This is a genomic window from Accumulibacter sp., from assembly GCF_029255145.1.
Lineage (GTDB): Bacteria > Pseudomonadota > Gammaproteobacteria > Burkholderiales > Rhodocyclaceae > Accumulibacter.
This window is the reverse complement of the sequence record NZ_JAPUVQ010000117.1, coordinates 1-55510: the sequence shown is the minus strand read 5'-3', so window position 1 is coordinate 55510 and position 55510 is coordinate 1. Positions and strand designations below refer to the sequence as shown.

At 63.9% G+C, this 55510-nt stretch carries 52 protein-coding genes, 1 tRNA gene and 4 pseudogenes (1 of these 57 cut by a window edge); 29 read left to right on the top strand and 28 right to left on the bottom strand.

Annotated features, from left to right (window positions below):
• From Q1L50_RS13375 to Q1L50_RS13355, 5 genes are all read left to right on the top strand, one after another.
• Window positions 1-1141, top strand: the 3' portion of a protein-coding gene (locus Q1L50_RS13375; RefSeq protein WP_300339542.1) for an acyl-CoA dehydrogenase. Its footprint begins 44 nt before the window's first position; only the last 1141 of its 1185 coding nucleotides appear in the window; its start codon lies beyond the left edge, outside the window; the stop codon is at window positions 1139-1141.
• Between the two features lie 17 nt (window positions 1142-1158).
• Window positions 1159-2409: a CaiB/BaiF CoA-transferase family protein gene (locus Q1L50_RS13370; RefSeq protein ID WP_300339540.1), complete on the top strand. Its 1251-nt coding sequence runs from the start codon at window positions 1159-1161 to the stop codon at window positions 2407-2409.
• 66 nt (window positions 2410-2475) lie between these two features.
• The gene (locus Q1L50_RS13365; protein ID WP_300339538.1) at window positions 2476-3429 is read left to right on the top strand and encodes a TAXI family TRAP transporter solute-binding subunit; all 954 of its coding nucleotides are present in this window, start codon (window positions 2476-2478) and stop codon (window positions 3427-3429) included.
• Window positions 3430-3499: 70 nt separating this feature from the next.
• The gene (locus tag Q1L50_RS13360) at window positions 3500-5563 is read left to right on the top strand and encodes a TRAP transporter permease (RefSeq protein WP_300339536.1); all 2064 of its coding nucleotides are present in this window, start codon (window positions 3500-3502) and stop codon (window positions 5561-5563) included.
• Window positions 5563-5991, top strand: coding sequence for a DUF1850 domain-containing protein (locus Q1L50_RS13355; RefSeq protein WP_300339534.1), 429 nt, complete (start codon window positions 5563-5565; stop codon window positions 5989-5991). Before Q1L50_RS13360 ends, Q1L50_RS13355 begins: the two co-directional genes overlap by 1 nt.
• Window positions 5992-6063: 72 nt before the next feature.
• On the opposite strand, the gene Q1L50_RS13350 is transcribed toward Q1L50_RS13355, so the two are convergent.
• The gene (locus Q1L50_RS13350; RefSeq protein ID WP_300339530.1) at window positions 6064-6546 is read right to left on the bottom strand and encodes a hypothetical protein; all 483 of its coding nucleotides are present in this window, start codon (window positions 6544-6546) and stop codon (window positions 6064-6066) included.
• 324 nt (window positions 6547-6870) lie between these two features.
• Here Q1L50_RS13350 and Q1L50_RS13345 point away from each other — a divergent pair, with 324 nt between their 5' ends.
• Window positions 6871-7662: a PP2C family serine/threonine-protein phosphatase gene (locus Q1L50_RS13345; RefSeq protein WP_300339528.1), complete on the top strand. Its 792-nt coding sequence runs from the start codon at window positions 6871-6873 to the stop codon at window positions 7660-7662.
• On the opposite strand, the gene Q1L50_RS13340 is transcribed toward Q1L50_RS13345, so the two are convergent.
• Both Q1L50_RS13340 and Q1L50_RS13335 read right to left on the bottom strand, forming a co-directional pair.
• Window positions 7656-8555, bottom strand: coding sequence for an AEC family transporter (locus Q1L50_RS13340; protein WP_300339526.1), 900 nt, complete (start codon window positions 8553-8555; stop codon window positions 7656-7658). The genes Q1L50_RS13345 and Q1L50_RS13340 overlap by 7 nt on opposite strands.
• Window positions 8556-8579: 24 nt before the next feature.
• Complete coding sequence (locus Q1L50_RS13335; protein WP_300339524.1) at window positions 8580-9743, bottom strand: CaiB/BaiF CoA-transferase family protein; 1164 nt, start codon at window positions 9741-9743, stop codon at window positions 8580-8582.
• Between the two features lie 481 nt (window positions 9744-10224).
• Here Q1L50_RS13335 and Q1L50_RS13330 point away from each other — a divergent pair, with 481 nt between their 5' ends.
• Together Q1L50_RS13330 and Q1L50_RS13325 are read left to right on the top strand one after the other, a co-directional pair.
• The gene (locus Q1L50_RS13330) at window positions 10225-14403 is read left to right on the top strand and encodes a DUF748 domain-containing protein (protein WP_300339522.1); all 4179 of its coding nucleotides are present in this window, start codon (window positions 10225-10227) and stop codon (window positions 14401-14403) included.
• Window positions 14400-15782, top strand: a complete 1383-nt coding sequence (locus Q1L50_RS13325; protein WP_300339520.1) for a YihY/virulence factor BrkB family protein — start codon at window positions 14400-14402, stop codon at window positions 15780-15782. The genes Q1L50_RS13330 and Q1L50_RS13325 overlap by 4 nt, the downstream gene beginning before the upstream one ends.
• On the opposite strand, the gene Q1L50_RS13320 is transcribed toward Q1L50_RS13325, so the two are convergent.
• The 4 genes from Q1L50_RS13320 to Q1L50_RS13305 all read right to left on the bottom strand — a co-directional run bounded on the left by Q1L50_RS13320 (window position 15751) and on the right by Q1L50_RS13305 (window position 19756).
• Window positions 15751-17061: a homoserine dehydrogenase gene (locus Q1L50_RS13320; RefSeq protein WP_300339519.1), complete on the bottom strand. Its 1311-nt coding sequence runs from the start codon at window positions 17059-17061 to the stop codon at window positions 15751-15753. The two genes, Q1L50_RS13325 and Q1L50_RS13320, sit on opposite strands and share 32 nt — an antisense overlap.
• Window positions 17062-17163: 102 nt before the next feature.
• A complete protein-coding gene (locus tag Q1L50_RS13315) occupies window positions 17164-18396 on the bottom strand; it encodes a pyridoxal phosphate-dependent aminotransferase (RefSeq protein ID WP_300339517.1) in 1233 nt (410 codons plus the stop codon).
• Entirely contained in the window at window positions 18393-19610 is a 1218-nt protein-coding gene (gene alaC, locus Q1L50_RS13310) for an alanine transaminase (RefSeq protein WP_300339515.1), read from the bottom strand. Before alaC ends, Q1L50_RS13315 begins: the two co-directional genes overlap by 4 nt.
• Window positions 19607-19756: a hypothetical protein gene (locus tag Q1L50_RS13305; RefSeq protein ID WP_300339514.1), complete on the bottom strand. Its 150-nt coding sequence runs from the start codon at window positions 19754-19756 to the stop codon at window positions 19607-19609. The genes alaC and Q1L50_RS13305 overlap by 4 nt, the downstream gene beginning before the upstream one ends.
• Between Q1L50_RS13305 and Q1L50_RS13300 the strand changes: the two genes are divergently transcribed.
• Window positions 19755-20126, top strand: coding sequence for an Mth938-like domain-containing protein (locus Q1L50_RS13300; protein WP_300339512.1), 372 nt, complete (start codon window positions 19755-19757; stop codon window positions 20124-20126). The two genes, Q1L50_RS13305 and Q1L50_RS13300, sit on opposite strands and share 2 nt — an antisense overlap.
• Before the next feature lie 88 nt (window positions 20127-20214).
• Here the strand turns inward: Q1L50_RS13300 and Q1L50_RS13295 are convergent, their stop codons facing one another.
• Entirely contained in the window at window positions 20215-20907 is a 693-nt protein-coding gene (locus Q1L50_RS13295; RefSeq protein ID WP_300339510.1) for a Bax inhibitor-1/YccA family protein, read from the bottom strand.
• A 246-nt stretch (window positions 20908-21153) separates the two neighbouring features.
• On the opposite strand from Q1L50_RS13295, the gene Q1L50_RS13290 reads away from it, so the two are divergent.
• The 3 genes from Q1L50_RS13290 to Q1L50_RS13280 all read left to right on the top strand — a co-directional run bounded on the left by Q1L50_RS13290 (window position 21154) and on the right by Q1L50_RS13280 (window position 23297).
• Window positions 21154-21241: transfer RNA gene (locus Q1L50_RS13290), tRNA-Ser, on the top strand.
• 65 nt (window positions 21242-21306) lie between these two features.
• Window positions 21307-22449, top strand: a complete 1143-nt coding sequence (locus Q1L50_RS13285) for a site-specific DNA-methyltransferase (RefSeq protein WP_300339508.1) — start codon at window positions 21307-21309, stop codon at window positions 22447-22449.
• Window positions 22446-23297 carry a NotI family restriction endonuclease gene (locus Q1L50_RS13280; RefSeq protein WP_004083490.1) on the top strand — a complete coding sequence of 284 codons (852 nt, stop codon included), beginning with the start codon at window positions 22446-22448 and terminating at the stop codon, window positions 23295-23297. The genes Q1L50_RS13285 and Q1L50_RS13280 overlap by 4 nt, the downstream gene beginning before the upstream one ends.
• Window positions 23298-23928: 631 nt before the next feature.
• On the opposite strand, the gene Q1L50_RS13275 is transcribed toward Q1L50_RS13280, so the two are convergent.
• Genes Q1L50_RS13275 through Q1L50_RS13255 form a run of 5 tightly spaced genes read right to left on the bottom strand, consistent with a single transcriptional unit; the run spans window position 23929 to window position 25774 of the window.
• Window positions 23929-24156 carry a hypothetical protein gene (locus Q1L50_RS13275; RefSeq protein WP_168942618.1) on the bottom strand — a complete coding sequence of 76 codons (228 nt, stop codon included), beginning with the start codon at window positions 24154-24156 and terminating at the stop codon, window positions 23929-23931.
• A gap of 4 nt (window positions 24157-24160) precedes the next feature.
• Complete coding sequence (locus Q1L50_RS13270) at window positions 24161-24343, bottom strand: hypothetical protein (protein ID WP_196742348.1); 183 nt, start codon at window positions 24341-24343, stop codon at window positions 24161-24163.
• Window positions 24340-24540, bottom strand: coding sequence for a hypothetical protein (locus Q1L50_RS13265; RefSeq protein WP_169879078.1), 201 nt, complete (start codon window positions 24538-24540; stop codon window positions 24340-24342). The genes Q1L50_RS13270 and Q1L50_RS13265 overlap by 4 nt, the downstream gene beginning before the upstream one ends.
• On the bottom strand, window positions 24537-25013 hold the full coding sequence (locus Q1L50_RS13260; protein ID WP_300339488.1) for a DUF5681 domain-containing protein: 477 nt from the start codon (window positions 25011-25013) through the stop codon (window positions 24537-24539). The genes Q1L50_RS13265 and Q1L50_RS13260 overlap by 4 nt, the downstream gene beginning before the upstream one ends.
• Window positions 25014-25057: 44 nt before the next feature.
• The gene (locus tag Q1L50_RS13255) at window positions 25058-25774 is read right to left on the bottom strand and encodes a hypothetical protein (RefSeq protein ID WP_300339487.1); all 717 of its coding nucleotides are present in this window, start codon (window positions 25772-25774) and stop codon (window positions 25058-25060) included.
• 251 nt (window positions 25775-26025) lie between these two features.
• On the opposite strand from Q1L50_RS13255, the gene Q1L50_RS13250 reads away from it, so the two are divergent.
• A complete protein-coding gene (locus Q1L50_RS13250) occupies window positions 26026-26463 on the top strand; it encodes a hypothetical protein (RefSeq protein WP_300339485.1) in 438 nt (145 codons plus the stop codon).
• Between the two features lie 90 nt (window positions 26464-26553).
• On the opposite strand, the gene Q1L50_RS13245 is transcribed toward Q1L50_RS13250, so the two are convergent.
• From Q1L50_RS13245 to Q1L50_RS13230, 4 genes are all read right to left on the bottom strand, one after another.
• Entirely contained in the window at window positions 26554-27999 is a 1446-nt protein-coding gene (locus Q1L50_RS13245; RefSeq protein ID WP_300339483.1) for an AAA family ATPase, read from the bottom strand.
• A 130-nt stretch (window positions 28000-28129) separates the two neighbouring features.
• Window positions 28130-28375, bottom strand: a complete 246-nt coding sequence (locus tag Q1L50_RS13240; protein ID WP_300339481.1) for a helix-turn-helix domain-containing protein — start codon at window positions 28373-28375, stop codon at window positions 28130-28132.
• Between the two features lie 275 nt (window positions 28376-28650).
• A complete protein-coding gene (locus Q1L50_RS13235) occupies window positions 28651-29892 on the bottom strand; it encodes an integrase family protein (RefSeq protein WP_300339479.1) in 1242 nt (413 codons plus the stop codon).
• A 720-nt stretch (window positions 29893-30612) separates the two neighbouring features.
• A complete protein-coding gene (locus Q1L50_RS13230) occupies window positions 30613-30810 on the bottom strand; it encodes a hypothetical protein (RefSeq protein WP_300339477.1) in 198 nt (65 codons plus the stop codon).
• A gap of 389 nt (window positions 30811-31199) precedes the next feature.
• Here Q1L50_RS13230 and Q1L50_RS20055 point away from each other — a divergent pair, with 389 nt between their 5' ends.
• From Q1L50_RS20055 to Q1L50_RS20045, 5 genes are all read left to right on the top strand, one after another.
• Entirely contained in the window at window positions 31200-32393 is a 1194-nt protein-coding gene (locus Q1L50_RS20055) for an HAD-IC family P-type ATPase (protein ID WP_366145238.1), read from the top strand.
• The gene (locus tag Q1L50_RS20050) at window positions 32296-33930 is read left to right on the top strand and encodes an HAD-IC family P-type ATPase (protein WP_366145240.1); all 1635 of its coding nucleotides are present in this window, start codon (window positions 32296-32298) and stop codon (window positions 33928-33930) included. Before Q1L50_RS20055 ends, Q1L50_RS20050 begins: the two co-directional genes overlap by 98 nt.
• A 95-nt stretch (window positions 33931-34025) precedes the next feature.
• Entirely contained in the window at window positions 34026-34631 is a 606-nt protein-coding gene (locus tag Q1L50_RS13220) for a heme-binding protein (RefSeq protein WP_300339475.1), read from the top strand.
• A 220-nt stretch (window positions 34632-34851) separates the two neighbouring features.
• Window positions 34852-35289 (top strand): TerB family tellurite resistance protein, encoded by a 438-nt coding sequence (locus tag Q1L50_RS13215; RefSeq protein WP_300339473.1) that lies wholly within the window; start codon window positions 34852-34854, stop codon window positions 35287-35289.
• Between the two features lie 321 nt (window positions 35290-35610).
• Window positions 35611-35829, top strand: a complete 219-nt coding sequence (locus Q1L50_RS20045; protein ID WP_366145239.1) for a hypothetical protein — start codon at window positions 35611-35613, stop codon at window positions 35827-35829.
• A 375-nt stretch (window positions 35830-36204) separates the two neighbouring features.
• Here the strand turns inward: Q1L50_RS20045 and Q1L50_RS13210 are convergent, their stop codons facing one another.
• The 8 genes and pseudogenes from Q1L50_RS13210 to Q1L50_RS13175 all read right to left on the bottom strand — a co-directional run bounded on the left by Q1L50_RS13210 (window position 36205) and on the right by Q1L50_RS13175 (window position 40974).
• Window positions 36205-36672, bottom strand: a complete 468-nt coding sequence (locus Q1L50_RS13210; protein ID WP_300339472.1) for a phosphate-starvation-inducible PsiE family protein — start codon at window positions 36670-36672, stop codon at window positions 36205-36207.
• Between the two features lie 350 nt (window positions 36673-37022).
• Complete coding sequence (locus tag Q1L50_RS13205) at window positions 37023-37964, bottom strand: LysR substrate-binding domain-containing protein (protein WP_300339596.1); 942 nt, start codon at window positions 37962-37964, stop codon at window positions 37023-37025.
• Between the two features lie 362 nt (window positions 37965-38326).
• Complete coding sequence (locus Q1L50_RS13200; RefSeq protein WP_300339470.1) at window positions 38327-39304, bottom strand: hypothetical protein; 978 nt, start codon at window positions 39302-39304, stop codon at window positions 38327-38329.
• A gap of 227 nt (window positions 39305-39531) precedes the next feature.
• Window positions 39532-39654 (bottom strand): TOBE domain-containing protein, encoded by a 123-nt coding sequence (locus Q1L50_RS13195; RefSeq protein ID WP_300339594.1) that lies wholly within the window; start codon window positions 39652-39654, stop codon window positions 39532-39534.
• Window positions 39649-39981, bottom strand: a pseudogene (locus tag Q1L50_RS13190) (ABC transporter permease subunit); the annotation flags it as partial. The pseudogene Q1L50_RS13190 and the gene Q1L50_RS13195, both read right to left, overlap by 6 nt.
• Window positions 39982-39988: 7 nt before the next feature.
• Window positions 39989-40227 (bottom strand): annotated as a pseudogene (locus Q1L50_RS13185) (substrate-binding domain-containing protein); the annotation flags it as partial.
• A gap of 79 nt (window positions 40228-40306) precedes the next feature.
• Window positions 40307-40843 (bottom strand): flavodoxin, encoded by a 537-nt coding sequence (locus Q1L50_RS13180; protein WP_300339468.1) that lies wholly within the window; start codon window positions 40841-40843, stop codon window positions 40307-40309.
• 5 nt (window positions 40844-40848) lie between these two features.
• Window positions 40849-40974 (bottom strand): hypothetical protein, encoded by a 126-nt coding sequence (locus Q1L50_RS13175; protein WP_300339466.1) that lies wholly within the window; start codon window positions 40972-40974, stop codon window positions 40849-40851.
• Between the two features lie 316 nt (window positions 40975-41290).
• Here Q1L50_RS13175 and Q1L50_RS13170 point away from each other — a divergent pair, with 316 nt between their 5' ends.
• The 4 genes and pseudogenes from Q1L50_RS13170 (at window position 41291) to Q1L50_RS13155 (ending at window position 43462) form a co-directional block, all read left to right on the top strand.
• Entirely contained in the window at window positions 41291-41851 is a 561-nt protein-coding gene (locus Q1L50_RS13170) for a hypothetical protein (protein ID WP_300339464.1), read from the top strand.
• Window positions 41776-42012 (top strand): annotated as a pseudogene (locus tag Q1L50_RS13165) (nitrogenase component 1); the annotation flags it as partial. The gene Q1L50_RS13170 and the pseudogene Q1L50_RS13165, both read left to right, overlap by 76 nt.
• Window positions 42013-42307: 295 nt before the next feature.
• A complete protein-coding gene (locus Q1L50_RS13160) occupies window positions 42308-42460 on the top strand; it encodes a DUF269 domain-containing protein (protein ID WP_300339462.1) in 153 nt (50 codons plus the stop codon).
• Window positions 42461-43015: 555 nt separating this feature from the next.
• The gene (locus Q1L50_RS13155) at window positions 43016-43462 is read left to right on the top strand and encodes an SRPBCC family protein (protein ID WP_300339460.1); all 447 of its coding nucleotides are present in this window, start codon (window positions 43016-43018) and stop codon (window positions 43460-43462) included.
• On the opposite strand, the gene Q1L50_RS13150 is transcribed toward Q1L50_RS13155, so the two are convergent.
• The gene (locus tag Q1L50_RS13150; protein ID WP_300339459.1) at window positions 43459-43971 is read right to left on the bottom strand and encodes a DUF2917 domain-containing protein; all 513 of its coding nucleotides are present in this window, start codon (window positions 43969-43971) and stop codon (window positions 43459-43461) included. The genes Q1L50_RS13155 and Q1L50_RS13150 overlap by 4 nt on opposite strands.
• Before the next feature lie 142 nt (window positions 43972-44113).
• On the opposite strand from Q1L50_RS13150, the gene Q1L50_RS13145 reads away from it, so the two are divergent.
• Complete coding sequence (locus Q1L50_RS13145) at window positions 44114-45052, top strand: LysR substrate-binding domain-containing protein (RefSeq protein WP_300339457.1); 939 nt, start codon at window positions 44114-44116, stop codon at window positions 45050-45052.
• A 127-nt stretch (window positions 45053-45179) separates the two neighbouring features.
• On the opposite strand, the gene Q1L50_RS13140 is transcribed toward Q1L50_RS13145, so the two are convergent.
• On the bottom strand, window positions 45180-46256 hold the full coding sequence (locus tag Q1L50_RS13140) for a tartrate dehydrogenase (protein ID WP_300339456.1): 1077 nt from the start codon (window positions 46254-46256) through the stop codon (window positions 45180-45182).
• A 185-nt stretch (window positions 46257-46441) separates the two neighbouring features.
• Between Q1L50_RS13140 and Q1L50_RS13135 the strand changes: the two genes are divergently transcribed.
• The gene (locus Q1L50_RS13135; RefSeq protein ID WP_300339455.1) at window positions 46442-47389 is read left to right on the top strand and encodes a M23 family metallopeptidase; all 948 of its coding nucleotides are present in this window, start codon (window positions 46442-46444) and stop codon (window positions 47387-47389) included.
• A gap of 89 nt (window positions 47390-47478) precedes the next feature.
• The gene (csx16, locus tag Q1L50_RS13130; protein ID WP_300339453.1) at window positions 47479-47781 is read left to right on the top strand and encodes a CRISPR-associated protein Csx16; all 303 of its coding nucleotides are present in this window, start codon (window positions 47479-47481) and stop codon (window positions 47779-47781) included.
• Between the two features lie 133 nt (window positions 47782-47914).
• Here csx16 and Q1L50_RS13125 read toward each other — a convergent pair whose 3' ends face one another.
• Window positions 47915-48202 (bottom strand): CRISPR-associated endonuclease Cas2, encoded by a 288-nt coding sequence (locus tag Q1L50_RS13125; protein ID WP_300339452.1) that lies wholly within the window; start codon window positions 48200-48202, stop codon window positions 47915-47917.
• Window positions 48203-48581: 379 nt separating this feature from the next.
• Between Q1L50_RS13125 and Q1L50_RS13120 the strand changes: the two genes are divergently transcribed.
• The 4 genes and pseudogenes from Q1L50_RS13120 to Q1L50_RS13105 all read left to right on the top strand — a co-directional run.
• Window positions 48582-52121 (top strand): helicase-related protein, encoded by a 3540-nt coding sequence (locus Q1L50_RS13120; protein ID WP_300339593.1) that lies wholly within the window; start codon window positions 48582-48584, stop codon window positions 52119-52121.
• Complete coding sequence (locus Q1L50_RS13115; RefSeq protein WP_300339450.1) at window positions 52115-53299, top strand: RNA-binding domain-containing protein; 1185 nt, start codon at window positions 52115-52117, stop codon at window positions 53297-53299. Before Q1L50_RS13120 ends, Q1L50_RS13115 begins: the two co-directional genes overlap by 7 nt.
• Entirely contained in the window at window positions 53296-54291 is a 996-nt protein-coding gene (locus Q1L50_RS13110) for a ParA family protein (protein WP_300339448.1), read from the top strand. Before Q1L50_RS13115 ends, Q1L50_RS13110 begins: the two co-directional genes overlap by 4 nt.
• Window positions 54292-54303: 12 nt before the next feature.
• A pseudogene (locus tag Q1L50_RS13105) lies at window positions 54304-55395 on the top strand (DUF1156 domain-containing protein); the annotation flags it as partial.
• Between the last annotated feature and the right edge of the window lie 115 nt (window positions 55396-55510).

Here is a 55510-nt window from a genome sequence, read left to right as displayed (position 1 = left end):
GCTGCTCGAGGCGCAGCTGACCGAGGACGAGCGGCTGTTGCGCGACGCGGCGCGCGACTATTGCCAGGGCAACCTGCTGCCGCGCGTACAGGATGCCTTTCGTCACGAGCGGACCGATCCGGCCATTTTCCGCGAGATGGGCGAGATCGGTCTGCTTGGCGCGACGATTCCGCCCGAGTACGGCGGCGCCGGGCTCAACTACGTCAGCTACGGGCTGGTCGCGCGCGAGGTCGAACGCGTCGATTCGGGCTATCGCTCGATGATGAGCGTGCAGTCGTCGCTGGTGATGCTGCCGATTTTCGCCTTCGGAACCGAGGAGCAGAAGCGCAGGTACCTGCCTCGCCTGGCGACCGGCGAATGGATTGGCTGTTTCGGCCTGACCGAACCGAACCACGGCTCCGATCCCGGCGGCATGGTGAGCCGCGCGCGGCGGGCGGACGGCGGCTACCGGCTGTCGGGCAGCAAGATGTGGATCACCAATTCGCCGATCGCCGACGTGTTCATCGTCTGGGCCAAGGACGACGCCGGTGCGATCCGCGGCTTCGTTCTCGACAAGGGGATGAAGGGACTGTCGGCGCCGGCGATTCACGGCAAGGTCGGGCTGCGTACCTCGGTCACCGGCGAGATCGTGATGGACGAGGTGTTCGTTCCCGAGGAGAACGCTTTCCCGGAGGTCAGAGGTCTCAAGGGACCGTTCACCTGTCTGGATTCGGCGCGCTACGGCATCTCCTGGGGAGCGCTCGGTGCCGCCGAGTTCTGCTGGCATACGGCTCGCCAGTACACTCTCGATCGCCATCAATTCGGTCGTCCGCTGGGGGCCACCCAGTTGATCCAGAAGAAACTGGCCGACATGCAGACCGAAATCACGCTCGCTCTGCAAGGCTGCCTGCGCCTCGGGCGGATGAAGGACGAAGGCAGCGCGACGCCGGAAATTACTTCGATGATGAAGCGCAATTCCTGCGGCAAGTCGCTCGACATTGCCCGCATGGCACGCGACATGCTGGGCGGCAACGGTATTTCGGACGAGTTCGGCGTCATCCGCCACATGGTAAATCTCGAAGTGGTCAACACCTACGAAGGGACGCACGACGTGCATGCCCTGATCCTCGGCCGGGCGCAGACCGGCATCGCAGCCTTCTGAAAGGGCCGACGCCTCTATTGGCAAGGGCGGCCAGCAGCGGTGGCGCGCTGGCGCACCTGCGCGTCCTCGACCTGTCGCGGGTCCTCGCCGGACCATGGGCCAGCCAGTTGCTGGCCGACCTCGGCGCCGAGGTGATCAAGGTCGAGCGCCCCGGCGTCGGTGACGACACCCGCAGCTGGGGGCCGCCCTGGATGGCCGACGGCGAAGGCCAGCCGACGCGTGAAGCGGCGTATTTCCTGTGCACCAACCGCAACAAACTGTCGCTGACGGTCGACATCACGCGCCCCGAGGGGCAGGCGATCGTTCGCCAGCTGGCTCGCGACGCTGACGTGCTGATCGAAAACTTCAAGCTCGGCGGCCTCGCTGCCTACGGTCTCGACTACCCGAGCCTGCGAGTGCTCAATCCGCAGCTCGTCTATTGCTCGATCACCGGTTTCGGCCAGACCGGGCCCTACGCCGCGCGCGCCGGTTACGACTTTCTGATCCAGGGCATGGGCGGTCTGATGAGCGTCACCGGAACGCCGGATGGCGAACCCGGCGCGGGGCCGCAGAAGGTCGGCGTCGCGCTGACCGACATCCTGACCGGTCTCTACGCCGGCAACGCGATTCTTGCCGCACTGGCGCACCGCGACCGGGATGGTTTGCGCAGCGGCGAGGGCCAGCACATCGACCTGGCGCTACTCGACGTTCAGATCGCCTGCCTGGCAAACCAGACGATGAACTACCTGGTTTCCGGGATGGCGCCAAAGCGGATGGGCAACGCCCACCCCAATATCGTTCCGTATCAGGATTTTCCGACCGCCGACGGCGACATGATCCTGGCGATCGGCAACGACGGCCAGTTCGCGCGCTTCTGCACGGTTGCCGGACACCCGGAATGGCTCATGGACGAGCGCTTCGCGAGCAACGCGGCGCGGGTCAGGAACCGCCAGCAGCTGATCCCGCTGCTGCGGCAATGCACCGTGCTGCGCAGCACTGCCGAGTGGATCGCCGCGCTTGAGGAGGCCGCGGTGCCTTGCGGCCCGATCAACGACCTGGCCGATGTTTTTGCCGACCCGCAGGTGCAGGCACGCGCGATGCGCTTCGACTTGCCGCACGCCAGCGGTGGCCGCGCACCGCAGGTCGCCAATCCGATCAATCTGTCGGCGACGCCGGTCGACTACCGCAAGGCGCCGCCAGCGCTTGGCGAGGACACCGACGCCGTGTTGCGCGCCCTCGCTTACAGCGAAGCGCGGATCGCGGCACTCAGGCAAGCAGGCGTTGTCTAGAAGACGCCACGCCGAGTACCACCCGCCAACACCAACGAAGCAAGAAACGACAGGAGACAAGCAATAATGAACCGATCACTACGCCACACCCTGCTGACCACCGCGGCTGCCGCCTGTTTCTCGGTATCGGCGCAAGCCGCCGAGTTCGTGAATGTCCTGACCGGAGGCACCAGCGGCGTCTACTATCCGCTCGGCGTTGCGCTCTCGCAGATCTACGGCAAGGCGCTGCCCGACGCCAAGGTCTCGGTGCAGGCGACCAAGGCCAGCGCCGAGAATCTCAACCTGCTGCAGGCCGGGCGTGGCGAAATCGCCTTCACCCTCGGCGACGCCCTGAGCGAAGCGTGGAAGGGCAACGAGGAAGCCGGCTTCAAGACGCCGCTCAAGAAGCTGCGCACGGTCGCCGCGATCTACCCCAACTACATCCAGATCGTCGCCAGCGCCGACTCGGGAATCAAGACGCTCGCCGACCTGAAGGGCAAGAGCGTCGCCGTCGGCGCTCCCAAATCAGGCACCGAACTCAACGCCCGCGACATCTTCAAGGCCGTCGGGATGAGCTACAAGGACTTTGCCAAGGTCGAATACCTGCCTTTCGGCGAATCGGTCGAACTGATGAAGAATCGCCAGCTCGACGCTACCGTGATCTCGGCCGGCCTCGGCGTTGCCGCGATACGCGATCTGGCGACGTCGCTACCGGTAACCATCATCCCGATCCCGGTGGAGGTGGTGAACAAGATCGGCGAAGCGGCCTATCAGGTCGGCAGCGTCCCCGCCGACACCTATCGCGGTCAGACCGCAGCAGTGCCTACCGTCGCCGTTCAGAACTTCCTGGTTACCCATCAGGGCGTATCGACCGACAACGTGTATGCGATGACCCGGGCGATGTTCGAGAACCTCGATCAGCTGGTCGCGGCGCACGCCGCTGCCAAAGCGATCAACAAGGAAAACGCTGCCAGGCAGCCGCCGGTACCCCTGCATCCGGGCGCCGAGAAGTATTACCGCGAAGCAGGCCTGATCAAGTAGGCGCCGGGAGCAAGCCGGAGTTGCCGCGTGCCTGGCCGCGCCGCAACGCCGCGCGCTGCGAGAACAGCCGATGAATGATCGTTCCCTAGCAGCGGATTCCGGCGTCGACGAGTTCTCGGCGCACGGAGCGCAGCGCCGGCTCGGCGGCCGCTCGCTGCAAGTGGTCACCGCCGTTGCCCTGGCGTTTTCCGCGTACCAGCTGGTGGTCGCCTCGTTCCATCCGCTGTCGAGCCTGGTCACCCGGTCGCTGCACGTCGGTTTTCTGCTGGCGATCACCTTCCTGCTCTACCCGGCTTTCAGGAGCACCCGAACGCTCTCGCGGATCAGCATCGGTGACGCTGTCCTCGCCGTCGTGGCCTTTGCCCTGGGCACTTACCACTGGATCTTCGAGGCCGAGCTGATCCAGCGCTCGGGCGACCCGAGCACGGCCGACCTGGTGGTCGGAACGGCGCTGGTGATCCTGGTCTTCGAGGCCGCGCGCCGCCTGCTTGGCCTGGCGCTGCCGATCGTCTGTGGCGCCTTCCTGCTCTACGGCCTGTTCGGCGAGTATCTGCCGGGAGAGCTGGCGCACCGAGGCTACGGCTTCGACCAGCTGGTCAACCAGCTGGCGCTCGGTACCGAAGGCCTGTTCGGCATTCCGACTCTGGTCTCGGCGACCTACATCTTCCTGTTCATCCTCTTCGGTTCATTCCTTGAGCACGCCGGGATGATTCATCTCTTCAACTCGCTGGCGCTGGGCACCGTTGGTCATACCAGGGGCGGGCCAGCAAAAGTCGCGGTGCTGTCGTCAGGGTTGATGGGAACGATTTCCGGCTCGGGGGTCGCCAACGTGCTGACCACCGGGCAGTTCACGATCCCGCTGATGAAGCGCTTCGGCTATTCGGGGGTGTTCGCCGGAGCGGTCGAGGCCACTTCGTCGATGGGCGGCCAGATCATGCCGCCGGTGATGGGCGCGGTGGCCTTCATCATGGCCGAGAACCTGGATGTACCCTATACGGCGATCGTCAAGGCGGCAGCGGTGCCGGCGATCCTCTACTACCTGACGGCGTTCTGGATGGTGCACCTGGAGGCGGGCCGCAAGGGTCTGATCGGAATTCCGAAGGCGGAATGCCCGAAGCCGTTCAAGGCCGTCCGCGAGCAGTGGCACCTGCTGCTGCCCTTGATGATTCTGGTCGGTATGCTGTTCAACGGCTTCACGCCGATGTTCGCCGGCATGGTCGGGCTGGCGCTGACCGCCGTGCTGATCCTCGGCGCGGCGCTCGCCGCACGCGTGTCGGGGACCGCTTTTCGCTACGTCTTCTGGGTCGCCCTTGGACTCGCTTGCGCGACGATGGTCGAGTGGGGAATCCATGCGGTGCTGGTCGTGATCGCCATCCTGGTCGCGGTCACCTGCGTCGTCAGCGGCGGTCGCGAGACGCTGCACAAGATGAAGCTCAGCCTGGCCGATGGTGCCCGCCAGGCGCTGCCGGTCGGCGTCGCCTGCAGCATCGTCGGGGTGATCATCGGCGTCCTGACGTTGACCGGTGCCGCTTCGAGCTTTGCCGGTTTCATCCTCAGCGTCGGCGAGACCAGTCTGTTCCTCTCCCTGTTGCTGACCATGCTGGTCTGCCTGATTCTCGGCATGGGGATCCCGACCATCCCCAACTACATCATCACCAGCGCCATCGCGGCACCGGCCCTGCTCAAACTGGGCGTGCCGCTGATCGTCAGCCACATGTTCGTCTTTTACTTCGGGATCATGGCCGACCTGACGCCGCCGGTGGCGCTGGCGGCCTTTGCCGCCAGCTCGATCGCCAGGGAGTCGGGCTTGCAGATTGGGATGAAAGCCGTGCAGATCGCGATTGCCGGATTCATCGTGCCGTACATGGCGGTCTACGATCCGGTGCTGATGCTGCAGGGCGACCCGTCGCTGCTGGCGGTCGGCTATATCGTGTTCAAGGCGGTACTGGCGATTGTCCTGTGGGGCGCGGCAGCGATCGGCTATCTGTGGGCGCCGCTAAAGGTGCCGGAACGTGCTCTGGCCGTCGTCGCTGCCGCCAGCCTGGTCGCCGCTTTGCCGGTGACCGATGAGTTGGGGTTTGTCCTGGCCGCCGTGTTCGTCGCCTGGCAGTGGCAGAAGAGCCGTAAACGCTGATGCCGCTTTGCCTGAGCGCCGGTGCGGCAGCTGCCGTCGTTGCGGCAAATGCCTTCACCCTGGCGTGGACGCACTCGATCGAGAAAACGCGCTGGGAGGAGGACTGGCTTGTCGAAGGCGCCTACCTGCGCGTCGTCGCGGCCCGGATTCAGGGTAGCGGCGCCGGCATGGAACCGCCCGCCGATGCCATCCTGCGTGGCGGCACCTGGCACTATCGGCCGAAAGTGGCACCGTTGCCACGGCTGCTGCTGTCGCATTCACCGTATGCGGGCAGTTACGAGCTGTGTGTGAACGGCATCTGCCGACCGGTCGGCGATTATCTGGCCCGACTCGCGAGCGAAGCGACGCTGGCGCTGGTGCCGTGCGCCAGCGGCAAGGCGGAAGAGACCTCGGCGCCGGACGATGCCGACCGGCGCCTTCGACAATGAGCGGCGGTGGACGCTGCGGCGAGGTGTCGCCGCTGGTCGGGCGACTCAATCAATCGCCGCCGGGCGAGCCGCTCAATTGCCGATGTGCATCTGGTACTTGGCGCCGTTGGCGAACGAACAGCTTCCTGCGCCCTGATACGGCGTGTTCATCTGGTACTCGCAGGACATGTACATGCCGCTCGGGCTGAAAGCGCTGGCGACGCCGCGTTTGTCGTCATTCGATACGCGCGTCGCCTCGCCGCTCAGTACCTCACCCAGATAGTTGGCGACAAAGCGGCCCTTGCCGGTCATCATGTTGGTGACTGTACCGCTGACGACGCCGCTCGCGGTGGCCCGGTCGTTGGCCGGGTACAACCTGACGCTGAGGGTTGCCGGAGCAGTTCCGCCCGGAACGGGCTCCACCGGGATTCCCGCCGGTGGCAAGGGGTAGTGACCATAGCGAACGGTGCCGTCGGGCGCCATGGTAGGCACCACGTAGCAGGCGGAGGTCGCGGTAGCGGCAAGGGCCAGCACGAAAAAAGGGTGCCAGGTGGATACCAATGGTGGCTTGGGCATAGTGGTTTCCTCTTGATGAACGGGGCATGGCTGACGAGCGTGTCGGATTCAGTATAGTTGATCGGCGTTATCGCTCTGCCTTGATCTGCAAGCTGTCGAATGAGTGGTGCTGGGGCGAGGTCGGCAACGAATGCAGGCAGTGGCACAATGGCACCGTGAGTTCATCAGGGAGCCTTCAGTGACCGTTTGGGTGTCGAGGCGACAAGGGTCGGTCAGGTGCGGATTGGCGCCTGCCGCAGCTGCAGCGCAGGGCGTTGGCACGCTGCGGCCGCTGCCGCGGCTGCGGCAGCCGGTGGCGCAGTGGCCAGCGAGCGTGAACCACCGATGAACGAATCCGCGCCAGACTTCGCCGTGCAGGCGTGCGTGGCCACTGACGTCGGCTGCGTGCGCGAGACCAACGAGGACGCGGTGGCTTTCGTTTGCCCGGCCGACGCGGAACTACGCCGGCGGCGCGGCGTACTGGCGGTGGTGGCCGACGGCATGGGTGGCCATCTGGGTGGCGAAGTGGCGAGCGTGCTCGCCGTCGAGACGATTTGCCGTTGCTACTTCGCGGCGCCGGCCGATCAGGAGCCCTTGCGCGCCGTCGAACTGGCGGTGCTCGAGGCGAACAGGGCCATCTATCGCCAGGGGGACGCCGATCCGGCGCTGATCGGGATGGGTACGACCGCGACCGTGCTGGTTCTGCTGCCGACCAGTGCGCTCTACGCGCACGTCGGTGACAGCCGTCTCTATCGTTGTGCGAAGGGTCGTTGCATCCAGCTGACACAGGACCACACCCTTGTCGAACAGCTGCTGCAGGACGGGATGATCAGTGCGCTGGAGGCACGCTATCACCCGATGCGCAACATCCTCCTGCGTTCGCTCGGAACGCGCCGGGGCTTGCGCGTTGCCGTACAGCGCTGCGCCGCACCGGCGATCGGCGAGACCTTCGTCCTTTGCTCGGACGGACTGCACGGCTCGGTCGAACCCGCGGACATCGCCGAGGCGGTCGGAACTCTCGATCCTGAACAAGCGTGTCGGCGGCTGATCGATCTGGCACGCGAGCGCGACGGCAGCGACAACATCTCCGTCGGGGTCATTGCCGTCCGGGCGAGCAGCGGGCTGGCCGCTCAGTAGCGCAGGGCAATCGTCAGCCAGACCGGCAGGGTGAACATCGCCGCCAGGGTATTCGCCGATACCAGCCAGGCGACACCCGGACCGTCGCCGCCCATGCGTACCGCCAGGATGTACGCCGACGTTGCGGTCGGCAGGGCGCCGAAGACGATCACCGTATCGAAATACACGCCGCCGAGCCCAAGACTGGACGCCGCAAGAAGGGCGGCCGCCGGTACCGCCAGCAGTTTCACCGCCAACAGGTAACACGAAGCGCCGTGTGCCCCCGAGCTGCCACGCAGCTTGAGCGCGGCACCCACCGCCAGCAGCCCGAGGGCAACCGCCGCTTCGCCGAGTCGGCCCAGCAGCTGTGCCGCGGCGGCCGGCAGCGTCTGGCCGCTGCTACCGAACACGAAGCCGGCCAGGGTAGCCAGGAGCAGCGGATTGCGGGCCATTTCGCGGAGCACGCCGAGATTGCCGTGCCGGGCCAGCATCCACACCGAAGCGACGTTGGCCAGCGGCACCATCGCGCCGATCAGGATGCCCATCGCCGCGATGCCGGCGGCGCCGTGCAGCTTGCCGATCACCGCCAGGCCGATGTACGAGTTGAAGCGGAAGGCACACTGGAAACGCGAGGCGAAGGCACTCTTGTTCGGCCCGAACAGCGGTCCGGCCAGCAGGCCGAGAACGACCCCGCAGGCGAGCGCCGCGGCGCCACTGGCGAACAGCGGTGCTGCCGCAGCGAAATCGATGCGCGTGCTGGCCAGTGCCTTGAACAGCAGCGCCGGGAATAACACGAAGTAGACCAGCTTCTCGACTCCGCTCCAGAACGTGGCGCCGAAATCGACCAGCCGGTAAAGTGCCCAGCCGAGCAGAATCAGGCCGAAATCGGGCAGCAGGAGCAGGATGCCTTGCATGCTGTCGGGCGCTGCCGGAGCCGTTCAGATCACTTTCTGCGCTTGCAGGCGGGCGATCTCTTCGCCGCTGAAACCGGCTTCACCAAGAACCTCCGCGCTGTGCTGGCCGGCGGCAGGTGCTGCGCGCCGCGCGGCGAAGGGCAGCTCGCTGATCTTGAACGGCGGCGCGAACTGCTTGACGCCGGCTACCTCGACGATCATGCCGCGGGCGCGCAGCTGTTCGTTCTCCAGGCTCTCCTCGAAACGCAATACCGGCGTCACACAGCAGTCGACGCCTGCGAAAACCGTCGTCCACTCGGCGAAGCTGCGGCGGGCAAAGACCGCCTCCAGCTCGCGCCGGATGCGTTGCCCCTCGTCGCCGGTGGCGAAGGCGAAAGGCGCGAGGTCCGGGCGGTCGATGGTTGCGCACAGCGTCTGCCAGAACTTGGGCTCCATCGCGCTGACCGCGAAGTGACGGCCGTCGGCGGTCGCGTAGACGCCATAGCTCGGCATGCCGCCCGACAGCAGGTCCTGCCCGCGTGGCAGCACCTGGCCGAGGCCGAGCACGGTCAGCAGCGGGAACAGGCTGTGGGCGAAAACGCCGTCGGTCATCGCCACGTCAACGTAGCGGCCACGGCCGCTGCTGCGCGCGTCGACGACCGCGGCGAGAAGTCCCACCAGCGCGCTCAGCGAGCCGCCGAGCAGGTCGCCGATCTGGAAGTTGGGAACCGCCGGCGCACCGCCGGCAACGCCGATCTGGTCGAGCAGGCCGCTGTAGCCCAGGTAATTCAGGTCGTGGCCGGCGCGGTCGCGGTACGGCCCGTCCTGGCCGTAGCCGGTGATCGCACAATACACGACGCGCGGGTTGATCGACGATACCGCCCGGTAGCCGACGCCGAGCTTGTCCACGACGCCGGGGCGGAAACCCTCGACGACCACCTCCGCCGCAGCCGCCAGGCGCATGAAGGCTTCGACGCCGGCCGGCTGCTTGAGGTCCAGCGTCAGGCTGCGCTTGTTGCGATTGACCATCTCGAAGTAGCTGACGCCTCCGTGGACTGCTCCCGCGGTGCGCGCGTAGTCGCCGCCGCCGGGTTCCTCGATCTTGATCACGTCGGCGCCGAGGTCGGCGAGGTGCATGGTGGCCAGCGGGCCCGGCAACAGTCGCGTGAGGTCGAGCACGCGCAGGCCGGCGAGAGGAGGTGGGCGCATGGAAACTGGCTTTCGGGGCGTTGGCTTGTGGAAGGAATGGGCGGGGTGGAAGGTCGCTGCGGCGAGGCCGCGAAGGCGCAGGGCAGCCAGGCCTGCAACGGCCGGGAAGCCGCATTGTAGCCCCGGGCGCCGATCGCTGCGCGACTGTCGGGCGGTCGCTGGTCGGTGTCCGGCCCGCTCCGGCGGCGGTCCACACGCGAACGCGCGGCGACCAGCACTGGTCGCCACCTGTCCCTGGATCGTGCAAGCGGGGTATCATGGCCTCCAGGATGCTTCCTGAAGCTTGCTACCCTGGCCGCCGAGACGAGAGAGAACGACCCCGGAACCGGCACGGCGCTTGCCTTGTCGGAACGGACTCTCCAACCTGGCCAGAGCGACGTTCAGGTGGGCCCGCCACCTGGCGCCGGTGTCGACGCGCGCTGCTGGCGCGACCGATCAAGGCGCAGCCGTCGCCCGTGCCGTGAAAGCCCCGATAATGCCCATGCGCTTGCGACAAATCCTTTCCAGTATGCCGGTGGTTACTGCCGTGGTGCTGTTCACGCTCTATCTGCTCGGAGGTTTCCTGGCGCTGCCGGCCATCGTCAAGTGGCAGGTCGAGAAACAGGTCCGCGCCCAGCTCGGTTACCCGATCAGCGTCGGCGAGGTGCGCTTCAACCCCCTGACCTTCAGGTTCGCGGTCGACGACCTGGCGTTGACCGATCCCGAAGGCGCTTCGATGCTGGGTTTCAAGCGGCTGCTGATCGATTTCGAGCTGCGCAGCATCATCGACGGTGCCTGGACCTTCGCCGAGGCAAGCGTCGAGGCGCCGCTGCTGAACGTCATCCTCGACCGGGAAGGCCGGCACAACTTCGCCGCGCTGCTCGATCGCCTGCCCGCCAGCGAGCCGGCGGCGGAAGACGAGCCCTTGCCGCGCTTCGTCGTGACCCACCTGGCCTTGACCGACGGCCGCATCGAGTACGCGGACGAGCTGCTGGATGAACCGCTGGTGACGCATGTCGAGCCACTGCAGATCGTCATCGACAACCTTTCGAGCTTGCCCGAACAAGCGGCAAGCTACCAGCTGTCGGCACGCACGCGCGCCGGCGAGGCGCTCGTGACGAGCGGCAAACTGGCGCTGAACCCGCTGGCAACAAAGGGGCGGTTGACGCTGCGCGGCCTTGAGGTGAAGACCCTGGCGAGGAGCCTGGCGCGCCTGCTGGCAGTCGATGCGCCAGCGGGGAAAGTCGGCTTGGCAGGCGACTTCGACCTCGCGGTCGACCGCCGCGGCGTGCTCTCGGGAAGCGTCCACGAGCTTGGCCTCGACGTCGACTCGCTGTCGCTCAGCGCGGCCGGCGCGAGCTCGCCTCTGCTGGCGATCGAGACGCTGTCGCTGCGGCAGGGACGGGTTGACCTGGGGAGCCGCGAAAGCAGCTTTGCTTCCCTCCGCCTGGCAAAGGGAAGCATCGCGGTGGCGGTGGACGCGCAGGGAAGAGTCGATTGGGCGACGCTGGCGCGCGCGCCGGCAGCGCCACCACCGGAAGAATCGGCGGCAGCAGCTGGCGCAACGACCATCCGCGCCGTGGCCTCCTCCGCCGCAGCGGCAGCGCCGGCGGTCGAGTCGCCGGCGGTCGGCGCGACCGCCCCGTGGCGATTCTCGCTGGCCAGCGCCGAAATGTCGGAGGTCGAATTCGCCTGGCGTGATCCGGCGCAGGGGCTGGCGGCGTCGGCCGCCGCCATCGGGCTGCAGCTGTCAGTCACTGGCGAGTTCGGCGCGGCCGGCGCGCGCCTGGAGTTCGACCAGCCGAAGCTGTCAATCGGCACGGCGCGGCTGCGCGACGGAACCGATTCGCTCGGTGTGGCGGGCGCTGCGATCAAGGCCGGCCGCGTGCTGCTCGTCGCCGGCGAGTCGCTCGCCGGGACCATCGACGAGCCGGCGTTTTCGGCCACCGGCGTCGCGCTGGCCGGCTCCGGACAAAACGCGCAGCTTGGCGAGCTGTCACTGGCAGGCCAGCGCCTGTTGCTGCAATCGGGAGCGGCCGGCGTCGAGCTGGTCCTGGACCAGCCGCGCAGCACGTTTGCCGGGCTGCAGATGAAGCGCGCGGCCGACGCGCTGGACCTGCACCGCGCCGCCATCAGCAGCGAGAAGCTATCGTTGGCGCAGGCCGACGGGCGACTCAGCGTGGCCGGCAAGGCTCTGCGGCTGTCGCTCGCGAAGTTGGCCGCCGCCCAGGGAACAGATCGGCTGGCGGTACAGGATGCATCGTTCGAAGCTGGCGCGCTGAGTGTTTCCTCGGCCAGGTCGGCCGGCGCCGCTCGGGCGTCGTTCGAAGCTCGCCTCGATCATGCCGCGTTGCAGCTGAAGGAGGCCGGCGTCGTCGCGCAGGGAGTCTCGTCGGAGATCGCGCGGTTTGCGGCGGCGGATCTTGGCGCCAGGTCGGTGCTGCTCGCGGTTCCCGACGGTCCGCTCGATCTGCGCGGTGACGGGCTGACCGCGTCGCTGTCGGACGCGGTTTTCAGCAGCCCGGCCGACGGCAGCGAAATGCTGCAGCTGGGCAGCGGAACGCTGGGCGGCGGCGCGTTCAGTCTGCGGGATCGAGTGGCCACCGCCGACAAGCTCGCACTCGCCAACGGCACCGCGCTGGCCTGGCTCGATAGCGAGGGACGGTTCAACGGGCTGGTGCTGACGCGCGGAGCCGCTGCGGCGGCGGTGGCCGCAGCCCCGGACGCTACGCCACTACTGTCGGACACGCCGGCGGCGGGTGCCGCCTGGCACCTTGCCGTGCGGTCGGCCGAAGTCGACCGCTTTGCGCTCGGCTTCGAGGATCGACGCGGGTCGCCGCAGCTGGCCGTCGGGCTCAATCAAATCCGCGCCCGCATCACCGGTTTCGAGACCGGCGTCAGCTCGCCGATGCAGGTCGAATGGCAGGCGAAAGTCGCCAGCGGCGGCACTATCGAGGCCAGCGGCATCGTCCGCGCCGACAACGGGATGGCGGATCTCAAGCTCAGTCTGGTCGGCATTGCGCTGGCGCCGCTGCAGCCTTACCTGTCGGAATTCGCCGAATTGACGCTGGCCTCTGGAACGGCGTCGAGCGCCGGGCGTCTGCGCTACGGCGACCGGGCCGGTGCCGGCGCCAATCTCGCCTACCAGGGCAGTTTCGCGGTCGACCAGTTGCAGCTCGACGAGGTTGACCGCAAGCGCCCCTTCCTGGCCTGGGAGTCGCTGGCAGCCGGCGACGTCTTGCTGACCGCCGAGCCAAATCGACTGGACATCGGCGAACTCCGGGCCGTTCGGCCGTCTGGGCGTCTGATCATCGCCGAGGATCAGACGGTGAATCTGACCGATGTGCTGAAGAAGCGGCCGAAGGGCGAGGATCAGCCGGCTGCCGGCGAGCAGCCGACGGCGCCGCAGGACGCCGTGGCAGCGGCCGATCCCTTCCCGGTAAGCGTCGCGCGCCTGCGGGTGTCCGGCGGGGCGCTCGAGTTTGCCGACCTCAGCCTGCGACCGCAGTTCGGAGCCCGGATGCACGAACTGAAGGGGGTGATCACCGGGCTGGGAACCGACCCCAACCGGAGCGCGAAAGTGCAGCTCGATGCCCGCGTCGACAAGTACGGATCGGCGAAGATTCGCGGCCAGCTCAGCGTCTTTCGCCCGGAGAAGCTGACCGACATCGAAATGACCTTCCGCAACGTCGCGATGAGTTCGCTGTCGCCGTACTCGGTCAAGTTCGCCGGTTACCGGATCGTCGGCGGACGCCTGGCGCTGGATTTGCAGTACAAGGTCAGGGACGGCAAGTTGCGTGGTCAGAACAAGATCGTCCTCAAGCACATGGAACTCGGCGAAAAGGTCGACAGCCCCGATGCCCTGGATCTGCCGCTCGAACTGGCGATCGCCATCCTGACCGACTCCGAGGGCGTGATCGACATCGGGCTGCCGGTCAGCGGTGATCTGAACGACCCGCAATTCGACTACGGGGCGGTGATCGGCAAGGCGCTCGGCAACCTGCTGGGAAGCATCGTCACGGCGCCGTTCAGGGCTCTCGGCGCACTGTTCGGTGGTGGCGACAAGCAGCTCGACAGCATCGATTTCGAACCGGGCAGCGACGTGCTCGGCCCGCCCGAGCGCCAGAAGCTGGCGGCGGTCGCGCGCGCGATGAACGAGCGGCAGATGCTGACGCTGGTCGTGCCGCCGACCTACGCTGCCGTTCAAGATACGGCGGTGCTGAAGTCGCGGGCGGTGCGCAGCGACCTCCTCACGCGGATGGGTATCGAACTGGCGGCCGGCGAGGATCCGGGCCCGATCGATCCGGCCAACCCGCGCGCGCAGCGCGCGCTCGCCGCGGCGTTCAGCGAGCGTTACGCGCCCGAAGTGTTCGCGGCGCTGGAGCGCCGCGCGCTGGATGCGGTGGCCGCGTCCGGCCAGCCGCTCGCAGCGGCCGCGCCGCAGCCGACCCCGCCGCCGGCGTTCTACCAGCAGCTCCTCGACCGGTTGATCGCCGAGCAGCCGGTTTCGGAGCAGACCCTGGCACAGCTCGCGTCGCGACGCGGCGAAGCGATCGTCGCCGAACTGACGACCGTCGGCGGCGTGGCCCCGGCGCGGGTGGTGCTCGGCGAGACGCGCCAGGCGAGCGCCGCCAACGACCAGTCGGTAACGCTGCTGCTGCAACTCGAGGTGGCCAGGTGAAACCGCTCGCGCCGGGCCTCCTGAGTCGTATCGAGAGCGTCGTCTGGGGTTCGCCGGCGGCGGCCCAGTCGTCGTTGCGAATGCGCGGCGTGCTGGTCGCGCGGACGGTGCTGATTCTGGTGCGCGACCTGGTGGACGGCCAGCTGACGCTACGCGCGATGAGCCTGGTGTATACCACCTTGCTGTCGATTGTGCCGCTGCTGGCCTTGAGCTTCTCGGTGCTGAAAGCCTTCGGGGTGCATAACCAGATCCAGCCGATGCTGCTCAGGTTTCTCGAACCGCTTGGCGAAAAGGGTGTGGAAGTCTCCCAGAACATCACCGAATTCATCCAGCGGATGAACGTCGGCGTGCTCGGCGCGGTCGGCCTGGCGCTGCTGCTATATACCGCGATCTCGCTGATGCAGAAGATCGAGGAGTCGCTGAACTTCATCTGGCACATTCGGCGTCCGCGGCGTCTCGCCGATCGCTTCAGCCGCTACCTGAGCGTGCTGCTGGTCGGGCCGATCCTGGTCTTCGCGGCGCTGGGCATCACCGCGACGGTGATGAGCATCGAGACGGTGCGCGGGCTGCTGGAGATCGGTGTGCTCGGCCAGGCAATGAAGACCCTCAGCGGCCTGACCCCCTACCTGCTGGTGATCGCCGCTTTCACCTTCGTTTACGTGTTCATCCCAAATGCCCGGGTGCGCTTCATTCCGGCGCTGATCGGCGGCATCGCCGGCGGCGTTGCCTGGCAGACCGCCGGCTGGGGGTTTGCCGTTTTCGTCGCGTCGTCGAACCAGTACGCGGCGATCTACTCGAGCCTGGCGATCCTGATCCTGTTCATGATCTGGCTCTACCTGAGCTGGCTGATTCTGCTGTTCGGCGCGAGTGTCGCCTTCTACGTCCAGCATCCGGAGTATCTGTACGTCAGCGGCGGCGAACCGCGGCTGAGCAACCGGATGCGCGAACGCCTGGCGCTGTCGGCCATGAGCCTGGTTGCCGGCCGCTTCCTGGCCGGCGAGCGGATGCCGTCGCTACTCGACTTCACCCGCCTGCTGGGAATGCCGATCCATGTCCTGCAGACAGTACTCGAGGCGCTGGAACGTCGGCAGCTGCTGCTGCAGAGCACCGACGATCCGCCCCTCTACCTGCTGGCACGCGACCCTTCGCGGATCTCGGTGATGCAGGTGCTCGATACCGTGCGTGTCGCCGGCGAAGAGCGTTTTTTCTCACCCGAGCACTTGCCGGCGCCACCGCCGGTTGACGAGATTCTCGAGCGGATGCGGCAGGGGCTCGAATCGTCGGTCGGCGGGTTGACCGTTCGCGATCTGGCGGCACCGGCCGCCGAGCGCGTCGTCGACGCAAGCCTTACAGCAGCTGCTCCAGACGCAGGCGGATGATCTTTCCCTGGACCGCCGCCAGCGCTTCGATGCCGACAATCGCCGCGTCGATGTTCCGTTCGCGGGTCTGGTGGGTGAGCATGATGATGTCGGTCTGCTGCTCGTCGTCGCCCGGCTCGCGCTGGATCATCGCGTCGATCGAAATGTCGTGGTCGGCGAGGATCCGCGTCACGTCGGCCAGTACGCCGGTGCGATCCTCGACGCGCAAGCGCAGGTAGTAGCTGGTGACCACCTCGGCCATCGGCAGGATCGCCAGGTCGACCATTGCGTCGGGCTGGAAGGCGAGGTGCGGCACACGGTGCTCGGGGTCGGCGGTGTGCATGCGCGTCACATCGACCAGGTCGGCGATCACCGCCGAGGCCGTCGGTTCGGCGCCGGCGCCCTTGCCGTAGTACAGCGTTGCGCCGACCGCGTCGCCCTTGACCAGCACCGCGTTCATCGCGCCCTCGACGTTGGCGATCAGCCGGCGGGTAGGAATCAGCGTCGGATGGACGCGCAACTCGACACCCTCGGCGGTCCGCTTGGTGATCCCCAGCAGCTTGATCCGGTAGCCGAGCTGCTCGGCGTAGCGGATGTCGGCCGCGTCGAGCGTGCTGATCCCTTCGACGTAGGCCCGCTCGAAGCTCATCGAGTTGCCGAAAGCGATCGCCGACATGATGCTCAGCTTGTGTGCGGCGTCGACGCCCTCGATGTCGAAAGTCGGATCGGCCTCGGCATAGCCGAGACGCTGTGCCTCCTTGAGCACGGCGGTGAAGGACAGACCCTTGTCGCGCATCTCCGAGAGGATGAAGTTGGTCGTGCCGTTGATGATCCCGGCGATCCATTCGATGCGGTTGGCCGTCAGCCCCTCGCGCAGCGCCTTGATGATCGGGATACCGCCGGCGACCGCGGCTTCGAAAGCGACCATCACGCCCTTCTTCTGGGCGGCGGCGAAGATCTCGTTGCCGTGCTTGGCGAGCAAAGCCTTGTTGGCGGTCACCACGTGCTTGCCGTTGGCGATCGCCTGCAGCACCAGCTGCTTGGCGACTTCATCGCCGCCGATCAGTTCGACGACGATGTCGACCTCGGGGTCGGCGACCACCGCGAAGGGGTCGTCGGTCACCCGGCAGTTGCCGTCGGTAAGGCGCCGGGTCTGTTCGACGTCGCGGTCGGCGACGACGCTGACCTGGATGGGGCGGCCGGCGCGGCGGGCGATTTCTTCGGCGTTGCGCTTGAGTACCGAGTAGGTACCGCCACCGACGGTGCCGATTCCGAGGAGTCCAACATTGATAGGTTTCATAGGGCGGTCACGAGTAGTGGTTGATGGTTCGGATGGCGACGGCGAGTCACCGGCGACGACGCGGCAGCCTTGGTGGGGGCCGAGCGCCCCTCGCCGAGTGCGCTAGGCCTGGGTGCCGGCGCGCTGGCGATAGCCTTCGAGGAAACGCGCGATGCGGGCAATCGCGTCGCGCAGATCGTCCTCGTGCGGCAGGAAGACCAGGCGGAAGTGATCGGGATGCGGCCAGTTGAAGCCGCTGCCCTGGACCAGCAGGACGTGTTCCTCCTGCAGCAGTTCGGCAATGAACTCCTGATCGTTCCGGATCGGGTAGACCTTCGGGTCGAGGCGCGGAAACATGTACAGCGCGGATTTCGGCTTGACGCAGCTGACGCCGGGGATGGCGGTGAGCAGCGCATGCGCCAGATCGCGTTGGCGGCACATCCGGCCGCCCGGCGCGACCAGGTCGTCGATGCTCTGGTAGCCGCCGAGCGCGGTCTGGATCGCGTACTGTCCGGGAACGTTGGCGCACAGGCGCATCGAGGCCAGCATGTCGAGGCCCTCGATGTAGTCGCGGGCGTCGCGCAGGTCGCCGGAAACGACCATCCAGCCGGCGCGATAGCCGCAGGAGCGGTGGTTCTTCGACAGGCCGTTGAAGGTGACGGTCAGCAGGTCGTGCGACAGCGAGGCGATCGCGGTATGCGTCGCGCCGTCGTAGAGCACCTTGTCGTACACCTCGTCGGCGTAGATGATCAGCTGGTGCTGGCGGGCGATGGCGACCATCTCGAGCAGCACGCTCTCAGGATACAGCGCGCCGGTCGGGTTGTTCGGGTTGATCACCACTAGCGCGCGCGTGCGCGGCGTGATCCTGGCGCGGAGATCCTTGAGGTCGGGCAGCCAGTCGTTCGCTTCGTCGCAGAGATAGTGGCGCGGCGTGCCACTCGACAGGCTCACCGCGGCGGTCCATAGCGGGTAGTCGGGCGCCGGCACCAGGACCTCGTCGCCGGTATTGAGCAAGGCGTTCATCGACATCACGATCAGCTCGGAAACGCCGTTGCCGATATAGATGTCTTCAAGCGTCACGCCCTTGATGTGCTTCTGTTGCGTGTAGTGCATGACCGCCTTGCGTGCCTGGAAGATCCCCTTGGCGTCCGAATAGCCCGCTGCGTTGGGCAGGTTGCGGATCATGTCGAGCTGGATTTCTTCCGGCGAATCGAAGCCGAAAGCGGCCAGGTTGCCGATGTTCAGCTTGACGATATGATGGCCTTCGTCCTCCATCTGCCGGGCCGTTTCGAGCACCGGGCCGCGAATGTCGTAGCAGACGTTGTCCAGCTTGTTCGACTTTCGGATCGGCTTCATGGCGTCGCCCTGTCGCGACCCGCTCCAGCCGTCAGCAGCCCGTCCTTCCTGAACATGTCGCGGATGCCGCGGACCGCTTGCCGCGTCCGTTCCTCGTTCTCGATCAGCGCGAAACGGACGTGATCGTCACCGAACTCGCCGAAACCGACGCCGGGGGACGCAGCGACCTTGGCCTCGATGAGCAACTTCTTGGCGAACTCCATGGATCCGAGGCGCCGGTAGAACTCGGGGATTCGGGCCCAGATGTACATTGACGCCTTCGGCACTTCGACCATCCAGCCGGCTTCGTGCAGCCCCTTGGCGAGGACGTTGCGGCGCCGTTGATAGGTCAGGCGCACGTCTTCGACACACTGTTGCGGACCCTCCAGCGCGATCACCGATGCGACCTGGATCGGCGTGAAGGTGCCGTAGTCGTGGTAGCTCTTGATCCGCACCAGCGCCCTGCACAACTCCTCGTTGCCGACCATGTAGCCGACCCGCCAGCCGGCCATGTTGTAGCTCTTGGACATGGTGAAGAACTCGACGGCGATCGCGCGTGCTCCCGGAACCTGCATGATCGACGGCGCCTGATAGCCGTCGAAGACGATGTCGGCGTAGGCCAGGTCATGGACCACCAGGATGTCGTGTTCAATGGCCAGCGCCACCACGCGCTCGAAGAACTCGAGGTCCACGCAGCGCGCCGTCGGATTGCTCGGGAAGCCGAGAATCATCATTTTCGGCTTCGGAGTCGTCTCTTGAACCGCCCGCCGCAGCTCCTCGAAGAAATCGACGTCGGGGGTCATCGGTACCGAACGGATGTCAGCGCCGGCGATGATCGCCCCGTAGATGTGGATCGGGTACGAAGGATTGGGCACCAGGACCGTGTCGCCGCGGTCGACCGTCGCCAGCATCAGGTGCGCGATGCCTTCCTTCGAGCCGATGGTCACCACCGCTTCGCTTTCCGGGTCGAGGCTTACGTCGTAGCGGCGCTGATACCAGTCGCAGATCGCCTTGCGCAGTCGCGGGATTCCCTGCGAGACCGAATAGCCGTGCGTGTTCTCGCGCAGCGCCGCTTCGACCAGCTTGTCGGTGATGTGCTGCGGCGTCGGGCCGTCGGGGTTGCCCATGCTCATGTCGATGATGTCCTCGCCGCGCCGGCGTGCGGCCATCTTCAACTGGGCCGTCACGCTGAAGACGTAGGGTGGCAAACGCTGGATGCGGGAAAACTCTCTCATGGTCCGGGCTCGGGTAATGGCGGTGCAGTTAACGACTTGTCGGCCGGCACCTCGGGCAGGGCAGCGGCGGCTAAGGTGCGTCCCTGGATGCGATCGACAAAAAAGCTATAATCGTACTTTAAGGTTTGGTGCACCGCAATTTTCATGAAACTGCAGCTCGAAAAATCAGACGGTCTGAACACCTTCACCGCCTATGGTGACGGTTACGTCAGCGTCAACGGCATCCGTCACAGCTGCAACCTGGCGGTGCTGCCGGAGCGCCTGATTCCGGACTGGACGCTGGCCACCTTCGAAACCCTGAGCGTCGGCGACTTCGAGTTGCTGGCATCGCTGGACGCCGAAATCGTTCTGCTCGGTACCGGCACGCTGCTGCGCTTCCCGAGTCCCGACTTGCTGCGGCCACTGCTTCGCGCGCAGAAGGGGCTGGAGGTGATGGACTTACCGGCCGCGTGCCGGACCTACAATGTCCTGATGGGCGAAGGGCGCAAGGTCGCCGTCGGGCTGCTGCTGGTCTGACTGCCGGGCGACAGCTGTCGGCGTGGTCGACCCGGTCAACGACAAAGGGCGGCCGAAGCCGCCCTTGCTCATCGGACACGGTTCCCGGTCAGTCGCGTTCGCCGCTGAAGATCATCAGCAGGTTGAGCAGGCTGACGAAGACGTTGTAGATGTCGAGATAGACAGCCAGCGTCGCCGAGATGTAGTTGTCCTCGCCGCCATTGACGATCCGGCTGATGTCATAGAGGATGTACGCCGAGAAGACCATCACCGCAACCGCCGAGATGGTCAGCGACAAGGCCGGGATCTGGAAGAAGATGTTGGCCACTGCCGCCAGCAGAACGACGATCATGCCGATGAACAGAAACCTGCCCAGGAAGCCGAAGTCCTTCTTGGTCACCGTCGCCACCGCCGACAGCGAAAAGAAGATCACGCCGGTGCCGCCCGCCGCCATGGCGATCAGCGAACCGCCGTTGCTGAAGCCGAGCGCCACCTGCAGGATGCGCGACAGCATCAGGCCCATGAAGAAGGTGAAGCCGAGCAGCAGGACGACTCCCATGCCGCTGTTTTTGGTACGTTCGATCCCCCACATGAAGCCGAAGGCGATGCCGAGGAAGAGCAGGAAAGACATCAGCGGGCTGCCGGCCATGAACGAAAACTGCATCTGTACGCCGGCCAGCGCGCCGAGCACGGTTGGTACCATGGTCAACGCGAGCATCATGAACGTGTTGCGCAGAACCCGGTTCTGCTGCAGCGTCACCTCGCGGGTTGCCTGGCCTGTGATCTGAAACTGGGGTTGCATGGTGTTCCTCCTGTTGATGGAATTCCGACTACGGCGCTAAGACTAGCCGCATACCGGAAAAGTTTCAATCACCATCGGCTGCCGGTGGTCGGCAAGGTGGGCGCGCAACGATGCCCGGCGGCGCTCGCCACCGCTTGCGCCGTGCTATCATTCGGCGCGCCGCGGCGGCAGCATCGTTCAGCCGCCGGCGGACTTGCAGGAAGCGTGGCAGAGTGGTCGATTGCACTAGTCTTGAAAACAGTTGTAGGAAGAGTGGCCGAGCGGTTTAAGGCACCGGTCTTGAAAACCGGCGATGGGCAACCATCCGTGGGTTCGAATCCCACCTCTTCCGCCATTAAAAACAAGCACTTACGCGACATTCCGTATGTCTAGTAAGTGCCATTAAGCGAGAGGATTTCAGTGAGTGATGGGAGCATCGAGGTAGTGAGCGGCGCAACCGACCGTAAGCAGACCGTAAGCGATAGCGACCAGTCGTCACCACAGATCGTCTCGAAAGACTACGGGCACGCATTCGCTGCCTACCAGCGGGAAGCAACGCTGCGCCCACTGCTGCTCAATGGTGATGCGCTCGCCGTTCTCAAGTCCCTACCTGACGAGTCCATCGACTTCGCTATGACTTCCCCGCCGTATTGGGGGAAGCGCGAGTACGAGAACGGGGGTATCGGTCTTGAGGCCGACTACCGGGACTTCGTTAAGGACTTGGCTGCAATCTTTTTGGAGCTGAAGCGAGTTCTGAAGCCTACGGGGTCGTTCTGGCTCAACATCGGCGACACCTACAACGGCAAGGGCTTGGTCGGGATTCCGTGGAGAGTGGCTTTTGAACTGACCGATGTTCAAGGCTGGACGATGCGGAACAGCGTCGTCTGGAACAAGTTGAAGGGCGGCATGGATAACAGCAAAGATCGCCTAGCCAACGTCCATGAGAATCTCTTTCACTTTGTGAAGCAGCCGAAGGGCTACTACTACAACGCTGACGCCATTCGCTCGAAACCGCGCGAGGCGAAAGTCGTCAATGGCGCAGTTGTTTCTGCAACAGGCGTCTCCGGCGTTCGCTACAAGAGGCAGCTTGAGCTTTCCACGGCCCTCGACGAGAACGAGAAGAAGGCTGCCTTCGCTGCCCTTGACCGTATGCTTGCCGACGTAGGTGCTGGTAACGTCTCTGACTTCCGCATGATTATTCGTGGTCAGCAGCGCGCCACGCATTCGGATAGTGAGAAGGTTTCAGGTCGCGCAAAAGAGCTTCGAGACAAGGGCTTCTACTTCCTCAAGTACCATCCCAACGGAAGCAAGCCGGGTGACGTGTGGGACATCATTCCTGAGGATACGCAACGACGCGGCGCGCACTTCGCTCCGTATCCTATAGACCTTTGTCGGCGACCATTGCTTGCCACGTGCCCGCCCGGTGGCATAGTGCTTGATCCATTTTGCGGGACTGGTACAACTCTGCTCGCCGCCGGTAATCTTGGCCTCAAGTCAGTGGGCATCGACATATCGCGCCACTATCTCGAACTCTCGCAAGAAAGGTGCGATGGTCTTCTATGAGCAAAGTTGTCGAACTGTTCGGCAAAGCCGCCGACGCGCCGGGTATTGACTGGCAGAATGAAATCGCGGATCAGCAGTGCCCGTTTCTGGGCAAGCGCTGCTACAAGGTTCGGAAGTCTAACCCCGAGATTTCGATTGGCTCCTGTACCGTTCTCTATGGGCGCGAGCCGGAGCCGATCATCATTTGCCCCACGCGCCTTATCCAGCGCGGGCAGATCTTCACCGACTGTTTGCATCTGCTGACCAGCCACGAACCGGGGAACGAGCTGCATCTAGTGTCCGAGGTCACCGTGCCCGGTGGAAGCATCGACTATGTTCTTGTGTCGGCGAAGGAAGGCAAGGTTCGGGACTTTGTGGGTATCGAACTGCAAACGCTCGATACGACGGGCACCGTATGGCCTGAGCGGCAGCGCCTGCTCAAAGAGCTAGGAGTCGCGCGCGGAGACAACGGCGAAGAGTCCGACAAGTCCTTTGGTATGAACTGGAAGATGACCGCGAAGACGATCCTCGTCCAGATGCATCACAAGGTGCAGACGTTCGAGCATGTCAATCGGAAGCTCGTTCTCGTGGTGCAAGACAAGTTCCTGGCCTACATGACCAAGGAATTCAAGTTTGACCACATGAAGAATCCAGCGGCAGTCGGTGACTCGATGCACCTACACTCCTACCGGATGGCGCGTGCCGATGACGGAAATTTCCGGTTGTCGATGGCCTCTCGGCTAAGTACCGATGCTGACGGGATTGCAACGTGCCTTGGCCTGCAAGCTGAGGCGCGTATCGAGCTAGAGCAGATCATCGCCACGCTACAGGCTAAGATTTCGCCCGCTACGTTGTTCCGTCCCGTGTGATCCTTTTACGCTGGGCTTATTCGCAGCGCCGGGAGCCGAGCTAACCGCAAGGGCAGCAATCGGTTAGCGGGCAAACCCGAATAACTCTGTGTTACCCGTTCCCTGTCCGCAGGCAAGCGCGCCGCTACAGGCCGCGCGTTGCGCTCGCCAGTACCCTAGCGGCGGCAGTGTGGTGATCGTCGCCCCAGTCGCCCGCTACGCTCGCGCAGCCGCACAAACGACAACGGCTGCCAGCGGCACCCGTTGAAGGCCAGGTCGCACGGGTAGGAGTGGCCCCGTTCCTGACTGAGTCCGTTTGATTAACGTCCAACGGTTTTCGATGGGACGGCGCAGCTTCTCCGGGACTGCGCGCCACTGCACCGCTGACGACGATAAGGGCGGTGCAGGGTTTTTCAGATGCCGTCGTCGTCTTGCCTGCTCCTGCATCCTTGCCTGTTTGGTTGCGGGGTGCATAGGCGCAAGCGTTGCACGTCCTCCGACCAAAAGAGCTGACCACAGCGCATGCACTTCCGCCAACCGACATAGCGCACCACGCGCGGCGGCTTGTGGTCAGCATCAAGCACGGGTTCGCGCCGCATTCCATCGTCCTGCGGCCACATGCGAGGCTCTACGAAGCCTTGGAAATTCGGCTTCATCGCAGCAAGCCCCAGCCAGCAGTCCCGGCGCGTGCGGTGCCGTCGTCGATCCAGTTCAACACGCAATGCCGCACCACAGGGCCATCGACCGGGCACATGCGACCGTCAGCAATGGCAGCGCCGAGCATGTCACTGACCCAGCCCCGCATCTCGTCGGTCGCACCCCGCGAGCGCTCCAAGTGCTTGAGGCGGGCGAGCATGCCCTTGGCGCTGCTGATGCTCATGTGGTTACTCCCGCAACTCGCGCAGCGCCTCGCCCAGCTTGACCGCGCGGAGCAGGTTCAGCGCATCACTGGTCTCGCGGGCCGCGTGCGCCTCGATTCGGCGCTGCTGCATCTGTTGCAGGTCGTCGGGCGTTACCGTGTGCTTGACGGGCGCGTTCTCGCGCGGGTCGGTGTGCAGGTTCTTCATTGCAGCGTTCCTTTCATCGGGCCGAGGTTCTGCAACAGGCGCGCGGCTTGCCAGCGCACGGCAGGGTCGTCGCAGTTCAGGATGGCGGCATAGCAGGTATCGACAATCAGCTTGAGATCGGCTTGCCCCTGCGGCGTGTCGATCAGGGGCGCGGGCTTCGGTTGCAGCCAGCCTCCCGGCGTGAAGTTGTAGGTCATTGCTTTTCCTCCAGCGCTTGCAAGCGCGCTTCCAATTCATCAACGGCGCGGATGCCCGCAACCGACTGGATACAGTCGATCAGCATCCGCCCGGTTTCAGGATCGACGCGCCCCTCGGATACCGCGACGAGTACCTGATTGGCCTGCTCGTGCAGTGGCTTGTCAGGGTCAAGCTCAAACTCCACAGCAGCAGCACGCGCACGCAGAGGCGGCTCAAGTCGTTGCGCCCACAGGTTCATGGCGCTGGTGTCGCCTGCAAGCGCTGCCTCCTTGATGACGCGCGCCAGTTCGGAACCATCCTTTTGCAGTTCCTCGGCAAGCAACGTCTTCCGGTTCTTGCTGCCTTTGGGACGGCCAGCCGGGTTGCCGCTCACCCCCGGCCTGAACCCGCCACGGCGTGACGAGCGAGGCTCAAAGTCCTCCGGGTGTTTCTCACGGTGCGCCGTCAGCCAATCCGGTTCAGCGTTCTCCATTGCTCTTTCCTCAGACTTTGTTGTTTGCAGAGAATCAGCAAGGGTCACTGGCCAATGTCCTTGAGGACGAAGGCTTGCTCCGCTTCCGTCTTGGCTTTGCGAAGTGCAGCGGCCTTGTGCGGGGGCGCGCCAACAGCCTTCTCAAGCTCCTTGAACACCAATCCCGCGCGTTCTTCGATCATCTGCTTGGCACCCTTCATTGCCTTGAGGCGCTGGGCAACCTCGGGCGCGCTGCGCTCGTTCCAGAAGCGGGTGTAGGTCTGTTGGAAGTTCGCATCGAGGCCGGACAGGTAGGCGGGTGCGCCCAGCAGTGCCGCGACCGAAATGTGGTCACCCTCATCAATGGCCTGCTGGATAAAGGCGTGCCGCTTCTCGCTAGGCAGGTTCTTGGCGTAGGCGCGAATCTCGGCGCTGATGCTTTGCGCTGCCTTGGATTCAATGGGGGTGGCAAGCTGCTGCTCCAGCATCGCAATGCCCTTCTCCAAGTTCGAGCGGGTTACGTCGAAACTCTTGGTGATGCGAGCGAGGTGCTTTTGCGCGAAGTCGTCCGTGTGAATGATCTGATGCGCCTCATTCCAAGTCGGATTGGTTTTGGCTTTCTCCCGCGCTTCATGAACAGCACGAATGCCTTCATAGGCGGTGCTGAAGGCGGTAATGGTCGGCGCGAGATACGGCGCGGTCTGATCGTCAAAGCCTTCGATGCTTGCGACATTGTCGGGGTGCAGCGTGGGCGTGATACGGGCATCAATTTCGGTAGGCATGTGCAAACTCCTTGATAAAAGGCGCGTAACTGGTACGCATTGCTTACATGCTGGGAAATTCTCCGAGAGGTCCGCAAGGAATATTTATTTAAAACAATGCTCTACAGTTCAAGAGCAAATAGGGAACAAGTAATTGGGCGTTATTCGTTCGGCATCACAGGCGCTGTCGGGTGCATCCAAAAAGTCGTTGCCGAGTCTCGGAGATGCGTCTTAGCGTTGCCCCATCTACAACCCGCACAGGAGCAACGACGATGGAAGCCAAGACCTACACGAACCGGAACAACGCCCGCCGCGCTGGTGTTGCCGCAGGGGTGCCCGCCGAACTGGTGGAAATCACCGTGCATAAGTCTGCGGAGGGCGTGCGCTTTGGCTGGAAGGCGATGGAGGCACCGGCACTCGCTGCCGCCGAGGCTGCGCCCGTGGTCCCCACAGGCAAGCCGAAGAAGGAAGCTGCGCCCAAGGTCGAGCGCGTCGAGCAGAACGGTGTGAAGCGACCGAAGGAAGGCGGTCTATGCGCTGCTGTCTGGGCATGGCTGGACGCGCACCCCACGGCCACGATCAAGGACGCGAAGGCTGCCGCCACTGACCACGGCTGGAACGAGAACAACGTGGCCTGCGAGTTCTACGCCTGGCGCAAGTTCAACGGGGTCAGCAGGCAGACCGCCGACAACGCGCCCGCGCATGCGTAAGGAAACCCCGTAAGGTGGGGCCATGGTGGTCGGTGGGGCACCTGTGCCCACATTCCCCACCTTGGCCCCACACTACGGACATTCCCCACATTACGTAGTTTCTGCATACAGATTCTTCGGGCGGCAGTACCAAATCCCTCCGATGTTCTGCTTGTCCATGTAGCTGCCGCTGTGTTCGTTCCACCAGCGTTCAGAGACGACATTTGCGGACGCCGCTGCTTGCTTCACTTGGCTGATCGGCTGCCACGGCGTTGCAGGCGTGGTCAAAAAATGCGCCTTCAGCCACATGCCAAAAGCCGCCTCGTACTTGCTGACGGGGCCACGCGCATTGCCCACCATGCTCTGCGGAGTCAGCGCGCCGTCCAGCTCTTCCCAGTTCGGGCGGGTTGCGCTGATGGTCTTGCCGTTGCGTGGGTCAGTCGCAATATCGACTTTCACCGTGCTGAACTTCCACGCGCCGCCGGGATGCTCTGGCAGATTGACTTTGACCTGCACCATTGCCTTGGCGTGGGGGCCATCATCGTCGCGGCTAATGATTGCGATCAAGCTCCGGCACGTCTGGGCAAAGGCAGCAGACCCTAGAACCCGATGCAGCATTGAGCGCGTTGTGTCCTTGGCGAAGTGCGTCACGCAGACGATTGCGATGTTGTGCTCCTGCGCGAGCACCAGCCACGGCTCAAGGACGGTGCGGAGTTGCCCCGCGTCGTTCAGATCAACCTTGCGCAACTTCTGCCCGGGTAGGTAGCTCGTCACGGGGTCAATGACGAGCATGGCGAATGGAAACCCTTCATCCCTCGCGGCTGCCAGCCAGCGCCTAATCTCGCCAAGGTCATCTTGCATCGAGAAGGTGTTGCGCTTCCCTTGCTGCGTCACGCCTTGAATCTCGATGACGTGATTTAGGTTGCCGCCGCACGCCACCAGACGCGGCGCAGTCATTTCCTCGATGCTGTCTTCGCTGCCGAGCCATAGGACGCGGCCCGGCTGGCGCGGTTCATACTCGCCCGGCCACGGCGCCCCTGTGGTGACCCTCGCGGTAACGTCCGCCAGCACCGTCGATTTCCCCGCGCCGGTCTCGCCTGCAAGAAGCGTGACGTACCCCTTCGGAATCCATCCAGTCCATAGCCAGTCGATGGCACGCATCTGCACGGTGCCGAGCGTGCGGCCGACAAGTGCGCGAGGACCGCTCGCGCTGTCTTCAATGCCCAAGCCCTTTTTGAGCATGTCGCGCTTGAGCTTCACCTCCTCTTGCTTGAGCTTCGTTTCCTCGACCTTGTTCGACTCGCGCGCGAAATCGGCCAGCCCCTTCACACGCTCGGCCTCTGCTTGAGCGTGCGCCACCTCGGGGGTGAGATGTGGGTTGCGCTCCGCGGCTTGCTGCAACCATGCGGGCGGCTGTGCGGGCGCTGGGGCCGCGATCGGCACCCCGCCAGTGCTACCCCCTTGGCTCGGTGGCAGCGTTGCCTCGTTGCCGGTTTGCAGTCGCGGCATTTCATCTTGTATGGCCTGCGGCGGCTGTCCTACAGTGTGTTTGTCCATCACGGTTGTACCTCTTCAAAGCCCGCCTGACCCGCGGGCTTTTTTCTTGATGTAGTTACGAGGTGCTTGCCAGCGAGGGTGCGGGGTGGGCACGTTGCGCGGCTGCATTGGGTTTGCGTCGCCATGAACGTCAAACAGCTTGTTTGGCGTTCGGCGCGTAGGCGCTGGTACTGCTGAAGGATTGGCGCTCCAGCCACTCGAAAATCTTGGCTCGCAGGTAGCGGATGGGCGCGGACTTGCTGTGCCCGAGCTTCACGAACTCCGGGCCTTTGCCCTTCGTGCGCCAGATTTCAAGGGTGTTGGGTTTGATGCCGAGCAGTGCGGCAGCTTCTTCGTTCGTCAGCAGATCGGGGCTGAGCGCGGAAAGTGTGGTCATGGCAAGTAGTCCTCGGACCTTGCCTTGCCAGCGCATGCAATAGGGGCGTCAGCAAGGCGAATGCTTGCCGTCGGTTCTTCAGAATGGTCACTCGGCCTGACGGGTTTGGCCTGTGTCCGGGTCCTGGGGGACTTTCACCCTTGCTTCACCGGCTCCGTCTCTGGAATTTGCCTCGCGGGCGTGCCCCAGTGCGGCACACTGCCAGCCCCGCATTGCACGGGACTGGCTTAGTTGGCGTTACCCTAACACGGCTTTACGCGGCAATGTTGGATAAATTAAACCGTTGATTCTTCTAAACACTTGTTCAATGCCGCTGCCTGCTGCTCGATCCAGTCGGATATGCGCTGCGTTTCAGGTTTGAGCCATTGCAGGCGCTGCGTGTCCAGGTAGTGCTTGACGGTCACATCCTTGGTCTTGTGATTTGTGAGCAAGTCGATTCGGAACTTCTCGATGACGCATTGCGCCGTCCCGATCTGGGTAAAGGTGCGTCGCATAGCGTGATTCGACAGATGCACCCCTGCAATCTCGCTGACCTTCTTCCAAAAGTCGCGCGGATCTTTGATATGGCCGGACTTGCCCCATGATGGGAAGACATGCGGGTTGCCCTTTACGCGCGGCCTTGTCTTCAGCAGTTCGAGAGCTTGCGACGACAGAGGAATCCAGACTGGATTGCTGTTCTTGGGGTCGGGTAGGTGAAACCATTCCTCCTCAAGATTGACCCTGTCCCACGTGAGCGCGGATGCCTCGCCAATACGCAACCCGGTGAGCATCATGAACATGATTACGTCGATGCTTGCCCACGTATCGCGGTTGTATGCGTTCTTCCGAGCTTCGACCAGGAATGACCACACCTCGCCAACCTTGTTATCCGGCACGCGGCTGGTGCGAGGTTTGAGCGGCACCCACTTCTTGTAGAGCACATCGACGGGGTTATCTCGGATCACGGGCGAACCGTCCGGCTCGCGGTATTCGCGGATGGCGTAATTGAACAAGGCGCGGAGGACAGCGAAGGCTTGATTCGCTTGCGCTGGTGCTGGGCCGTTACCTCGCAAGCCGTGATTCTTTATCTCGTTGAAGCGCTTCGTCACCATCTCGCGCGTGATGTCCCTGAGTGGCTTCTTCAACCATGCCTCGAAGGTTGTGGTCACATGGCGCTCAATTTCGGCCTTGCTGCTGTCCTTCAGCGGTCGGTCGCGCTTGTACCCGTCGGCCACGTCGCGGAGGGTGACGCGCTGGGCGGCTTCCTTCTTGGCAACGGCGCGCGGGTCGATGCCCATGCGCATGCTGCGCAGATGCTCGCGGGCAACATCACGGGCTTGATCGACAGTGAAGACCCCATGCGGGCCGATGCTGATGCGGGGCGAACTGCCATTGACGCGCCCCTGCACGATGTAGGTGATCTTGCCGGTAGGGGTGACGCGCAGACCAAAGCCCTTGATCTCGGTGTCCCAGTGGAACGCCTCTTTGTCGGCTGGCGCGGTGAGCTTGTCGATGTAGGTCTTCGTCAGCTTAGGCATGCTGCACCTCGCTGACTTGGGCGGTTGTGGTTACTATCGTCATGTCGGTTCCTTGTCGAATAAGGGACGGGCCACGCGGTCGGGACTGTTGGCGCAGTCGCCGGCCGCATCTTTTCAGGCGCTCATAAGCAGTTCGTAAGCGCTCCGTATAAAGTTACGACAAGTTCCACAAAACAAAAAGCGGCCGCAAGTCATTGACCCATAAAGGTGCGCAAGGCTTACAATAGCAGCTTAAATCAACGTAAAGTTCGGGTACGGGAAACTTGAAAACTAGCGACGGGCAACCGTCCGTGAGTTCGAATCTCACCGCTTCCGCCAGCTCGGTCAGGCTGACGGCCTCAACCGCGAAGGCCACCACGCGCAGGGGATTTTCAGACGCGCTGGCGCTCCATCGCAGCGACGAAGGAAAGCCCCGCGACGGGCGGCTCCAGCACGGCTGATCGCGCCGTACCGCCGGTGCCTCTTGCGTTTTCGCGGCGGCCGGAAGTGGGTGCCGGGCCCGGCAAGGTTGTCAAGCCGGCAACCGCAACGATGCACTCGCGGTATGACCTTCCGATTAGGCCATCCAGGCGCGAAGCCTCGCCGGCAAGGACAGGGCAATCGGATGAAAAAAGACCGCGGCGGCTGCTTTGTCGCTGCCGAAGGTTCTTCGCGGCCACGGCTTGCCAAGGGGCGCGCCTGCTTGCGCTTGCCAGTGCAATGCGCTTTGCTGGTCGCACCCTACACCGCATAAGGTCGATGCAGCCACTTGCGGGCGACATCGATGTCGCGTTGTCGCAGGTAGGCGAAGCCGTCCAGCGCGTCCTCGACGACCGCCTCGGCGACCCAGTGCGGTACGGCTTTGCCGGCGAGCATCAGAAAATACCAGGCCATCGGGTAGCCTGCTTCGCGATCGAAATCAGCGAGGTCCTCGTTCAATGGATGAGCCCGCCAACTGCTATCTGAATCGTCGCCATGGCAGCAACACCCCTGCTGCCGGCTTGGGCTGGTCGTCTTCACTCCGGCAGCCTGGCATTTGATACCGCCGAGAGCAGCGGCGCACAAAGTATCGCTCGCCTGCTTGAGGTGGTGAAACAAAGCGAGCACCCGGCCTGAAGTCCCATTCCGATGCCTGTCGGGTCTTCAAGCGCTCGACCATCACCCAGCCGCTTCACTGGCGCCTTCTGAACTTATTGTCTATACTTTGTCCTAGACAATAAGTTGTAACATCTTACTTCCAATCAAAGGCACGTGGATGCGCGTGGCCGTGGTTCCAGCAACTCAGATCGTACACGCGACGGAAAACCAATCGAACAGGAACGGAAACTGTGCAAGATCTCTTGGAAAAACACTGGCACCACCTGCCTGCAAGCGAGGTGATCGAACTGCTCGATACCAATGGCGAAAGCGGGCTCGATCAGTTCGAAGTCGCCGGGCGCCAGGAACGATTCGGTGCCAATGCCCTGACCCCAGCCAAGGGCAAGAGCCCTCTGCAGCGCTTTCTCCAACAGTTCAACCAGGCGCTGGTGTACATTTTGCTGGTTGCGATCGTGGTCAAGCTGGCCCTGGGCGGCTATGTCGATGCGGCTGTAATTCTTGCCGTCGTCCTGCTCAACGCTGTTCTTGGCTTCGCCCAGGAAAACAAGGCCTTGAACGCCCTTGCTGCGCTGTCGCGGGCGCTGACCACCGAGGCAACGGTACGGCGTGCCGGAAACAAACAGCGGATCAACGCTCGTGACCTTGTTCCGGGCGATCTGGTCCTGCTGGTTTCTGGCGACAAAGTACCGGCAGATCTGCGCCTGCTGCAAGTCCGCGACCTGCAGGTCGACGAGTCCGCCCTGACCGGCGAATCGGTTCCGGTCGCCAAACAGGCCGGCGAACTGGCGCACGACGCGGCGCTCGCCGATCGCCGAAATATGGCCTACACCTCGACCTTGGTGACCTATGGCACGGCGACCGGAGTGGTCACCGCCATCGGTGACGGCACCGAGATCGGCAACATCTCGGGTCTGATCGCCAGCACGCAGCAACTCGATACGCCGCTGACGCGACAGGTCGGGCGCTTCAGTCATTATCTGCTCTACCTTATCCTGGCCCTGGCAGCCTTCACCTTCGTGGTCGGACTGGTGCACGGGGAATCCTGGGTGGCGATGTTCATGGCGACTGTCGCCCTGGCGGTGGCGATGATCCCGGAGGGCCTGCCGGCGGTGCTCACTATCACCCTCGCCATCGGTGTCGGGCGCATGGCGCAACGTCACGCGATCATCCGCCGCCTGCCGGCGGTCGAGACACTGGGCAGTACGACCGTGATCTGTTCGGACAAGACCGGCACCCTGACACGCAACGAGATGACCGTCCAGAAGCTTTCCGCGGGGGGCGCTCACTTCGACCTGACCGGCGTGGGCTTACGGCCCTGGAGGTACCCTGCAACAGCAAGGGCTGGCCGTCGACCCCGGCAATCATCCCGCTCTGCTGGCGCTGCTGCGCGCCGGCCTGCTCTGCAACGACTCGCTGCTACGTGAAAAGGACGGCAACTGGCAGGTCGAGGGCGACCCCACCGAGGGTGCACTGCTGGTAGCGGCGCGCAAGGCCGGTCTGGATGCTCAGGAGGCCCTGGCCAGCACGCCGCGCCTCGATGCGGTGCCTTTCGAATCGCAGCATCAGTACATGGCGACCCTGCACGCCGGCGGGTCGCGAATGATCTACATGAAGGGCTCGGTGGAGAGCGTGCTGGCGCGCTGCAGCGGCGCGCTGGACGCCGGGGCGCAGACCGTAGCGCTCGAGCCCGAGGCGGTGCTCGCAGAGGTGGACGCAATGGCCACGGCAGGGCTGCGCGTGCTCGCTATCGCCCAGCGTCCGGCGAGCCACGATCAGCAGGCGCTCGACCATCAGGACCTGGTCGAGGGAATGACCTTCGTCGGCCTGCAGGGAATGATCGACCCGCCACGCGAGGAAGCGATCAGGGCGGTCTTGGCGTGTCGCGACGCCGGCATTCGCGTAAAGATGATCACCGGCGACCATGCGGTCACCGCCGCCGCCATCGCCGGCCAGATTGGCCTCGATCCGCGCGCCGGTCCGGGCGCGGCTCCGGCGGCGCTGACCGGCACGCAACTGGCCACGCTTTCCGACGGCGAATTGACCGACGCGGCGAACGATACGGCGGTGTTTGCGCGCGTCACTCCCGAGCAGAAGCTGCGCCTCGTGCAGGCGCTGCAAGCGCGCGGCGAGGTGGTGGCGATGACCGGCGACGGGGTCAATGACGCGCCCGCCCTGCGCCGGGCGGACATCGGCGTGGCGATGGGAATAACCGGCACCGAGGTGGCCAAGGAAGCCGCGGACATGGTGCTCACCGACGACAACTTCGCCACTATCGCGGCCGCCGTCGAAGAGGGGCGAGGGGTCTTCGACAATCTGACCAAGTTCATCACCTGGATCCTGGCCACCAACGCCGGTCAGGGACTGGTGATCGTCGTCGCGGTGCTGCTCGCCCAACCGCTGCCGGTCCTGCCCGTGCAGGCGCTGTGGATCAACATGACCACGGCGGTCTTCCTCGGGCTGGCGCTGGCCTTCGAACCGAAGGAACCGCATCTCATGAACCGTCCGCCACGCGCGCCCGGCTCGCCGATCGTGGACGGCGAGCTGGCGCTGCGTATTGCGATGGTCGGCGTGATGCTCCTGGTCGGCGCCTTCGGGCTGTTCGAGTGGGCTCTGCTACGCGGCGCCAGTGAAGATCAGGCGCGCACCATCGCGGTCAACGTGTTTGCGGTCGGGCAGTCCTTCTACCTGCTCAACTGTCGCTCGCTGCGCTGGTCGATGTTCCACCTCGGCTTGCTGAGCAACCCGTGGATCTGGGCCGGCATCGGCACCATGATGCTCGCCCAGCTCGCATTCACCTATCTGCCACTGCTCAACCGCCTGTTCCACACCGCGCCGATTGCCGCCTCCGACTGGTTGCCGATCATTGCTGTCGGACTGATGATCTATCTGGTGATGGAGCTGGAGAAGGCCTATCGGCGCCGCAGCAAGGTTCTGTCGCGCTCTGCGCGAACGGTGCGATGAGCTGCGACGCGGACCGGGCCTATCAACAATCAACGCGGGCGTGTTCCGGGTCAGCCGCTGGGCGCCCGGTCGCTGCCCCTACTGGACCGACTACTATGCGCAAGTTCCTGCTTTCCCTGGCCATCGCCGCTGCGCCAGGCCTGTCGAGCGCCATCGAGGAACCCTCCTATGAAGTCGAGCGAAAGATCGGCGACGTCGAGGTCCGGCGCTACGCGCCGTACGTCGTCGCGGAGGTGATCATCAACGCGCCGGCCGACGACGCAGGGAGTGAAGCGTTCCCGATCCTTGCCGGCTACATCTTCGGCAAGAACAAGGGCTCGACGAAGTTCGCCATGACCGCACCGGTAACCCAGGCGCCAGCACCGACGCGACTCGAAATGGCCGGGCCGGTGACCCAGGCCGCCGCCCCGGGGGGGTATCGCGTGCAGTTCGTATTGCCCAGCGAGGTGACGATCGACCTGGCGCCTGAACCGGACGACGCGCGGGTGCAACTGCGCGAAGTGCCAGCAAGCACCGTCGCGGTCATTCGCTACTCGGGCTTCTGGACCCAGGCCAATTACGATGAGCACCTCGCCAAACTCGAAGCCGCCTTGCGTACGGCAGACGTGAGCTGGCTCGGAGAGCCAGTCCTGGCGCGCTACAACCCTCCCTTCATGCCGTGGTTCCTGCGCCGCAATGAGATCTGGCTGAAGCTCCAGTGAGGTTTTTCCCAATGGCCCATGAGGCTTTCATGACCATTCGACCCTATGTCTGCCAGCAGCGACCGGTTGCGCGGTTGCGCGTTGGCGCGTGCCGCCGTCATGCACAACGGAACTTTGTTCAGGCCAGGGTGGTCAGTGGCGTGCTCAGAAAAGAAGTTTTTTTAATCGTTCCAACAAGGAGAGAAGAATGAGAAATTATCCCATCGACAGTAAGGAAGCCATGGCACGGATCGTCGCCCTCGCCCTGCTCGCTGACGGCGCGCTCGACCACAGCGAAGTCGAGGCGCTCGAAAAGCAACAACTTCGCGAGGATCTGGGACTCCCCGCCGAGACCCTTGAACGAGTGGTCCATGAATTCTGTAATGACCTGCTGCAAACTGCCCGGGCGCCAAATATCGGACAAATTGAGCTCGACTTGCAACTGGTTGATCACCTGCTGGATGACATCCAGTCGCCTGAGCTACAAAAGAAGGCCTTGACCGCGATCGTCGACATCGTCAATGCGGACGGTAGCCTCAACTCTGGAGAAGCCATTCTGATATCGCAGGCGATGAGTCGCTGGGGGCTTGAGCTGCAGCGGGTGACCCACATCGAGGTGCGTGAGGCGAAGCACTCGTCGCCGATCGTTCCCGGTCCGGCTCAGGTGGCTGAAGCCTGAGATTGCCTGAACAGCAAAATGGGCAAAAAAGGCGCCAGTCACGGCGTCGATCAAGCGCTTTCTGGCCGGAGGCTGGAGTGCTGATCGGGATCCGCTTTCGACTCCATGACCTGAGCATCGGGGAATGGATGCCGGTGCTTGCGGGGACACCGGCATGATCGAGCGGTCGGCGAGGTGAAGGGATTCTTCTTGCGCGGCTCGCCGAGGGGCCATCGATAGAACCCGGCGACAAGCGATCACGAGCATTCGGCGCGGGCTGGCCATACCCGTCGCCGGCTGGCCAGCGCGGAACGCCATGGCACCGTCTTCTTGCCACCGGCAGTGGCCCTGCTCGGTGCCGATTTTCACGGCCTTCGATCTGCCCTGGCAGTTCGCGACGGTGAGCGGGTGGAAGCCGGGCAGCTGCTGTTCTCGGACAAGGATCGCCCGGCAGCGGTGTTCACCGCTCCATGCACGGCCACCGTAGCGGACGTCCGGCGCGACGCACAATGTGTTTTCAGGCCGTGCTCGATGAGGCGTTCGTGCGCGCGCAGCTCTTGACTTCGGGCTTGTGGACAGATCTGCGGACGCGTCCTTACCGCCTGCCGCGGCAGACGCGACGCCACGTTCCATCGTCGTGACCGCGCTCGACTCGCAGCCGCTGGCAGCCGACCCGGTATCGATAGATGACGCTTCTCAATACCTGTTGGCCGACGATGGCCGCGACGCTGTCCGTAATTGTGCTGGCCGGACTCGGGCTTTCACTCAGCGTGCCCTTCGGCCGTTCGCCACCGCGTGGAAGTTGCGGTGGTCTGGCGAGTGGCGCCTGTGCCTGTGCGACCGGTGAAACATCTGCGCGATGTCAGCCCGCTGCCACTGAATCGGTACCGTCAGCAGCCGTGTGTTACCCGTCGGGAAGCACTCGACCCAGTTCTCTCACTTCTTGGGCTGCGAGGAGACCAGCCAGTACGTAAGACCGAGCGCCAGCAAGATAACCGCTATGCCGTAGAGATACTCGGGTTGCAAGGTACTCAAGTCAAGCACGATCACCTTACGGGCGATGGCCATCAGTGCGGTAGCTACGACAAGCTGGACGTGGATGACGTCGTCGCGTAGATAGAGCGTAATATTGACCAGGATTTCGATGGCGATCAGAACTGCCAGAAAGGCCGCGAAGACTACAAAAATATCCTTGAGGTCAAGAAGCAGCACGGGTGGGCTTGACAAGGCGTTGTAGAGGACTAGCACCACATCGGCAACGCACCACAGGATTACCAGCGTCATCAGGACGGCCAGCAAGCGAATTGCCTGACGGATGACGCGATGCAATCCCCGTACCAATGGGTCGTCATGTTTCTCCGAAAGATGATCGGCGTGAAGCGCCGCCCCGTTTTCCTCTGACATGCTTATGGCCTCTTGGCGTTGGTTGCTTGAATACTGACCGGGGAATACGTACTCCAAAGTCACATCCGGAAGTATCCGTAACCGCCATGGCCGAAGTCAATCGAGAAATGCTCGTTGCCGACGGCCTTCGACGGTGATGAAGAAAGCAGAGGGAAGCCAGTTGTTCTGGGGACGTTCCATCCTCTATTCAGCTTCCCGGGTTGACTCTTGCTCGACGATCACTGGTCTGCTAGTCCGGTTGGATGTCGTCGATCTCTCGTGGTCTGCCGGTCGGTTGAAAAGTCTGAGCGGTGGACTATACGCGAACCGTTCGATTGTACTCATTCGCCATTCAAACCGACACCAGCCGTTCAAGGTACCTTCGGAACAAGTGCAGCTCCCTGCCAGACGTTTTTGGTGCACAGATCCTTCGTCAGGTCGGCGGTGAGTCGGGCGACGGCTGTCGCCGCGGCAGAAAGCGGGACATGTTTCGACGCGCACAGCGCCAGGCGGCGCGTGAGCGTCGGGTTTTCGACGGCAACGGCGCACAGCGTGCCGGCCGCCAGTTCATGCTGCAAGGGCATCACCGGCAGCAGGGTGTGGCCGAGGCCGGCCAGCAGGGTCGTGCGCAGGATGCTGACCGAGCTGATGTCGGCGATCACGTTCGGCGCCGGCAGCCCCTGGGCGCGCGCCGCTGCCTCGATGATCGGGCGCACGCCATGTGGACTCGCGGGCAGGATCAACGGCAGCTGCAGTGCCTGCTGCAGGGTGACCGCCGCAGGTGGACGATCCGGCGCCGAGGCGGGCGAAATCAACGCCAGCGCCTCGTCGAGCAGGTCCTCGCAGGCAAACTCGCCGAGGGTGCCGTCGTCGAACAGCACAGCCAGGTTGATCTGGCCGCTGCGCAGTTGCTGGACGAGGTTGCCGGTCAATTCTTCTGTCAGTTCCAGTTCGACCTTCGGCAAGTGCTGGCGGACGGCCTGCAGCAGGGGCAGGGCCAGCGCATTCGAGGCACTGTGCGGCACGCCGAAGACGACCTTGCCGCTGGCATCCCCCGCGAGGTGGCGGACGCTGGCCTTGGCGTCATCGACCTGGCGGAGGATGGCCGTGGCGTGCGCGAGGAAGACGCGACCGGACTCGGTGAGTTCGACGCCACGCCGCGAGCGGTGGAGCAGGCGAGTCCCCAGTTCTTCTTCGAGTTGTGCGAGTTGATGGCTGAGCGCGGACTGGGCGACGAACGCCTGTTCGGCCGCCTTCGAGAAGCTGCCGTGCTTGGCAATGGCCGCGAAATAGCGCAACTGGCGAAGTTCCATGGTGACGCGATGGTACGCGTTCAATCGTGATTCGAGATACGACTATCTCCATTCAATGTTTTGCAGATGCCAAACGTTCCCGTCTAATAGCGCCATCTGACCAACGCGAACAAGTGCAGCCACCCGCTGCCAGAACCCAGGCCCACCCGGCTGCCGTTCGCCGAGGAAACACTTTCCACCGAGAGTGGGTATGCAAGGCCCCCACCCCCCGGGCCTGCTGACGGAAAAGAGGCAAGGGCCCGCCTACGGCGGGCCTTTGCTTGTGGTCGAGCCACCGTTGATGGTCGATGCCCGCCTGATGGCACGAAGGGACCGAGGTCTGTGGCGAACCCCGTTTCGGCCGCCCGAGAGGCCGTCCCGGCTCAAGCTGGCAGCGGTGCCGGTATGAAAGGTGCCCGGCCGGTCGTCAGGTAGGCCTCGCAGCGCTCGATGTATTCGCGCGTGCTCTTGGCCATCGGCGTGCGCGCGCGCGCGATGTAAAACACCAGATCGCGGCCGTTGCGCAGCAACTGCAAGCCGTCCGAAATGCTGTGCAGCGGGCTGCCGGGGCGCCTTTCTCCCGCTTCCGCCGCCGCTTGCGGCGTGAAGTTGGCCAGGCGTTCGCCGGCGGTGACCAGGTGCGACCAGACGTCGAAGATGCCCGGGTCGGTGCGTAATGTTTCGGTCTTGACCTTGGCCGCGTTGGCGAAGTCCTGGATCGGCGCTGCGACCGCCTCGAAAGTGGGAATGCAGCCGAAGTTGCTGATCATCGCCTCGGCGATCAGGTCGATGTCGCGCATGCACTGGCCAATCTTGATGTAGCGGCTCTCGTAGAAATCCTCGATTGCGATCGAGAAGGCGCGGAAGGGTTCGCCCCATAATTCGTCGATCCCCTCCTCGCCGCTGCGGTGCAGGACGAAGCGGCCGAGCTCCATGGCTTCGAGCAGGCATTGACCGCATTCGCGCATCAGCGCGTTGTCGCTGCGAATCTCGATGCCATCGGCCTGTAACTCGACCAGCCGTCTGAAGATGTCGACTGCCCTGTTGAACAGCGCGCCCGCCAGCATGCCGGCCTTGACCCGCCGTCGCGCCGGGTCGCTTTCGGACTCGTAACACTGCCGCGCTTCGCCGAGTCGGCAGCCCGGAATGTTGAGTCCATGCTCGGTGTGATTGAACAGCCGCCGGGCGAGCGCCTCGATCAGCGACTTCTTGCCCTGCAACGAATCGGCCGGCACCGGATAGGTCTTGATCCAGTAATCGTTGTAGAGCACTCGTTCTCCATCGTCGGTGACTCGCCGCGTTCCCTCCGGCGGCAGTTGCTCGACTGGCGAGGAACGTTCGAGGCGATAAACATTGTTCATTGGCGTGAGTTTCGGATACCGGATGTCCTAACTCCAGCAAGAATCATGCTCGCTTGGCAGCGCTCGCCCCGCTTCCTACGCCGCTGCTTTTGTTGGCGAATTTTTCTCGCGGCCTTATGGCGTCGCTAACGGCGCCATAAGGCGGTGCATCGCGGGCCTGGACGCGGCATTCCTGCACCGTGCTGGCGCGTCGTTTCCTGCCCGGTTCGTGTCCTCCCGTGGCCGCTTCAGGCGAGCAGCGCGACGGCCTTGATCTGTGCCTGCAGCGCCAGGGCGGGGCCGATTCCGAGCTTGTCGGCCGAACGCCGGGTGATGCGGGCGAGCAGCGGTTCACCGGCGACGTCGACGATCGCACCGGTGACGATGCCCGGCCGGGCGAGCGGCAAGGCGACCGACCGGAAGGCATCGCGCGGGCTGGCGCGCAGCGTCGCAGCTTCCAGCGGGCGCGCGCCGATGGCTTCGAAAACGTTCTGGATCGGTTGCACGACGAAGGGCAACGAGTAGAACACCGAGCCGATGACCAGGCCGGTAAAGGTGAATGGAGGCAGGCCGATGCCGAGCGACTCGGTGAAGCGCCCGACCGGCCCGTGCGGCCCCAGCGCGAGCAGCAGGTAGAAACCGAGGACGGTCGGCGGCGGCACCAGCGGCGGCGCGACGATGGCGCCGACGACACCCTGGCCGCGCTAGCGCGTAACCATAGGACTTGATGATCGCCCTCGCCGTGTCGCCCTTCAGGTACGCGAGCAGTGCGCCGACCGCGGCTTTGTCGCCGCCGGTGTTGAGCAGCACGGCGTCCTGGCGGATGGGCAGGTGCATGCTGGCGGGGACGATCGATGCCTCAATACTCCACCCCGGCCATCGACCCTGTTCCGTTCTGCAGAGCACAGTGCGAGGCGACCGGTGGCGTAGGTAAAGCGACTGCCGCCGGGCGCGTGGCCTTCCTTCTCCGATTGCGCCGGAATCTGCGCGTCGGCAGCGAGACCAGCCGCGGCAATAAGTGGGTCACCGCAGCAGCTCGCCGCGGATTTGCGCGAGCCAGCTTTCCACGCGTTGTCCGGTCAACCCCGGCTGGTTGACCTGGTCAAGAGCCAGCCCGACGAATTGTCCGCGGTCCACGGCCTTTGAGGCGGTGAAATCGTAGCCGGCGGTCGGCCAGCGACCGACGACGCGCGCGCCGCCGGCCAGCAGCGCGCCCTGAATGACGGCGATGGCGTTGACGAATGCACCGGGGTAGTGCTTCTGGTCGCCGACGCCGTAGATCGCCGCCACTTTGCCGGACAGATCGGCGCCCGAGAGCTGCGCCAGGAACGTTTGCCAGGGAGCCGGGCACACGCCGAGGGCGGGACCGTGTGGCAGGCCACTGCCATGCGTCGGACTGCCAAGGATCAGTGCGTCGTGGGCGAGAAAGGCGGCCGGCGTTGCGTCGACGATATTGACCGGCGAGGCGGCAACGCCACCCAGACTCTTGGCCATGTACTGCGCGACCAGTCCGGTGCGTCCAGTCTCGCTGCTGAAGAAAATGCCGATTTTGTTGGCCATCGTCGTCACGCCGGCGGGAGCGGGTCTTGCGTCAGTTCTTCGGGCAGGCGGCCGACAGGATCGCCGCCATCGTTGAAGACGTCCTCGGCGGCGAAGACCAGATCGCCGGTCTGAAGGGGAATAGCTGTCATGATGATCTCCTGTTGGGCCATGGTCTTTGTGAAGCAAGTGGCGTGCCAACTGGGGGACTGAAGATTCAGCGGCTTCCTTGTTCGCGGGATTGTCGGATTCCCGACAATTTGGCACCGACTCCTGCGGTCGTTCCCCCCCGGTGGCGCGTCAGCAGCCACGCCTTCCCGCCAGATGCCCGCCTCGGCCTCCGCCTGACGCGCTCGCCTTGCCGCAAGCCGGAACCCGCTCCGCAACCAGGGGTTCCGCGGCGGTACTCGGAACTGTTTCACGTCGATCGCCAGGGTCGGGATACGCTAGGCGATCTGGCGCGGCGTCATGCCCGGGATGGGCGCCTCCTTGGCCTGCCTGCACTCGGCCGGCCCGTTCGAGCGCGGCAATGACCCGGTCTTTCTCCGACAGATCGGGGCCGTCGATATCGATCCCGGAACCCGTGCCCGGGCGCGTGCCCGAACTGCGGCTCGTTACGCTTGCGCTCTGGCCGCGTTGCGACCTTGCCGCTGGGCGTTCGCGGGCACTCGAAAAGCCGATCAGGTCGACGTCGATACGACCGCTCACGCAGAGCATGGCCGCGCGTTCGAGACGTTTTTCAAGTTCGCGCACGTTCCCCGGCCAGTCGTGATTGGCCAGCCGGCGCTGCGCGATGTCGCTGAGGCCGAGCTTGCACACGCGGCGCATGACCGCCGAACGACCGACCATGTTGTCGAAGCCGAACTGATGGCAGACGGCGCGGCGCAGCAGGTCGCACTCCTCGAGCAGGCCGTCTTCCGGCTCGGCCGGCTGCACCGCGAGAAGCCTTCGGACTGCGTCCAGTCGTCGTTCCGGACATCGCCGATTCGCTCGACGGTCATCTGGTCGAAGCCGAGTGCTCACCGCTGACCATCGGCGGCACGCCGCGCGCGGAAATCGCGACCATGGGCGAAGCGATCGCCACCTTGGTCATCGGCGCGTCGCTGAATACCGCGGCTGACCTTCTGAAAGCGGCAACCGGGGTGCCCGATCATCGTTTCCCGGGGCTGCTGGGCCTCGACGCCTGCGACGACTTTACGCAGGCGCTGGCGGCGGTTTCCGAGCGGCCGCTGCCGGCAGGAGTCGCGCCAGCGCGCCCGGTTGCAGGACGCGATGGTCGATTGCCGGTTCTCGCTTGGTTTCGCGCGCAGCTGCTGACCGGCAATTCGCACGCACTTGGGAGCGCAAGGTGGCTCGCCCTGCCGTTGCTGCGCGCGGGCTTCCCGCAGTACGACCTGGCGGGCGGATATGCCCGCACCTGGCTGGGCTACCGTGGCACACGGCAGACCCTTTTCGATCTCGCCACCCTGATCCGGAGCCAACATCATGAACTCCAGGCTGCTCGCCGTCGACCGGACGCCACGCGACGTGCCTCGCTTCGGCTTTCCCGGCCTGTCGAAGATGAAGGACGCAGCCGGCAAGATCCTCTCCGCCGTCCTCGAACGCATCGGCCGGTACCCGGCCGTCGCCGGCCTGTAGATGGCCCCGGCGGAGTTCGAACGACCCGATCCCCCTCGGGTCGACCTGGGCCGCGTTCATCGAAGAAGTCACGGCCGGCGTGCGCGCAACCCTGCTGCGTCGTCGATTGGGCAGAACGTACTGGCCACCTGGTGGTCCCGGCCAATGTCTTGACCCACGGAATGATCGACGCGGTATAGTTGCGCCGTGACCCATCTTCCAGCATGGCGACCGCATGGGAGTGCCGCTGGCCGTTGAGTCGTAGGCTGTTCCTGCCTTGGTGTCGATTGCGTCGGTGGTCGTTGAGGTGGGCTCGGTTGCCGCTGGCAACGGCATTCACGCGGCTCCCTGGGCGCGGGCAAGCGTCACCCGTTGTGCGTTCGCGGACCCGGCCAACTGCGTGCAGGCATTGGCTCCGTCGATGCTGGAGCCGATCGAAAACGCCGCCACCTTCCTCAAGCCGCGCCCCACGAAAGTTAACCGGCACCGCGCCGCACCGCGAACCTGCGGCGCAATCGTCCCAATCGATCAAGCCCGGAAGCCGTTCACCGGCCCAGACCACAAGGAAAGCAAACCATGTCCGAGCGTACCGTCCGCCTCCATCGCGTGCTCCGCACCAGGCCGGAGAAGGTCTATCGTGCCTTTCTCGAGGCCAGCGCCATCGCCAAGTGGCTTCCCCCGCACGGCTTCACGTGCGACGTTGATCACCTGGATGCCCGCGTCGGCGGCACCTTCCGGATGTCGTTCCATAACTTCTCGACCGGCAATGGACACTCGTTCGGCGGGGAGTACGTCGAATTGCTCCCGGGCGAGTTGATCCGGTACACCGACAGGTTCGATGATCCGAACCTGCCGGGTGTGATGGCGGTGACCGTCTCGCTGAGGCCGGTACTCTGTGGCACCGAGTTGACCATCACCCAAAGCGGCCTCCCCGACGCCGTTCCCCTGGAGATGTGCTACCTCGGTTGGCAGGAATCACTCACGCAGTTGGCGGCCCTGGTCGAGCCCGACATTCCGGGCTAGCCGTCATCACCGGGCGTTCGCGGCGCGCGCCGACCCCGGCGCCGGCCGGCGAGCAGTGCACGCAGCGTGGCCACGGCCCGGGCGACGAGATAGGCGACCGTCGCCGTGCGCATCTGCCGCGCTTCGAGCGCCAGTTGTGGCAGCGAGATTCGCGCCGGGTGCGCCGGCTCGTGCCAGTGTGGCGGACGCGGCAGTGTCGCCAGCAGGCGGTCGATGACCGCCGGCAAGCCGCGGCCGGCGACCGCCGGATGCCTGTCCCGCGCCGTTGCGGCGTCGCTGTCGACGATCACCGCCGCCGAGGTCGGGCCGATGGCTTGCGCGCAGGCGTCGCCTGGGCGGTTGAAGGTGAATCGCTGGCCGCCGTTGAGCAGGATGTCCGCGCGGTCGTGGTGCTGTGTCAGCCATAGCTGTCCGCTGGCGCAAAGGATCGTCCGTCCCATGGCATCAGGAATCTTCAGTAGCGCCCCGGGTTCGATGATCGTCGCCGTCCGAAACAGATCGTTGTCCATGCAAGCCTCCTTGACCCATGAAAACGGGGAATGTATAAGGACTCTGGTGCGGCTGCCCGTTCTCTCCCCGTGCGAAACATTCTTGGCGCGGCGGAGCATTTACACAAACGGTATCTGGGAACGCTATGGATGCGTAAATGGAATGACTGCCAGACGTTTTGAGCTGCCGCCGCTGGACCTCCTGCCGGCTTTCGAGGCGGCAGCGCGGACGCTTTCGTTCACCCGCGCGGCGGCCGAGCTGTTCCTGACGCAGTCGGCGGTGAGCCGCCAGATCAAGACCCTCGAAGAGCGCCTCGGCTGCGCGCTGTTCGAGCGCAGGACGCGCGCGCTGCGGCTGACCGACGCCGGACAGGATCTCTACCGGGTGACCGCCGAGGTGCTCGACCGCTTGCGGCGCACGGTCGCCAGGCTGCACCGCGAGCCGCCGCCGGGGATGCTCACCGTCACCACCACCCCGGGCCTGGCGTCGCTGTGGCTGATTCCCCGCCTGCAGCGGCTGCGCGCGCTGCATCCGCAAATCGAGCTCAGGATCGCGGCGACGAACGACGTCCTCGACCTCGAGCGCGCCCGGATCGACGTCGCGATCCGCTACGGGATACCGCAGTCGCAACCGCCCGGAGCGGTCAGCCTGTTCGGCGAGGAGGCTTTTCCGGTCTGCAGTCCGGCGCTGATCGCCGCGCCGTCGCAGCGGCTGGAAACCCCGTCCGACCTGTCGCGGCACGTCCTGCTGCACCTCGACTACCCCTCGGCGCGCGGCTCCTGGCTCGACTGGGAGACCTGGCTGACCGCCCTCGGAGTGGCCGACCTGCAGCCGGCCGGCGCGCTGCATTTCACGCACTACGACCAGATGATCCACGCGGCGATGGCGGGGCAGGGGATTGCCCTCGGCCGCACGCCGATGATCGGGCAACTGATTCGCGACCGGAAGCTGGTACCGCCGCTGGCCAGGACGGCGGTGCTGCCACGCGCCTACTTCGTCGTCGCCTCGGCGCTGGCCGCCGGCAAGCCGCAGGTGCAGGCGTTTACCGCCTGGCTACAGGCCGAGGTGGCGCTCGACGCCGGTCTCGACGCCGCGCCCTGAGCGGCGGGGGGTGATCCCCGGCCGCCGCCCGGCCTGCCGAGCCCAGCCAGAGGTGTTCAGCGCCAACAGGATCCCGGCTCGAAGACACCCCGGCTGGCGAGCCGGGCATCGCGGCCCGCTGCCGGCATCACAGCGCGCCGGCTATCGCCAGGCCGACGTCGCGGGTGCTCGCGGTGCCGCCCATGTCCGGCGTCCGCGGGCCTTCCACGAGCACCGTCTCGATGGCGCGCAGAATGCCGTCGTGCGCGGCGCCGTGACGGGCGTCTCCCCGGCCGAGGAAGTCGAGCATCATCGCCCCGGACCAGATCATGCCGATCGGGTTGGCGATGCCGCGGCCGCAGATGTCCGGCGCCGATCCATGCACGGGTTCGAAGAGCGAGGGAAAGTCGCGTTCCGGGTTGAGGTTGGCCGACGGCGCGATGCCGATGGTGCCGGCGCAGGCGGGTCCGAGGTCGGAGAGGATGTCGCCGAAGAGGTTGGAGGCGACCACCACGTCGAAGCGCTCGGGGCTCAGCACGAAACGGGCGCAGAGGATGTCGATGTGGTACTTGTCGCAGCGCACTTCCGGGTAGCGCGCAGCCATCGCTTCGACCCGCTCGTCCCAGTAGGGCATGCTGATCGCCATGCCGTTGGACTTGGTGGCCGAGGTCAGGTGTTTCGCGGGGCGGCGCTGCGCGAGCTCGAAAGCGTACTTCAGGATGCGGTCCACGCCCTTGCGGGTGAAGATCGATTCCTGCAGCACGGTTTCCCGGTCGGTGCCTTCGAAGATCCGCCCGCCGACCGCCGAATACTCGCCTTCGGTGTTCTCGCGGACGACGTAGAAGTCGATGTCGCCAACCCGGCGGTTGGCCAGCGGGCAGGGCACGCCAGGCATCAGGCGCACCGGGCGGAGGTTCACGTACTGGTCGAAGCCACGCCTGAACTTGAGCAGCGACCCCCACAGCGAGATGTGGTCGGGCACCGTGGCCGGCCAGCCGGCGGCGCCAAAGTAGATCGCGTCGAAGCCCCCGAGCTGCTCGAACCAGTCCGCCGGCATCATCTCGCCGTGCTCCAGGTAATAATCGCAGTTGGCCCAGTCGATGGTCGTGAACCGCAGGTCGAGGGCGAACCTGCCGGCGGCGGCTTCGAGCACGCGCAAGCCTTCCGGCATCACTTCCCGGCCGATGCCGTCGCCGGCGATGACGGCGATGTTGTGGGTGGTCATGGCGCGCCCTCCGTGGTCTGGTCTGCCAGGCATGATACCGGACCAATGTCTTGGCAGCGCGATGGCCTCGCCTCGCCTGCGCCGTGACCGCCATGAACGCCGGTCCGCAAGCCGCCGGCCGGTAGCGGCGCGTGCCGCCGGGCCGGTACTGTATCATCGGCGCATCCCGAACTCCCGAGAACGCCGTGCCCAAGCGCGCCCTCCTTGTCATGGCCATCGTGTCGTGCTGTTCGAGCCTGTTTGCCGATCAGCAGGACTACCCGTTCGCCATCGCCGTCGAGAGGGAAAGCGCTGGCCACCGTATCGTCGCCCGCAACGGCGGCCCGGCGCCGGTGTCGGTGAGCGTGGCGATCGCCGGCTCGCGCAACATTTCCGCGGATCGCCCGTTGCCGCTGGTCGCCGTGCTTCCCGCGGGTGGCGGCAGCGTCGAGCTGGCACGGATTCGGCCAGCGACGCCGGGCGCACCTTACAACTTCAGCACCCGGAGTTCGTGGGTGCTCGGCGACCTCAACGCCCGCCAGAGCGCCGATGCCCTCTACCGCCTGCCCTATCGCGACGGACAGGCTTTTCACATCGGCCAGGCTCCTGGCGGCCCGGTCAGCACGCACACCAGCGCCGAGAGCCAGTACGCGGTCGATATCGGGATGCCCGAAGGCACGCCGGTGGTCGCCGCGCGCGACGGTGTGGTGATCTTCACCGAGGCCCGGCAGGTCTATGGCGGCCGCAGCCCGGACCTGATCGGCAAGGCCAACGAGGTGCGGATCCAGCACGTCGACGGGACGATCGCCGTCTACGCGCACCTGGCACACCGTGGTGTCTTCGTTCGTCCGGGTCAGATCGTCACCGCCGGGACGCCGATTGGCCTGGCGGGCACGACCGGCTACTCGTCCGGGCCGCACCTGCATTTCGTCGTGCAGACCGTGGCCCGGACGGGCAATGGCCTGGCCATGGTTTCGCTGCCCTTCCGCTTCTACGTCGGCAAGCCCCCGGCGATCTTCTCGCCCCGCTACGGGATGTACGCCGTCGCGCAGTACTCGGCACCCGCGCCGCCGCCGGTGGCGGTCGCACCGCGCCAGCCCGGCCGCCAGAGCGTGAGCGGGCAAGCGCCGCCGGGCGCCGCCGGCTTCCGCTAGCCGCGTCCCGGCGGCGTGTGCCCGCAGACGACGGGCGTCAGCATCGGCCGCCGGGTGCCGCCGGCCACCATTGTCGAAAGGAACGCCGCATGCCTACCTGGTTCGTCTCCCGTCACCCCGGCGCCATCGCCTGGGCCGAGCGGCAGGGCATCGCGGTCGATCGCCAGGTCAGCCACCTCGATCCGCAGCAGGTGGCCGCCGGCGACACGGTGATTGGTACCCTGCCGATCAACCTCGCCGCCGAAGTGTGCGCCCGCGGTGCCGGCTACTACCACCTCGCGCTGCGCCTGACGCCGGAGCTGCGCGGCGCCGAACTCAGCGCCGACCAACTGGATCAACTCGGCGCCCGGCTCGAGCCCTACCTGGTCCAGCGTGGCGAACGCTCCGGATAGGTCGCCGCCCGCCCGCCAGGCCCAGCTGGCGGTGTCGTCAAAGCGCCCGCCAGGAGGAACACGCCCGGCGCACGATCCACGCCCCAGCCCTGGCCGTCGACCGACCGCTGCCGCAACCCGAGCCATGCGCCGCTCACGAGATCGCCGCCGGCAATCCGGTCCACACGATCCCCTCGGGCAGGCTGGCGCGCCCGACGCGGCCCTGGAAGCCACGCGCCGGCAGCGTATAGCAACGCACATCGTCCTCGGCCGCCTTGATCAGCGCGGCGATCTCGGCCAGGCAGCGATCCTTGGCGCCATCGCTGCCGACCAGCAGGAAAATGCTGTATTCGAGAGGCGAGGCGTGCCTGCACATCTCCCGATGGACCCGCTGCAGACGGCGCGGGTCGCTGATGTCGTAGCCGATGACGAAGGCCGGCACGCTAGTCGCCGAAGTCATCGTCGTCCGACTCGGCCACGGCACTTCCGCCATCGGCCGCGTCGTCGTCTGCGGCCGGGTCCGTAGCCGCCGGCTCGCTGCACGGCGCGTCGACGCCGCCGGCCTGGCCGATCGCGGCCGCGACATCGCTCACGTTCTCGGCCAGCAGCTTGCGCAGCCGCGCCGCCATCGGCTCCCACTCGGCGTAGAAGCGCGCCCGCCCGGCCTTGCATGTCGCGCTGAATCCGCAGATCGAGCTGGAAAATGTAGGCACGGTCTTTGCCCGAATCGAGCAGGTTCCCGCTCCCATTTGCTAGGCGAAACGGGCTTACGGCGCGATAATTGCCCGACATACCGACAAGAAGAAACAGAAACGAAGCCGATGCTGAAGCTCGAAGCGATCACCAAGAACGCCTTCATTGCCGGCATCGAGCCCGGTCAGGTGGTGCGTATTTTCAGTACTGACCTGATCGGCGACAACGCGCTGTCTATCGTCTACAAGACCAATGACGGTCGCCTCGGTGAGTGCGTGCTGTTTCGCACCGAAGAGGCCAAGCTCTCTTTGGCCGAAGTCGGTCGCCCGTGGTCCTTCGATGCGCCCGGCGCCGACTTCAAGCTGGCGGCGGAAGCCTGGCGGATCAACCTGGCGCATCTCTTCGATCCGATGATGGCAGTGCATACGTCCAACGTCGAGCCATTGCCGCACCAGATCACCGCTGTCTATGAGTCGATGCTGCCGCGCCAGCCGCTGCGTTATGTGCTGGCCGACGATCCCGGTGCGGGCAAGACGATTATGGCCGGCCTGTTCATCCGCGAACTGCTGATGCGTGCGGATGCCAAGCGCGTGTTGATCGTCTGCCCCGGCAGCCTGGTCGAACAGTGGCAGGATGAACTCTTCGAGAAATTCGGCTTGTCGTTCGCCATCTTTTCGCGCGACCTGCAACAGCAGACCCGCAGCGGCAACCCCTTTGACGACCGCGAGTTGCTGATCGCGCGCCTCGACCAGTTGGCGCGTAACGACAACCTGCAGGAAAAGCTCGGCTTCACCCGTTGGGACCTGATCGTCGTCGATGAGGCTCACAAGCTGTCGGCGAGCTGGTATGGCAACGAAGTCAAGGAAACCAAACGCTTCAAGCTGGGCAAGCTGCTGGGCAGCGTCTGTCGCCACTTCCTCCTGATGACGGCGACGCCTCACAACGGCAAGGAGGCCGATTTCCAGCTTTTCATGTCGCTGCTCGATTCCGACCGTTTCTACGGCAAGTTCCGCAATGGCGTCCACAAGGTCGATATCAGCGACATGATGCGGCGCATGGTCAAGGAAGAACTCCTGAAATTCGACGGCACGCCCCTGTTTCCGGAGCGTCGCGCCTATACCGCTAATTACAAACTGTCCGCTGCCGAAGCCGCCCTCTATCACGCGGTCACGACCTACGTAATAGAGGAGATGAACCGCGCCGATGCCCTCGAAGACGGCAAGCGTAAAGGTACGGTGGGCTTCGCTCTGACTTCACTGCAACGGCGACTGGCGTCCAGCCCGGAAGCGATCTACCAGTCTCTCAAACGACGTGCCAACAAGCTCAAACGCCGGGTCGAGGATGAAAGGTTGCGTCAGAGGGGCGAACGTCTACAGGCCAACTGGCCGGAAACGGTGTCGGTGCCAGACGATATCAACGATTTCGACGACCTCACCGGCGAAGAGGCTGAGAACCTCGAAGAGGAACTCGTCGATCAGGCCACCGCCGCCCAGACTATCCAGGAACTAGAAGCGGAAATCTCTACCCTCGAACACCTCGAAGAGAAGGCGCGGCAACTGGTGCATTCCGGCCAGGACCGCAAATGGGAAGAGCTTTCCCGCCTATTGCAGAACACGCCAGAAATGCACGGTCCCGATGGCCGGCAACGCAAACTGATTCTGTTTACCGAGCACCGCGACACACTCAATTATCTGGCCACCAAGATTCGCGGCTTGTTGGGCAATGCACGGTTGGAAAATTCGCCCGTGGTGATCATCCACGGTGGAGTGATGCGGGAAGACCGTCGCAAGGTGCAGGAACTGTTCCGCAACGACCCAGATATCCGCATCCTGCTGGCCACAGATGCTGCCGGCGAAGGCGTCAATCTGCAATCTGCCAACCTGATGGTCAATTACGATCTGCCGTGGAATCCCAATCGCCTCGAACAGCGGTTCGGGCGCATTCACCGCATTGGCCAGACCGAGGTCTGCCATCTGTGGAACATGGTCGCTGCTGAAACCCGCGAGGGCGATGTCTTCCAGCGTCTCCTGGAGAAGATCGAAGTCGAACGCCTGGCGCTGGGTGGCCGAGTCTTCGACATCCTGGGCGAGGTTTTCGAGGAAAAGAGTCTGCGCGACCTGCTGATCGAAGCCATCCGCTACGGCGATGATCCCGTGGTGCGCGCCAAGCTGATGACCAGGATCGAAGGTGCGCTCGCCAACGACCACATCAAAGACATTCTCAGCCGCAATGCGCTGGCCGAAGAGGTCATGGACGAAAGTCGCCTATTCGCCGTCAAGGAAGAAATGGAGAAGGCCGAGGCGCGCAAGTTGCAGCCTTACTTCATCCGCTCCTTCTTCAAGCAGGCATTCGAGCACCTGGGCGGCGAGTTGAAGGCCCGCGAGTCCGGCCGCTATGAAATCACCTTCGTTCCGGGCATCATTCGCGAGCGCGACCGCCAAATCAGCGGACGCGATGCCCGCCATACCGACCCTGTGCTGCGCAAGTATGAACGGGTGTGCTTCGAGAAACAGTATGTGCGCCTCACCGACCGTGTGGGGGCGGCGATGGCGAGCCTGATCCATCCCGCCCATCCGCTGATGCACGCCATAGTCGATCTGATGCTGGAGCAGCACCACAACAAACTCAAACAGGGGGCGGTGCTGGTCGATCCCAACGACAGCGGCCTGATTCCCCGACTGCTGTTCATGATCGACCATTCGCTGAAGGAATCCGGCGAAGCTGGGCGTGTCATCTCCCGACGCTTGCAGTTCGTCGACATCGACCGTAACGGCCACACCACCAACGCCGGTTGGGCACCGCACCTTGACCTGCAGGCAATCGACACGGCTGACCAAAAGCTGATCGAAGACGTATTGTCGGACGCGTGGATCACTCGCGATCTGGAAGCGGTTGCACTGACCCACGCTTCAGCGTATCTCGTTCCCGAACACTTCGAGGAAGTGAAAGGGCGACGCGAGCGACAGATCGACAGGAACCTCAACGCGATCCACGAGCGGCTGATCAAGGAAATCAATTACTGGTCCGACCGCCACGAGAAACTGAAGGCAGACATCGCAGCCGGCAAGAGCGTGCGCCTGACGCTGGAAAATGTTCGCCGCATGATCGATGACCTGACAGCGCGCCTGGAATCCCGCAGCAAGGAACTACGCGCCATGCGGCAAGTCGTTTCCGCCACACCCGTGGTGCTGGGTGGCGCGCTGGTCATTCCTGCCGGCCTGTTGGCACAGCGCAAGGGCGAGCAGGAGGGCGAGACATGGACTGCCGATGCCGATGCGCGCGCCAGAGTCGAACGTATCGCCATGGAAGCCGTGACGGTTGCCGAGCATCGACTGGGCAATGCGACCTTCGACGTTTCCGCCGAAAAGTGCGGCTGGGACATCACCTCTGTTCCGCCGGCAACGGATGGCCGGCTGTCGCCCGTGCGGCATATCGAGGTCAAGGGCCGCGCCAAAGGGCAATCGACGGTCACCATCACCCGCAATGAAATTCTCTACGGGCTGAACCAGGCCGACAAGTTCATTCTGGCCATCGTGCTGGTCGAAGGCGATCAGCATGAGGGGCCGTTCTATGTGCGCAATCTTTTCACTCAGGAACCGGATTGGGCTGTTGCGAGTATCAACGCAAGTCTGATTGAATTACTGAAAAGATCGGAGCAGCCATGCTGACTGAAGAGCGTTTATTGGAAGTGGTTTCTGATCTGGAAGCCGATTACATCGAGCGAACGGAATCCATATCGAATACAGACAAGTTCGGCCAGGCAATCTGCGCGTTTGCAAATGACTTTCCAAATCACTGTCACCCCGGTTATCTGCTGATCGGCGTAAAGGACAATGGGCATTTGTCGGGGCTTGAAGTCACGGATCAACTCTTGAAGAATCTTGGAGGTATTCGGTCTGATGGAAATGTGCTTCCGCAGCCAGCGATAAATGTTGCCAAGTACTGCCTCAATGGTGGAGAGGTGGCCGTTGTAGAGGTTTTTCCATCTGATCTGCCGCCCGTAAGATATAAAGGCCGTGTCTATATTAGAGTGGGTCCGCGCAAAGCAATTGCTAACGAACAGGAAGAGCGTGTTCTATCTGAAAGACGAGTTGCTCTTGCGCGTTCCTTTGATGCGCGTCCCTGCGCCGAGGCCTTCATGGACGAATTGGCACTTGGCCAGTTTGATGCGTATCGCCGGGAAGCCATTGATCCAGAGACCATCGCCGCCAACCAGCGGTCTATCGAACTTCAACTGGCCTCGCTAAGGTTATATGATCCCCAGCGTGCCTGCCTGACGCATGCAGGAATCTTGTTGTTTGGAAAGAACCCGCGCTTCTTTCTGCCGGGAGCTTATGTTCAGTTTCTGCGCTTGCCCGGCGAAGACCTGACTGATGTTCCGTTCGATCAGGCAGAAATTTCTGGCGACCTGACCAGCGTATTGCGGGAGATGGAAGGGCGGCTGCGACTGTTGATCCAGACCACCATGCGACAGACCAGCACGCTGGAAGAGAAGTTGCTGCCCGATTATCCGGAGTGGGCGGTACGCGAATTGTTGATGAATGCGGTCATGCATCGCAATTACGACAGCAATTCGCCGATTCGCTTTTATGCATTCAGCAACCATATCGAGATTCAAAGCCCGGGGGGTCTGTTTGGTGAAGCGACGCCCGAAAACTTCCCTTCGCGCAATAGCTATCGGAACCCGGTGATTGCTGAGGCGATGAAATCACTTGGGTTTGTGAATCGCTTTGGCTATGGTGTTCAACGAGCGCAGTCGCTCCTTGCACAAAACGGTAACCCGCCTGCTGAATTCGAGTTCGATCAGCATAGCGTATTGGTCAAGGTTTATCGGAGGGCAGGATGAAATCCATTGCCTTCTTCAACAACAAGGGCGGCGTCGGCAAGACATCTCTGGTCTATCACCTGGCGTGGATGTTCTCTGACCATGGGATCAAGGTGCTGGCAGTTGATCTCGATCCACAGGCAAACCTGACTGCCATGTTTCTCGAAGAGGACCGGCTGGAGACCCTGTGGTCGGACGGCGAACATCCAGACACAGTCCTTGGCAGCATTCGTCCTATCCTGCGTGGGACCGGTGACATAGCCCAGCCGCATGTCGAAAGGATCACTGAGCACCTTGGTCTGGTTCCGGGTGACCTGGGGCTGTCGCGGTTTGAAGACAAGCTGTCGGATGCCTGGCCGCGCTGCCAACTAAGCGACGAATCTGCGTTCCGTACGATGACCGCCTTCCATCGGCTGATTCAACGGGGAGCCGAGTGGGGAACCGAAGGGGGCGCCGACCTGGTGCTGATTGATGTCGGCCCGAACCTGGGTGCGATAAATCGCTCGGCACTCATCGCATCAGACCAGGTCTGTTTGCCCCTCGCGCCGGACTTGTTTTCTTTGCAAGGCTTGAAGAACCTGGGGCCTACTCTGTCCGATTGGCGGACGGTCTGGACGGACCTTCTGAAAAAGGCGCCTCCCGACTTGCCCATGCCAAAGGGCATGATGCAACCGATGGGTTATATCGTAATGCAGCATGGCATCCTCGATAGTCGTCCAGTCAAGGCATACAAGCGCTGGATGGATCGTATCCCCAACGTCTATCGAGAAGTTGTGCTCAATGAAAATGGCCAGTCCAACACGACCGTCGGCAGTGATCCGTATTGCCTTTCCTTGCTGAAGCACTACCGAAGCTTGATGCCGATGGCAATGGAAGCCAGGAAACCGATTTTCTTCCTGAAATCGGCCGATGGTGCGATCGGCGCGCACATCGAGGCCGTAAGAAGTTGCTACCGAGACTTCGGAAAACTGGCGACAAGAATTGCCGCCAATGCCGGCTTGGCGTTCAACTGATTGAAAAAACTCATGCTCTTCAAGACTCCCAGGAAACTCATCGAAGTCGCGCTGCCGCTGGATGACATCAATGTAGCGTGCGCTTACGAAAAAATGCCAGGCATCGGCGCACATCCACGCGGCATCCACCTTTGGTGGGCTCGTCGCCCGCTTGCCGCTGCCAGAGCCATCTTGTTTGCCCAAATGGTAAACGATCCAGGATATGAGCGCAGTATTGGTCGCGGCATTAACAAGGAAAAGGCTGAAGTGGAGCGTGAGCGTCTTTTCAAGCTAATTCGCCAATTGGTGAAATGGGAAAACACCAACAACCAGGCTTTGCTTACGGAAGCGCGGGAAGAAATTTGGAAAAGTTGGCGAGAGACCTGCGAATTGAACCGAAGTCACCCGCAATCTGCTGAACTATTCAACCCAGAAAAACTGCCGGCCTTTCATGATCCGTTTTCTGGTGGAGGTGCATTGCCGTTGGAAGCTCAGCGGCTGGGATTGGAAACTTACGCGTCAGACTTGAATCCGGTGGCGGTATTAATCAACAAGGCTATGCTAGAGATTCCTCCTAAGTTTTCAGGCAAACCGCCAGTCGGCCCAGTCGCCAAAGGAGCGAGCATGGGCCGCACGACTACCGATGTCGGAAATCAAGGCTTAGCAGAAGACATTCGACGCTATGCAAATTGGCTCGTCGAAGAAGCGATCAAGCGCATTGGTCACTTATATCCAGAAGTGGATTTGCCTGCGAAGCATGGGGGAGGGAAAGCTCCAGTCATCGCGTGGTTGTGGGCGAGAACAGTCAAGAGCCCAAATCCTGCGTATTCGCACGTTCATGTTCCCTTAGTCTCGAATTTCATTGTTTCCAACAAGGTTGGCAAGGAAGCATATGTCCATCCGATCATCGAAGGGGGCACATACAGACTTGAAATGCGCGAAGGCAAACCACCCAAGACGGCCGAAAATGGGACGAAGGCAGGCGCAAGGGGGGCGAGTTTTTTCTGCATTGTGTCGGGGTCGCCAATCACTGCTGACTACATTCGCGACGAAGGCAAGGCGGGAAGAATTGGGACGCGTTTGCTGGGCATTGTTGCCGAGGGAAGCCGGCGCAGGGTATATATCCAATGCTCTCAACGTATCAGAACAAAGTCATACCCCGTTCTTGTAAGCATGTGATAAATGTGGCTTTTGCGTGAATTTTCTGGGGGATGACCGGTTTGGTTTAATCTGGACGAGG

Coding starts and splice junctions, on each gene's coding strand:
- Q1L50_RS13365 (WP_300339538.1), top strand. CDS start 2,476: ATGAACCGATCACTACGCCACACCCTGCTGACCACCGCGGCTGCCGCC.
- Q1L50_RS13360 (WP_300339536.1), top strand. CDS start 3,500: ATGAATGATCGTTCCCTAGCAGCGGATTCCGGCGTCGACGAGTTCTCG.
- Q1L50_RS13355 (WP_300339534.1), top strand. CDS start 5,563: ATGCCGCTTTGCCTGAGCGCCGGTGCGGCAGCTGCCGTCGTTGCGGCA.
- Q1L50_RS13350 (WP_300339530.1), bottom strand. CDS start 6,546: ATGCCCAAGCCACCATTGGTATCCACCTGGCACCCTTTTTTCGTGCTG.
- Q1L50_RS13345 (WP_300339528.1), top strand. CDS start 6,871: ATGAACGAATCCGCGCCAGACTTCGCCGTGCAGGCGTGCGTGGCCACT.
- Q1L50_RS13340 (WP_300339526.1), bottom strand. CDS start 8,555: ATGCAAGGCATCCTGCTCCTGCTGCCCGATTTCGGCCTGATTCTGCTC.
- Q1L50_RS13335 (WP_300339524.1), bottom strand. CDS start 9,743: ATGCGCCCACCTCCTCTCGCCGGCCTGCGCGTGCTCGACCTCACGCGA.
- Q1L50_RS13330 (WP_300339522.1), top strand. CDS start 10,225: ATGCGCTTGCGACAAATCCTTTCCAGTATGCCGGTGGTTACTGCCGTG.
- Q1L50_RS13320 (WP_300339519.1), bottom strand. CDS start 17,061: ATGAAACCTATCAATGTTGGACTCCTCGGAATCGGCACCGTCGGTGGC.
- Q1L50_RS13315 (WP_300339517.1), bottom strand. CDS start 18,396: ATGAAGCCGATCCGAAAGTCGAACAAGCTGGACAACGTCTGCTACGAC.
- alaC (WP_300339515.1), bottom strand. CDS start 19,610: ATGAGAGAGTTTTCCCGCATCCAGCGTTTGCCACCCTACGTCTTCAGC.
- Q1L50_RS13300 (WP_300339512.1), top strand. CDS start 19,755: ATGAAACTGCAGCTCGAAAAATCAGACGGTCTGAACACCTTCACCGCC.
- Q1L50_RS13305 (WP_300339514.1), bottom strand. CDS start 19,756: ATGAAAATTGCGGTGCACCAAACCTTAAAGTACGATTATAGCTTTTTT.
- Q1L50_RS13295 (WP_300339510.1), bottom strand. CDS start 20,907: ATGCAACCCCAGTTTCAGATCACAGGCCAGGCAACCCGCGAGGTGACG.
- Q1L50_RS13280 (WP_004083490.1), top strand. CDS start 22,446: ATGAGCAAAGTTGTCGAACTGTTCGGCAAAGCCGCCGACGCGCCGGGT.
- Q1L50_RS13275 (WP_168942618.1), bottom strand. CDS start 24,156: ATGAGCATCAGCAGCGCCAAGGGCATGCTCGCCCGCCTCAAGCACTTG.
- Q1L50_RS13270 (WP_196742348.1), bottom strand. CDS start 24,343: ATGAAGAACCTGCACACCGACCCGCGCGAGAACGCGCCCGTCAAGCAC.
- Q1L50_RS13265 (WP_169879078.1), bottom strand. CDS start 24,540: ATGACCTACAACTTCACGCCGGGAGGCTGGCTGCAACCGAAGCCCGCG.
- Q1L50_RS13260 (WP_300339488.1), bottom strand. CDS start 25,013: ATGGAGAACGCTGAACCGGATTGGCTGACGGCGCACCGTGAGAAACAC.
- Q1L50_RS13255 (WP_300339487.1), bottom strand. CDS start 25,774: ATGCCTACCGAAATTGATGCCCGTATCACGCCCACGCTGCACCCCGAC.
- Q1L50_RS13250 (WP_300339485.1), top strand. CDS start 26,026: ATGGAAGCCAAGACCTACACGAACCGGAACAACGCCCGCCGCGCTGGT.
- Q1L50_RS13245 (WP_300339483.1), bottom strand. CDS start 27,999: ATGGACAAACACACTGTAGGACAGCCGCCGCAGGCCATACAAGATGAA.
- Q1L50_RS13240 (WP_300339481.1), bottom strand. CDS start 28,375: ATGACCACACTTTCCGCGCTCAGCCCCGATCTGCTGACGAACGAAGAA.
- Q1L50_RS13235 (WP_300339479.1), bottom strand. CDS start 29,892: ATGCCTAAGCTGACGAAGACCTACATCGACAAGCTCACCGCGCCAGCC.
- Q1L50_RS13220 (WP_300339475.1), top strand. CDS start 34,026: ATGCGCAAGTTCCTGCTTTCCCTGGCCATCGCCGCTGCGCCAGGCCTG.
- Q1L50_RS13215 (WP_300339473.1), top strand. CDS start 34,852: ATGGCACGGATCGTCGCCCTCGCCCTGCTCGCTGACGGCGCGCTCGAC.
- Q1L50_RS13210 (WP_300339472.1), bottom strand. CDS start 36,672: ATGTCAGAGGAAAACGGGGCGGCGCTTCACGCCGATCATCTTTCGGAG.
- Q1L50_RS13205 (WP_300339596.1), bottom strand. CDS start 37,964: ATGGAACTTCGCCAGTTGCGCTATTTCGCGGCCATTGCCAAGCACGGC.
- Q1L50_RS13200 (WP_300339470.1), bottom strand. CDS start 39,304: ATGAACAATGTTTATCGCCTCGAACGTTCCTCGCCAGTCGAGCAACTG.
- Q1L50_RS13180 (WP_300339468.1), bottom strand. CDS start 40,843: ATGGCCAACAAAATCGGCATTTTCTTCAGCAGCGAGACTGGACGCACC.
- Q1L50_RS13175 (WP_300339466.1), bottom strand. CDS start 40,974: ATGACAGCTATTCCCCTTCAGACCGGCGATCTGGTCTTCGCCGCCGAG.
- Q1L50_RS13170 (WP_300339464.1), top strand. CDS start 41,291: ATGCCCGGGATGGGCGCCTCCTTGGCCTGCCTGCACTCGGCCGGCCCG.
- Q1L50_RS13160 (WP_300339462.1), top strand. CDS start 42,308: ATGAACTCCAGGCTGCTCGCCGTCGACCGGACGCCACGCGACGTGCCT.
- Q1L50_RS13155 (WP_300339460.1), top strand. CDS start 43,016: ATGTCCGAGCGTACCGTCCGCCTCCATCGCGTGCTCCGCACCAGGCCG.
- Q1L50_RS13150 (WP_300339459.1), bottom strand. CDS start 43,971: ATGGACAACGATCTGTTTCGGACGGCGACGATCATCGAACCCGGGGCG.
- Q1L50_RS13145 (WP_300339457.1), top strand. CDS start 44,114: ATGACTGCCAGACGTTTTGAGCTGCCGCCGCTGGACCTCCTGCCGGCT.
- Q1L50_RS13140 (WP_300339456.1), bottom strand. CDS start 46,256: ATGACCACCCACAACATCGCCGTCATCGCCGGCGACGGCATCGGCCGG.
- csx16 (WP_300339453.1), top strand. CDS start 47,479: ATGCCTACCTGGTTCGTCTCCCGTCACCCCGGCGCCATCGCCTGGGCC.
- Q1L50_RS13120 (WP_300339593.1), top strand. CDS start 48,582: ATGCTGAAGCTCGAAGCGATCACCAAGAACGCCTTCATTGCCGGCATC.
- Q1L50_RS13115 (WP_300339450.1), top strand. CDS start 52,115: ATGCTGACTGAAGAGCGTTTATTGGAAGTGGTTTCTGATCTGGAAGCC.
- Q1L50_RS13110 (WP_300339448.1), top strand. CDS start 53,296: ATGAAATCCATTGCCTTCTTCAACAACAAGGGCGGCGTCGGCAAGACA.